This is a genomic window from Bacteroides sp. AR20 (genome assembly GCF_964250605.1).
Classification (GTDB): Bacteria; Bacteroidota; Bacteroidia; order Bacteroidales; family Bacteroidaceae; genus Bacteroides; species Bacteroides uniformis.
Genome location: NZ_CAXUGK010000029.1, coordinates 1 through 57671 on the forward strand (window position 1 = coordinate 1; position 57671 = coordinate 57671).

Here is a 57671-nt window from a genome sequence, read left to right on the forward strand (position 1 = left end):
ATGCTTAAAGATACAAAAAAGGCAACTAACTCGCAATGAATTAGTTGCCTTAAATTTTATTATTTTAGGAATATCCCACTTTAGTTTCTGCAGTTTGGAACTAAAGTTTCTTCAGCTTACAAATTATTAGATAATTCAGTTTCTTTCGAAGACGTGTCTTTTTCTATAAGGCATAAAATTGTTCCTACTGTTTGATAATTCTCGTATTGACCTTCAATCCGTTTTTATCTTTGGAGAAAGACGATATATAGTTACACTCCTTTAATAATGATAAAAGGCTTCGGTTCAGTTCTGTGTCGGGTATAATTGGGTGTTTTCCGTTCTCCTTCATCTTGCTGTAGGGTAATGGCAACAATGCCAATAGCTCATCAATCACATCATGGTTATCCTGGTTTTGTCTGATAGTATGATAAATGACTGTTATTGCTTTCTCTAATACGGATGCCTTGACAAGAACCTTTTTCAGCAGGTCATAATCTATTTCTGTTTCATAATCTGTTAATATTTCACAGATAATATTGGCGAGTTTCTGACTGACATCTATGGAAGTTGCTTTCAGTTGTTGGAGCACAACTGATTTTTCTTTGCCGGATAACTTGTAGCTACCAAGCAAACAGAGAGCCAGGTCTTTGTTATAAGCTATTTTATCTTTGTCCTTTAAAAACTCATTTTTATGATGCAACAGAAAATTGCCATAGAGTATATCACTATGACGGCTGAGGTATCGGATATTATCCTCCGTATACTCAATGCTATTCTGATCTATTAAATAGCTGATTCGCTCATCTTCCAAATTTAAAAGTTCCTCATTCAGATCCATTTTACACAGGAAGGCTGAGAATATCTGCTTGTAGGAATTAATACTAATCCGGTTACTACCCATAATATTATTAAATAGCGAATGCTTATGTGGCTCACTTCCTGCAAATCTTCTTGTTCCCAGTATTTCCGCATGTTTATCTAAATATGCCCATAAGACATCGTCTATATTACAGTCGTTTTGTACATAGTAATTGGTTATATTATCCCAGTTAGGTACTAGTAAATCCAGTCCAAATGCTAAACCTTTCATGTCATCTTTCACCTTAGATACATCATTGATAGGATTAATATGGGTCTTGAGATATTTCTGTTTAACCTCCATTTTAACCTCCTTGTTATTTAAAATCTCCAGCATGGATTCTTCATCTTCATCGCATATATTCTGGAAGACATTTTGAATGCATTCTTCCATATTTTCTTGTATCCTTTCAATGACGTCTTTCCGTCCGACTCTTTTGATGCGCGTTAGGGTGATATTGTTTTCATTTGCACCTGCTCTATCGCTGATATGATTCAGTAATAAGCTTATGTTGTGTCTCGTCAAAGTATAGCTGTCACCTTTAATAATAAGTTCCAACAAGGGTTTGGAAGTATTTGTCAATTCCTCATAACAGCATACACTGGCAATAAAGTTGATTTTCTTATCGTCAAAGCAATCGTATCTGTTTGCTAAGTAATCATAATTATCTTTCAACCATGTTTTTTGAAACTCACCTATATGGCTGTTCTCACAAAACTTTAACCATGCTTCGATCAGAATGTCTCTGTACTCACAGTTCAATACCGAAGTCCAGCTATCATTGACGTTCCAATTGATATAGTGATTAAACACATTATAATTTTGTTTTCCCTCTTTGTAATATTGGGCCAGAAAATCCATTTTAGCTACGGGTTGTTCCAATCGTGCCATGAATAGAAGGAACCGTTCTCGTTCGATGTTCGTATGTTTGCCCAAATAATCCAACAGATTAATATTAAGCACGCTATCACTGAGATAAGCATAGGTTGGTAATTGTGCAACAAAACTTTGTATCTTGTCTATCTTGGCATTATATTCGGGACTTTTGTCCAGCTTCATGGCTATAAGCAGAAGACGGTCATTCTGAGAAATCGTGTTCGGATAGAAATAAGAAATGTAGTCATAATAGTCTTCATCAATATAACCACGCCGGATAAAGAGATCCATCATTGGAGCCAATTTGATTTTCTGGAAAGCTTCACATTCATTCATCTTAAACTGCATAAACAGTTGCTTCAAAGAAAAACTGTTGATACGATATTCTTCCTTTTTCAGTTCCTCCTCTTCCCTGGCTAAATCTTTGTCTTTTGTTGTAATAGCGGCTAACCGTTGGGCATAAGATGTTTTTGGATCAATCTTTTTCTCTATTTCGCTAAAGCGGATGTTTGTATGGGATGTATAAATACTATATGAATTAAAATATTTGTATTCTATTCTCTCTTTTTGGATGAGCTCATTAAATAAATCCTCATCCTTCCATATAGCACTCGTTTCATAATAGTTATCATTAATCTTTATAGAAATTAGATTGCCGTTGATATGGGTAACATATCCGTTTACATAAATCATTCGCAATTCACCTGCCTTCAGGTGTCGGTTCCTTTCCTTTGTTTCGCGACGTTTGGCCATCTCCTCCTTCCGTTTGTTCAATATCTGGAGCGCAAACTTGGTGAGTTCCTGTTTGGTTTCATGACATACGCATTGATAAACCTTTCCACGTCTGTTGTGTAGTGCTGAGAAATCATCAGGATAATAGTTCTTATACACAATCATGGCCAGTAGTTTTGAGTGGCTTAATTCCGTACCGTTGACAAAAAGCCGCTTGTGGTATTGGTGATACTCGTTTGCAATATTCTTCAACAAGCGCATATCATCTATGAAAAAGGCTATATCTTCCAAATCATCAGCTTTGATCTCCTCCTTATGCCCTCTCTTTTCCAATTCTTCTTTCAGTTTGTCTTTCGAGTTGGAAGGGTTGATAACCGGAATGACAGTGGTTATATAATCAAAGAACTTTGTCCGGGAGGAATCCTTGAACATATCATCTTTCACTGCATAGATGAATTTTATCTTTCGTCCTACGACAGCCGAATTGTTTAGTAAGAAGTTGAGTTCCCTCAATTTCAGAAAGATATCGGGGGTATCAAAGCGATCTAGGTCCTCAATGACCACTACGTCATAATCAGTTGCCTGGAAGAAATACAGAATCTCGTCTAGATGGCGGTTGAAAATGGAGTTTTCGTCTTTAATCTCAATCTCGCCGTCTTTAAAGTTGAGCTTATTCAGTTTGGTACTGCCATATATCCGGATAACATATTGTGCTATTGTATATAAGACAAATAACAGATATAGCAGAGCCACAATATCCCCTATTAGGTTAAAAACAAATCCTTGACTGAAAACACGATAAAACGAGTCAATTCTCATCCAACTAGGTTCGAAAAGGATTGCAAATGCAAGAATCGTTCCGATAAAACCACATGCTAATTTCGATATATGTTTTGGGGTAATGTGTGTGATCCGTTTGAAGCGTGAATTGGGTAGAGTATCAATCGTTTCTCGGTAAATTAATTGCTGGAGAATGCTGTATTCTATTCTTCGGTTCAGTATTTCTTTATAGTTTTCATTATCCCGGTCATCGAAGTTATCTTTACCTGTAGATTTTTCACTGGTTTGGTTATCCAGAAGTTCTTGTTGGTCTTCCGTTTCTTCATCCTTTGTTTTTTGATGTTTGTCGTCATCCAATGTTGCTAAGGATATGGGCAGATAGTTCCATTTTTCATCTTTCAAATACATCAGAGTGTGTAATACAGAACTTTTTCCTGACCCATAAGGACCGGTCAGGGCAATATTCAAAACATCCTCAGCCTTGAGTGCTTCCCGTAAATCACGGACAGACTCATAAGCGGACTCATTCTCCTTCAGCAAGGTCGGAGTTAAGGATTCTTGAAATTGTGATACCTGCTCAATTTGCGCCGAAGGCACTTGAGTGGATTCTTGTGTATTCTCCATAATGTTTTCTCAATAAAAATTATATAATTCTATATAATTCAATACTTCGCCCATTTTGTTTTTATAAGTAAAGGCTGTCCATTTATTCTGTGTTAAAATCAGTTCTTTAATATAGATATTAATTCTTTATGCAAATATAAAGTTTAAAATAGTGACAAACAAATGAATCTGCTGAATATATCATCTGGATAACCACTTATTTAATAAAAGAATATTCTAATTTTCAATCATTTTAGTAACTTCATATAGTGATAATCATTATTGGTTCGTATTTTATTCGTTTGTTCAACTATTTGCGGACATGAAGATTTTGGATGTCTTAAGATTGATTTTGAGCAAACATAATCCTCATTTTTATCGTTATAGCCTATGAATTAAGTAGGTATAATATGAAAAGATTATTATTTGTTTTGACTTTTATGTCTCTCACTTTTCCTGTTATATGGGGACAAACTAAGATACAGAAGTATGCAGGGACGGCCATGCCCTATCCTAATAGGACAGACTCGTCCATTACTTTTCGGGATGGTATGACCCCATTTTATATAAATCATCTGGGAAGACATGGAGCCCGCTTCCCAACTTCAAGAAAAGCCCTAGACAAAGTGGAGAAGGTATTGGTATCAGCCCAACAAGAGAATGGACTGACCTCAGAAGGCATGGCTTTACTCTCTATGATACGACGTTTATCCAGATTATTTGACGGTCAATGGGGAAAATTGTCAAAGTTGGGCGAGACGGAACAAGAAGGAATTGCCGGACGTATGATAAGGAACTATCCTCAACTATTCAGCAATTCTGCCAAGATTGAAGCAATAGCAACCTATGTTCCCCGCAGCATAAATAGTATGGACGCTTTTCTTTCTTGCATGATAAGGCATAATCCAGCTTTACAGGTACAGCGAAGTGAAGGAAAACAATATAATCATATCCTTCGTTTTTTTGATCTGAATAAATCTTATGTCAATTATAAAGAGAAAGGTGACTGGCTTCCTATATACAAAGCTTTTGTACACAAGAAAATATCTCCAGTTCCTATAATGAAGAAGTTTCTTCTTAATCCGGAACAATATCTGGATAAAGAGGCAGAGGAATTTGTCATGGCTTTATTTTCTGTTGCGGCTATTCTTCCTGATACAAGCATCCCATTAAATTTGGAAGACCTTTTTACACTTGATGAATGGCATCGTTATTGGCAAACCCAGAATTTGCGACAATATATGAGTAAGAGCTCTGCACCTGTCGGTAAGATGTTACCGGTTGCAATCGCTTGGCCTTTGCTTTCTGAATTCATTCGTTCTGCTCAAGAGGTGATAAGTGGGAAATCCGATTATCAGGCTAACTTTCGTTTTGCTCATGCAGAAACAGTTATACCTTTTGTGTCGTTGATGGGCATAGAAAAAACTGATGTACAGGTTTGCCGGCCCGATTCCGTTTCAGTCTATTGGAAGGATTATGAAATATCTCCAATGGCCGCTAATGTACAGTGGCTTTTCTATCGTGACAGAGACCAAAGAATTTGGGTTAAGATTCTGTTAAATGAAGAAGCAGCAGCGCTTCCTATATCAACCTCTTGTTTCCCATATTACTCTTGGGAAAAAACTCGTATATTCTTTAATCAGCGAATCGAAATGGCTAAAAAAACACTTTCAGTTTTCAATGAATAGAATAAGCCATTTTTTAGTTTTGATTATATTTGAAAAAAACATTTTTTCTATTTACCAATGAATGACAGATACATAGATAGTGGTGGTTACAGTTAAATAAGGTTGCCTAGGTGAGGTATAAATTGATGTAAGAATGAGGTTAAAGCTAAAAATAAGTATTATACTTACCCTAATATGTACCATGAGCCAATTTTATAACGCCTATCTTTAAATACAATAATCGAATCACATAAAATTCTCTTAAGGTTTCAACGGTAAGCGGTGAGGCAGACGGATGTGTTATCTTATGTTTGTGTAGTAAGTCAATCTGTTCCCATCACTTCTTCCCAAACTGAAAATGTAGTAAATGACCATTTTAATATAACTTGTGGATGAAATAGTGTATTCTTCTAAAACACAAGGACAATAATAATTTCATGATTGTAGAATATCTTCCAACTTGTAAAAGTAATAACAGTACATTGTTGAGTTGTCATAGGGGTGAGTGTTTCACTTTTGTATATCACTCTGATGACAATTTGGAATACCTGAGCTATCACTCCGAACAGCACCACCAACTCCATTTCTGACATCCATACATTACCCTTCGGGATATTCACTCTGCCGTTTTCTCTGATTGTTATAATTGTTCGTTCCATGAGTAATATAGCCACTGAGATTTCAGTAGATGACTGGTTAAGTCTGTTGCCAAACGTTATCAAATCCAGGTCTATTTTTCAGATGGTTATCATAACATACTTCTATGCAGTGATAATTTCGTATGCCGCAATACTCGGCTTATACTCTCAACGAGAATACGCCTACTGGGAGTAAGGGTCGCAAATCCATGACGTGCGCAATAAGACATTACTGCCCATGCGTGACCGGGCAATGTCCTTAAGTTTCGACAGAAAATTATGGATGCGGTGTTACAGGTACAGACAGATCTTGTCACGAAAGAGCACCTGGAGCTTACCATGACGAGAGCAACCTCATCCGTCAGCTTCGCCCTGCGCAATGACGCTGAAAACAAAGAGAGGATTTTCCGTACCTTGAAACAGGCAAACAGAAAATGAAAGGTTACCACCGAACTGCTCGGAATCGAACGTACAACACTGTATAGCAAACTGGAAGAAGTATGGATTGAAGTATAAATTCCAGCAATAATAGTCGGTAATTCACTAAGAATTGATATTACGCTTAAACCGGATTTATTTGGTGATGGCAAAAAGACCTCCACGTAAAAAACACAGGACGGGGTGATGTGCTTCTGATTTTTATTCGTAATTTTGTACTAAAGAGAGTGATATTGACAGCAATGCACAACAAAGCCCAGAAACGATTGCCAATCTGTTACTCTATTTAACCCTTCTTTCAAACTTCCTAAGACAAAGAAGATTAAAAAAAATCTTCCAGAAATACAACGAAAAGGTTTAGTATTGAAGAAGGTAAAAACAACAAACAAATCGTTATTATTTTACAATTTATGGTTACAATATATTTGGATAAACAAGTTTTCAGTCATCTATTTAATGCAAAAGAAGAAAAGTATTCTCTTTTGCGTGAAAAGATATTATCTCACAAAGATGAGTTTATTTTCTTCTACTCAAATGCTCATTTATTTGATTTGCAAGATGATAAAACGGATATTAAATATACTGAAATGGAATATATGCAATCGATAGTAAGTGGATATCATTTAATATACGAAAACCATAAACAGGAAGTTATAAAGCAATCCCCACGCAATGCTTTCGAAACTATAGGCAAAATAGAGGATTTCTCTTGGCTTGAAAATTTTGATTTTTCACAAATAACAGAAGAACAGCGGAATGTTATCAATAACATTGTTGATATTAGCATTAAGGATTTAAAAGGTGAATTAGATTTTGATTGGCTAAAAAAAAGAGCCCCAATTTCAGTCGATGAACTCCAAATGGACATATCAACTTTTACATCATTAATGAAATTCGTCTCCCACTATTTTTATGAGAATAAGGAGTCATACAAAATTATGAGAGACAATACTATTGCTAGATATAATCCGACATCAATTAAAGCGGAAGGTGAAAATATTTTTAACGAGCAGTTAGCCTCATCTCCATTAGGATTATCCTTTCTAGATATTATTCAAGCCTCTTTAACTCAAACAGGATTATCATACACTGATTTTGCAACGGTATATTATATGTCATATATACTTCTTGATCTATTTGGAGTTAATAAAGAAACCCGGAAGAAGGTTAAGTTTAGAAATATGCAAGTCGACTGTTACCACAGTTTCTTCGGCTCATACTGCGATTGCATGGTTAGTGATGACGAAGGTATGCGCCTCAAGAGCAAAACATTATACAAACTTTTCAATTTCAACACTAAAGTATATTCAATAGATGAGTTTATAGAAAAATTTGATGAAGCAATAAATAACAATAAAAAATCTGCGCGTGAATATTTTGATGAAGTTCTTAGCGATTATATTACAAGGCAAGTAACTAGAGTCGAAACAAAATCTGGGCAATTTTTAACTTACCTGAGTACTTCTTATAAATACTTCGGATATTTTAACTGCATGATAGAAAGAAAATCAAAAGATGAGACGGTTATTATACTCCATAAGAACAACGACTTGAAGCAACCTATTCTGGCGAAAGAATTAGAGATTATAACTAATAGGATTGTTAGAGTGTTTAATGATATGGGAGCTACCTTTACTTTATTCGATGAAGCAGTAGAAATCCCTCTATTAAAAGCTGACAATTGGAATAGATTTCTAACGTTAAATGATGCTGATGTGTGTTTAACTAAATTCAAAGATACACCTATGTTGTGTTTATGGATTAAGTTAAAGCAGCCAATATTACAAAATAAAAATTGAAGAAATTAAAGATTCCTGCAACAAGCCACTGACGAGGATATAGTGGTTTCCGATTTGTGTCTGCTCGCTAGTATGTATCAACTTGTTGCGTTGAATACGCAAGGAGAGCAAAAGTTTATTTTTCATCAGATTAGGATATATGACATCCAAAAATAGCGAGCCATCAGCTACGGATCCTATCAAAATAGTTTTTTATGCATTATTCTACAGTAAAAGCCAGTATTTACTTTTTTCACTGCTAGAAAGAACAAGAACTATAGAATAAGAAAACACAAACATCATATACTAAAAATATCATACATCCTCTCGAAAAAACAACAATCTTTGATTATAATTTTTTCCAGTGCTCGCATCTTACAGACCTATAGAACTCACTAAAAGAGTTTTCCAACAAAACACATATTAACAGCGATGTAGTCATATAGCTCAAAGAGCGAAGGCTATTGTATTTCCTCCATTCTAAAGAGAGGTTGTGCCAGAGTTTTGACACAACCTCCTACTAGATAATTCTAAATAGAGATATGAAAATCCATCTTTATCTGTGACATCTCACGTATCACTGTACGATCCAGCACACGTGCATAATGACGGGTCATCTGGACATTGGTATGCCCTAACATCTTAGCAACGCTCTCTATCGAGACACCATTGGCCAGAGCAAATGTGGCAAAAGTATGACGCCCAACATGGGTGGTCAATGTTTTTTTAATACCACAAATATCAGCCAGTTCCTTGAGGTATGCATTCATTTTTTGATTACAAAGCACCGGAAAAAGCACACCATGTTTCTTACAATATTCATTGGTGGAATACTTTTCCAAAATCTTCAATGGTATTTCCATTAATGGAATATTACACATGATTTTGGTCTTCTGTCTCCCCTTTCGTATCCACCTGACACCGTTCGAGTCCTCCACGATATGTTCCTTTCTCAAACCATGAATATCCGAGAAAGCCAAACCGGTGAAACAACAGAACACAAAAATATCCCGTACCTGACTTAACCGTGGAATATCAATTTCCTTCGATATCAGCTTCTGGATTTCTGAATCTTCCAAAAAGTCCGGTTCCACCTTATCCAATGAGAATCTAATTTCTAAAAACGGATCGTTCTTCATCCATCCCTTAGCCAAAGCAATACGGATAATCTTCTTAAAATTCTTCAAATATTTGGTGGCTGTGTTATGACAACACTTTTTCTCTGTCTTAAGCCAAAACTCGTAATCCTCAATAAACTGGCGGGAAACTTCATCCAAAAGAACATCTTTCTTATGATATGTCTCCCAGACAAAATCCCGGGTATGCTTCAAGGATGTCTCATAACGCTGCACGGTTGCAGGCGCCATGTCCGTACCGGACAATTGGACACATTTATCATTATGCTCACGGAAAACCTCAAACAGAGTACGTTGTACGGGGGCATCCTTACCCTGGAAACGATCCAGAACACTGTTGGCAGAAACGGATACCTCCTCTATTTCCAGTTCACGTTGAATCTTCATTATCCTCAAACGGATAGAGTCAAGATACAGATTCAGTTCCTTGTACTCACGCTTCTTTTCCAGGGCCTTTCCTTTTGCCGCACTCCAGAACTCCGGAAGAATTGTTTTCTTCACTGAAGCATCAACCCGGACTCCATTCACTGTAATTCTCATCATTATCGGAGCCTCACCGTTCCGATTCAATTTCGTCCTACGAATGTAGAACAATAGACAAAATGTTGTTCTTTCCATCTTACTTGTTTTTTAATCACAAAACTAAATTTCCAAGAGCAACAAGTCAAGATGCAAAGCACTGATAAACAATGAATTATTTACTTAATAGGTGTACCTGGCATTGAAGGCAATCAGGTACACCGAATAGTACACCGAAAGAATGCTTTGATATGCTTATTTTTGCTATGTACCAAAAACAAAAAATCCCCGTAAAGTATTAATTTACAGGGATTTTCTTTGTTTTGCAATTCTTTCCAGCGGAGAGACAGGGATTCGAACCCCGGGTGCCTCGCAGCACAACGGTTTTCAAGACCGCCGCAATCGACCACTCTGCCACCTCTCCTAAAACTTCCTTTTCGGGAAGTGCTTTCCTCTTTAAAGCGGTGCAAAGGTACAAATCATTTTTAATTCTGCAAACTTCCTTTCTCTTTTTTCATGAATTAATAGTACTTTTGCACCATGATATATCCGCAGAACTTTGAACAGAAAATAGGTTTCGACCAAATACGCCAATTGCTGAAAGAAAAATGCCTCAGTACACTTGGCGAAGAACGGGTGATGGACATGGCATTCTCCGACCACTTTGGAGAGGTGGAGGAGCGTTTGGACCAAGTCACTGAATTTGTACGCATACTCCAAGAAGAAGACAACTTCCCGGCACAATACTTTTTTGATGTACGTCCGTCACTGAAACGCATACGCGTGGAAGGCATGTATCTAGATGAACAAGAGCTCTTTGACCTGCGCCGTTCACTAGAAACCATACGTGATATTGTACGCTTCCTACAGAAAAGCGACGATGATGAGGAAGAGGGCACTTCCCCCTACCCTTGTCTGAAAAGACTGGCAGGAGACATCACCGTTTTCCCACAGCTCATAGCAAAAATAAACGGCATCCTCTCTCCTTACGGAAAAATCAAGGACAATGCCTCTACAGAGTTGGCACGCATCCGCCGGGAACTGGCAAGTACTATGGGAAGCATCTCCCGCTCACTGAACAGTATTCTACGAAATGCCCAGTCCGAGGGCGTTGTGGACAAAGACGTAACACCCACCATGCGTGACGGCCGTCTGGTCATTCCCGTTGCACCGGCACTGAAACGGAAAATACGCGGTATTGTACACGACGAGTCGGCCAGTGGTAAAACCGTATTCATCGAGCCTGCCGAAGTAGTGGAAGCCAACAATCGCATACGAGAACTTGAAGGTGACGAACGCAGAGAAATTATCCGCATCCTGACGGGCTTCTCCAACCAGTTGCGTCCCTCCATCCCCGACGTACTGCTATCATACGAGTTCCTTGCCGAAATAGACTTCATACGTGCCAAAGCATTGTTTGCCGAGCAAATATCCGGACTGAAACCGGCTCTCGAAAACAAGCAACTGCTGGACTGGACAATGGCGGTACACCCACTCTTGCAACTTTCTCTCGCCAAACATGGCAAAAAAGTCGTACCGCTTGACATCGAACTGAATGAGAAGCAACGTATCCTCATCATCTCCGGTCCGAACGCAGGCGGCAAGTCCGTCTGCTTAAAGACAGTAGGCTTATTACAATACATGCTGCAATCCGGACTACTCATCCCGATGCACGAACGCAGTCATGCCGGAATATTCAGCAGTATATTCATCGACATCGGTGACGAGCAGTCCATTGAAGATGATTTGAGCACCTACTCCTCCCACCTTACGAACATGAAAATCATGATGAAAAGCTGCAACGAACGGAGCCTCATCCTGATTGATGAATTCGGGGGCGGAACAGAACCCCAGATAGGAGGTGCCATTGCCGAAGCCGTATTGAAGCGTTTCAACCAGAAACAGACGTTCGGTGTCATCACCACACACTACCAGAACCTGAAGCATTTTGCCGAAGACCACGAAGGTGTAGTGAATGGCGCCATGCTCTACGACCGCCATCTGATGCAGGCACTGTTCCAACTACAGATAGGCAATCCGGGCAGTTCGTTCGCTGTGGAGATTGCCCGCAAGATAGGTCTGCCGGAAGATGTCATCGCCGATGCCTCGGAAATTGTGGGCAGCGAATACATCAACGCCGATAAGTACCTGCAGGACATTGTGCGCGACAAACGCTATTGGGAAGGCAAACGCCAGACAATACGCCAGCGTGAAAAGCACATGGAAGAGACCATCGAGCGTTATCAGACCGAAATCGAAGATTTGCAGAAATCCCGGAAGGATATTCTGCGCAAAGCGAAAGAAGAGGTGGATCAACTGATGCAGGAAGCCAATGCACGCATCGAGAACACCATACGCTCCATCAAAGAAGCCCAGGCAGAAAAAGAAAAGACACGCCAGGCCCGCCAGGAGTTGACGGACTTCCGCGAATCAATGGAAGCGCTTGCCAACAAGGAACTGGAAGAAAAAATTGCCCGCAAGATGGAAAAGCTGAAAGAAAAGCAGAACCGGAAAAAGGAAAAGAAAGCAGGCGATGGAAAAGAGAACGGACCGTCTGCCCAGGCTTTGGCAGAACAGCAGGCGCGGAAAGAAGCGGAACGCCTCGCGGCAATCGTCCCCGGCTGCAACGTCAGAATAAAGGGACAGACCTCTGTGGGCGAGGTAATGGAAGTGAACGGCAAGAATGCGATTATCGCGTTCGGCAGCATCAAGACTACCGTCAAGCTGGACAGGCTGGAACGCACCAACGCGCAGCCCAAACAAGCTGACGTGTCCGCCAAAAGCACTTTCATCAGCGTCCAGACCCAAGACAGCATGTATGAGAAGAAACTACATTTCAAGCAAGACATTGATGTCCGTGGCATGCGTGGCGACGAAGCGCTGCAAGCCGTCACCTATTTCATTGATGATGCTATCCTCGTCGGCATGTCGCGTGTGCGTATCCTTCACGGAACAGGAACGGGTATCCTGCGCACGCTTATCCGCCAATATCTGGAAACCGTTCCCGGAGTGCGCCACTTTGCCGACGAACATATACAGTTCGGCGGAGCAGGCATCACCGTTGTGGACTTGAGTTAATGGATAATTGACAGTTGATAATTAAATCATAAATCTGAAATCATAAATCTGAAATATATGAAATCAATCAAAGAACTCTACCGTATCGGTACCGGTCCATCCAGTAGCCACACTATGGGGCCGCGCAAGGCAGCTCAGATATTCCTGGAAAGGCATCCCGAAGCAGCCGCCTTCCAAGTAACCCTATACGGAAGCCTCGCCGCTACCGGCAAGGGGCACATGACCAATGTTGCCATCACCGAGACACTGCAACCCGCAGCACCGGTAGAAATAATCTGGGAGCCCAAAATATTCCTGCCCTTCCATCCCAACGGTATGAAATTCGTCTCTTTGGACAGCGAAGGCAAGGAGACCGACCAATGGACCGTATTCAGCGTCGGCGGCGGTGCCCTGGCAGAAGAGAATGATGGAGCATCATCCGTAAACACCCCGGATGTATACGAAATGAACAGTATGACCGAAATACTACAATGGTGTGAACGTACCGGAAAAAGTTACTGGGAGTACGTCAAGGAATGCGAGGAAAGCGACATTTGGGATTACCTGCAGGAGGTATGGAAAACCATGCAGGCTGCCGTAAAACGGGGATTGGATAGTGAAGGAGTCTTGCCCGGCCCTCTGAATCTGCGCCGAAAGGCTTCTACCTATTATATACGTGCCAGTGGCTACAAGGCTTCCCTCCAGTCGCGCGGACTGGTATTTGCCTATGCCTTGGCAGTAAGTGAAGAAAATGCGTCAGGTGGGGTCATTGTCACTGCACCTACCTGCGGTTCGTGTGGCATTGTACCGGCAGTGCTCTATCATCTGCAAAAAAGCCGGGAGTTCAGCGACACACGCATACTTCGTGCCCTTGCCACAGCCGGACTGATAGGAAACATCGTGAAGACCAACGCTTCCATTTCGGGAGCGGAAGCCGGATGCCAGGCAGAGGTAGGTGTAGCATGTTCCATGGCATCAGCCGCAGCCAACCAATTGTTTGGAGGCAGTCCGGCACAAATAGAATATGCCGCCGAAATGGGATTGGAGCATCATTTGGGTATGACCTGCGACCCAGTTTGCGGACTGGTACAAATCCCGTGCATCGAACGTAATGCCTACGCCGCCGCACGCGCCTTGGATGCCAACCTTTACTCCTCCTTCACCGACGGCATGCACCGCGTGTCATTCGACAAAGTGGTGGAAGTCATGAAAGAAACCGGAAACGACCTGCCCTCCCTCTACAAAGAAACCAGCGAAGGAGGACTGGCGAAGGATTATAAGCCGATGTAGTTAAGGATAAGGGATTAAGGATTAAGGGATTAAGTTTTCAATATGATTGCACAACACTAATGTCCTTAATCCCTTATCCTTAACTCTTCTCTAATCAAGTTTTACCGGCCAATGCGTATCATCCCTATTACCGCTCACATCTTTTGTCTGTAGCAAGCCGCCTTCTTCCGAATAGAACAATTGATACTCTGCATTTCCCTTTTCAACTTCAATGACAAACTGCATAGGCACTACCGGATACTCCAAAAGAACAATCTCCTCTATCTTCCAACCGGCATACTCACTGGCGCTGAAAGAGGTCTGTACTGTTCCCGGAAGATTATTCCAAAGCAATTCGGTTTCCGTCAGTTGCCATTCCGCCTGATTATTGAACCATACATCCTTTTCCTGCCCATCCACTTTACAATCTGCAACGAAATAGCCCCCTTTCTGTTCCCATTCCACATGGATTGCGGAAGGGTATTTGGACTTCAATGCTTGTGACATTGCTTCGGGCACTTTGACATCATCCTTGTCGTCATCATCACTGCATGCACCAAGTGCCAAGGCGGCGATGAACATCATCGCCAACATTTGAATCTTCATTCTCATCATTTCTCTATAAAGTTTAGGTTAATAGTTACTGGAGAATCAATCGTCCATGCTGACGAACTTTCCCTTTTTGTTGAACTTCAAAGAGTAGTCATTACCCAATTCAATTTCCACACCGGTACGTCCGCGTTCGATTTTAGTAATAATCTCTCTCGGGAAGTTAGCCTTCACATACTCCTTTACGGGAACCGGAATCAATGCTTCGGGAACAGCGGACTTCTTACAATCCACTTCCAACCAATTTCCTTTCTTGTCGAAGTCTATTTCCGTACGATCTGTCAACAGCACTTCATATTTTTTAGTCTGCAATATTTCACTTTCAATCTTGATGTGTGAAATGTGTGGTTTCGAGAAATACTGGTTGATAAAGTTGCGTGCCGTCAGCGGAAGCTGCTTGGCATCCTGAGTGATAACATCACCGGCAAAGGCAAACTGAACAGCTACAAGAGCCAACACAAGAATAGACAATACTTTCTTCATAATCGTTATTTTTTAATGTTACTAATAAATTTCATATCATTCACACTGCAAATAACGGTAGAGAATTAGGAAAGATTTGGGAATAACCGCAGTTAACGATAAATTTTACTTTCTTTAACCAGACGGAAGGTATGCATACCGTCCTGCCATTCATACGTGAGCTTCAATGAAGACGACAACGCAATGGAACGCGCTATGGCAAGCCCCAGTCCGGTGGAGTCTTTCTTGCCATCCATGCCATGATAGAAACGCCGGAACAACTTCTCTCCATCCAAAGGAACATCACCCGTATTCTTTATGACCAGCGAAGTTGGAGTGGTAAGTACCTGCAACTCTCCCTCTTCCCTATTGTGCAGCAACGAATTCTTCACCAGATTGGAAACCAGTATTTGCGCCAGCGAATGGTTGCAACGGATAATAAAAGGCTGCTCCTCCCGTTTTCGTATCAGTCTCACCTGCTTATGTTCATAGATATCCATCAGGTCGGGCAAGAGTTCATCCAATATCTCATCCACCGAAACATCTTCCATCTCGGTATACTGCCCGTTCTCTATACGGGAAAGCAACAGCAGGGACTTGTTCAGTTTTACGGCACGCCCCAGCGTGGCATATATCTCGTCCAGCTGCTCCATTTGCTGTTCCGTCATCCCTTCACTCTCAGCCAGCAGTTCCACTTTTCCCCTCACGATGGCAAGCGGTGTCTGCAACTCATGCGAGGCATTCTCGATGAACTGCTTCTGCTCCTCGTATGCCTTGTAGCTGCGGTTGCCCATATCCAATGCAGCATCGCTCAACTGGCGAAACTCCCGTATCTTCGTCGGGTTGTCCAATGGAGGCACCTCCTTGCCGGGCTGAATGCAGTGCAGCCAGTCAAGCAACCTATGTAACGGACGGAACACTCCCTTCAGCACCAACTGGATGCCGATGGAAGTACAGATGAGAAACAGCAGGAACAGCGCTCCCAGATACCAAAGCATAGCCTCCACCATGTCATCCCGCTCCAAAATGGAAATCATCAGTTTCAACTCATAATATTGCCCGTCGGGCATACGGAAAGCGGTACACATGACACGTACCGGTTCGTCTTCATCCTCCAGTTCGATATAAACCGTAGCATCATAGAACACTTGTCTGTAATGCCGCCCTTCCTCTTCGGATATAGGAGTGAACTTATAGAAAGACATCAACGAGCCTTCCGTTTCGAGTATCGAGGGGTCGTGAAGCGCACTCTCCATCAATATCTCACCGTAATTCTCCAACGTATCGTCCGTCTCATCCACCACCTCGTCAATGATTGCGTAATAGAACAGCACACCCCACACTGCCATCAACAGAAACAGCAGCAATGCAAGTTTGCGGTAGGTGTAGCTCAGCAGCTTCATCGTTCGGAGAGTTTGTAGCCGAATCCATAGACAGCCTTTAATTCTATGGTAGCCTCAGCTTGTTTCAATTTCTTACGCAGATTCTTCACTTGCGAGTAGATAAAATCCAACGAATCCGCCTGGTCTATATTGTCTCCCCACACCGACTCGGCAAGGCTCATTTTATTGATGACCCGGCCGGGGTTGACTACAAAATAATAAAGCAGGTCGAACTCCTTGCGGTTCAGCTGCAAGGGTTTTCCGTTTATCTCTACCTGCCGTTTGTCGGGGTAGAGCAAAAGGTTTCCAAGGGTGACGGTCACATCTCCCTTCGCCTGCCGCCGACGTATCAATGACTTGACACGTGCATTGAGTTCCGCCAGATGGAAAGGCTTTGTAAGGTAATCGTCGGCTCCCAGTTCCAGCCCGTCCACCTTGTCGTCCAGCGAGTCTTTGGCCGAGATAATAAGCACACTGTCACTGCGGTGCAGCCGTTTCAGCTCACGCAGCAAGTCCAGACCGCTCCCGCCAGGCAACATGATATCCAGCAAAATGCAGTCGTAATCGTAGTCATTGATTTTATCCAATGCCGAAAAATAGTCGGCAGCGGTCTCTACAACAAACTTTTCTTTCAAGAGCGAAGTGCGGATGGTTTCCCGCAAATCTTGCTCATCTTCTACAATCAGGATTTTCATACCGGCAAAGATGGTCTATAAAACTGGAAACAATCTGGAAAACTATCCACTAATCAATGCTGTCTGTCTGATAGTCCTCCATCAGTTCTTCTTTTGCCATGGAGATTTTCCCGTCAGCCGTAATGGTCAGTCTGATGGGAACATAAAGGTCGGATTGCGGATAGCAGACGCTGGCCGCGTATATGATTCCTTGCGGAGTGGTCTTGTCATAGACCAGCCCCTCAAGAATAGAGTACTTCATGAACTTAGCATCCACCAACGAAGCAAAATTATCTTTGGTGAACACTTTATCCACCACCTGCTTCCCGCCGCACGTGATGCGCAAGGTGATACGGTTATCCACAAATTTCTCCCCCTGCTCGTTTTTCACTATCGGCAGAGATTCATCCGGCCGGCGCACTACAGAAGACTGATACTCTTTTCCCTTATACGTAAAGGATGTTTTTACATCGGACACCTGCATGCGCTGTGGGCCGGCAATTTCTGTACTATCCTGCATCAATACCTGCGTACCGTCTTTCTTATTCTTGTCTTGCGACGAACAAGCAGTGAAGAAGATGACCGATGCACACACTAAAATATAGACTATATTCTTCATCGTTCTGTTTTTTAGTAGTTGACCGGACAAAAATAGTACAAATTGAATGCAATAGAAAATTTATTTTCTTTTAGATTCCATTTTTGCTTTTCTATCCTGCACTTTCTTGCTGTATGCAGCATATTGTTCTTCCGTCATAATCTTCTGGAGTTGTGAATCATAAGCAATACGGGCAGTCTTCATCTCTTCACGCTTCTTTTCCATCTCCGCTTTTTTCTGCGCGCGTTGCTCATCCGTCAATTGATGGCGCTTGCCATCTCTCTTATGATGCTTGTGTGCTTTGGCACGATGCATCGGCATATCTCCCATTTTCTCAACCAATGCCAGATTTGCCTCCAGCAGTTGTTGTTTCTGCGTATCGTTCAAGGAGTACTCTTTCACCATCCGTTCCGTCATGCGCTCGGCACGGACTTTCGGTTCGGGCATTTTATCACTGTGGCGGGCATGTTGTGCCATTGCCATGCCACCCATCAGGAAGGCGGCCATCCATATCAGAACTATTCTTTTCATCATTTTTCTCTTTTTTTAATTAATACCTTATGTTAGTTATACCTATTGTGTTGCAACGTATCTATGACAAAAACAAAAGCGGGAAGTTTAACCGCAACTTCCCGCTTTAACATAATAAATGAGGTTGAAAAGAATATTAAGGTTCGTCCAGATACTGTACGATAAGGCTCACCTGCTTCGGCATGAATGTCCGTGTCCTTACATTGTACCCGGTATGCGCCAAGGCTTCATACAGTTCATGATTCCGTTTTATCCACCGCGTCAGGGTGCGGATGGCGCAACGTGCAGTAGCATTGGGGCAATAGAGGCATGCCAAATCTTTCTTTTTATAAGTCGTGATACGAAAGCCATTTTCTGTTTCCATAGCAGTTTGTCTGATTTTTAAATGATTGATGTAAAGATACGATATTCAAAAGGCGAAGTCAAGTATTTCAAGGAGAATATGAACCTTTTTCTGAGAAAGTTCATATTCTCCTTATTTACAGAATGTTTATCCTAACGGATTTTCTCCCTGGTCGCCATCGGAACCGCCGCCATCCGGATTTGGTTTGGAACTACCCCCACCAGAAACGGTGCCGTTGCCCGACCAATCCATCTTCTCTACGCTGGCGCGGGTCAGCATGTCCCTAAAGTAGAAGCCCGGGGTGAAGATAATCTTGCGGCGATAAATCGTGCTTGCCTTCACATCTTCCAGTTTGTCCTGGCTCTTGGCATTGATGCCGGGACGGAAACAGCCGAACTCACCCAGCTGTACTGAAAATCCCTTGTTGATATCCATATTCAAGGTGTCGATCAATCCGTCCAGCACCAACTTCACCACACCGCGAGGCGCCATGCCTATCTTGGAAACCTCGTCGCATAAATCCTTAAAACCTACCACACCCAAAGTTTTCATCTGCGCCACGTACTTTTCCGTTTTTGTCTCGTCAAAACCGAATACTCTCTTTTTTACTTCATAATTCAAAGCCATAGTTTTTTAATTTTAAGTTGATTAATAAAAGTCGGTCTTGTTCGCTCGTCAGTCTGCAAAACCAGTTTCTTTGTGACCACGATGCAAAGATACAACGGGCAGAAAACGGGGTGGTGCTTTAACGGAGGTTTAAGGAGGTTTTCGTAGGATAAAAAAGGATATTGGAGAAAAAGAAAGGAACTGATAGACAATGACTAAGAAATTTTATTCCTTAATCATACATTGTTTTTATCCTTTACGGCATCTTTAATTGACAGCGTAAAAAAGTTCAGGTTCTTTTCTCTCTGAATTTGCGCTTGCAAACTCCAAACTCTTTTTTCCGAAAAATGGATAGTGGTAGTTTCGTGAGCCGACAGGACATAGGGCAATGCACCTTCCACATGAAATACATTGACTTTCATCTGTCTTTATGGGGTTCTCCGACGCAATGGCACGTGTCGGGCACTCTTCCTGAATAGGACGGCACGCCTACGACCAACAATTCATTGCGTCCCAATCTCAAACCGGGGGATTAAAACATTACTCGTAATGTCATGTTGGATATTATCGGCGTGCAGCTGCTTGACGATACCCTGCACGATGGCTTTGGTAGTAAATGTAGCACTGAAAAAAACAGAATGGACTTTATGTATCTCCATAAATCTTAATTTATCCGATTAAATTTCTAATAACCGTAAATTTATTGGTATCCGTTCAAGGTCAGGCAGAAGAAGTCACTGTCATCATACGGATAATCGTATTCGATGGGGAGTTCTTCTTTCTCTATTTTCTTGAATCCGGCTTTCTCATAAAACAGATGTGCTCTGTCCGTATTCTTGGGGGTGTCGAGAATGATTTGCCTCCAGCTTTTTCAATATGCGGAATAACAGCCCTTTATCCATATTGAGCTCACGGGATATGTCCTTTGCATTTCGATTCGGATGCAAATACACATCTTGAATTTTACCTCTTTCTGGCATACACCACACTCGGCCCCATCCCATGCCTCATCAGCACCCCTTCTTCTATAAACCTGTTCAAATCGACAACCGCCTGCTTATAACTACGTCCTGCCAGCCGTGCATACTGGGAGCGATTGATGCAGGGATACTGCTGCAAATACTCATCCAGCAACTGCCAGCGCTGCTCCACGCCCAACGCCTCATCGGCAGACGAAGCAGGCGCCGATGCCGATTGCGGACAACGCTCCAACTGCATCTTACCTTTCAAATCCTTATAGAACTCCCTGCCCAGACGGAAATTCAACCCGCGCAAAGCGATGGAGGCAGCACGAAGCTCTTTCTTGTCCGTCGCCTGGCGGGTACAACTCAAAGAGGGGGTGAAGTAACCCAGTTCGCCCAGCTCCACCGTCCAGCCATTGGCAAGGCAGTCGCGCAACTCGTCCATAAAGCCTGCCATCGCTCCTTCCAGCAGGCTGCGGCTGAGGCCGGTGAAAAGATGTACACGCTCGATAAATTCCTTGCGGTCGATGGTGCCCTTGGGGACAAAGCGGGCATAAAGGGATTGTTGCTCGCCGGTCTGGCGGACGTCGGGTTTCTCGAAAAGGTCGTAATACGCACTCATATATATTCTGTTTTTAAATGGTCCTGCAATTCCGTCATTTCTTCTTCCACGGCATTAAGGAGAAGAAATGCTATTCTTTAATCATTCCACCATGGAGAAAATATCATTCCACCACGGAAGAAAAATCGTTCCACCATGGTAGAACGATTTTTTCCACACGATGGAACGATTTAATAGTAGCATACAAATATACTAATCGAAAGGAGGAAAAACAAGAAAATTCCCATAAAAAACATATCTTTACGCTGGAAATGAAACATATAAAAAATACACACCAAACTCACTTTAGAGTCATGAAGAAAATATATCCCAAAGAATGGTTAGAACTGCATCCTTACAAGCAGACAAACAGCGTTGACCAGTACTACGTCGGCATTGCAAACGAAATCCACAAAAGGCTTTATTCTTCAACGATAGCCGACGCCTTCGAAGAAGAGGAAAACATACGCTATACAAGCCTCTGCCTCGCCGCATGGTTTGAGGACGTCATCTCCCAGACCGGCATCTGGCAGGCATTCACTGCCGAGTGCCGGAAGCGATACGGAACCTATCTGCCCTTCTACCCCATCAAAGGCGATTATTTTCCGGATGAAATCAATCTGGAGGACATACGTTTTCTGCTTTGGCACCATATACAATATCTATGCCGGGGAATAAGCGCCATCAACCCCGAGAATCCCGGAATAGAGCAAACTGCACAAGAGATATACGGACTGCTTGCAGAGGAATACGAAACCGCTCCCGAAAATGAAAGGATGCAGGAATTTCTATACCACTCTGCCATGGGAGAAGAAGACTTCTTCCGCTACCGGGAGATACTGGATTGGTTTCACTACCAATGCTACTTCAACATCGAAAATGTCGCCCAATACCGGGACGAAGCTGAACGGTTGCTGGATGATGAAAAGATTACTCCCGAAATGGCAGAGACCCTCATATATGCCACACGCACCTCACTGACGTTCAAAGGGCGCCGCAACCTGCTGTCGCTGACCTCACCGGAATGGCTGGCTCTCATCGGAAAAGCCCATCCCGAACATCAGCTTTGGGGCAAGGTGAAGGCACGGGAAAACAGTTGCTATCTGCTGGAGAAAGAAGACGACGAGTATCTGTACGTCAAAGATTTGTGTAGTGAGGACGAAGGCGAATTCAAGATAACCAAGAAGTCCTTGAACCTCTCGGCTATCCGTAGCAGAGAAGTAGGGAAAAGCACCCTTATCTGCGAACTGATTTATTTTGGCAACGCATGGTGGCAGTGCGGCATGCTTCTCGAAAACAAGTACGACCAGAAAATAGCGGAATATGTGGACGACTTGACGAAACAGAAAGAAAAGACGAATGAAAAGGCTACATTCCATGATTTCATAAAAGCATCCGGCGGGAAATCTTTTGTATTCTGCCAATCGCAAGAAGAAATCTCTGATTTTCTGCTGAACAAGATGGGATACGGCTTGAAAGAAGACCTGGACATACCACGCATACATACAGAAACCGGAGCCATGCTGATGGCCAACTCGCACACCGGCCTACATATCCAATTCAAGCTGTGCGAATGCATCAAATCTCCGGACAACCCCTATTATAATAAAGAGGAAGCAGAGAAAAACGCCATTATGTTCATCGTCAACCCCGACGTTATCCCTTACCAACTGAGTTGCATCCTGCAAGACGAAGGCATGCTTCCGGATGCTTATCTGAACAGTTTGCAAGGAAAAGAATACGGACAAGAGTTCATACGCAAGAATGCACACTTCCTGACTGATTATTTCCATTATCGGTGTCGGGAGAAAGACTTTGATTAGTTGAAAATGGGGGGTAAATACCACTTTTGACACATTTCCAACTACCAATTATCATAGTGCTTTCCAGAACTTCTGGAAATCCTTATACCGTCCGTAGCACACTAACTGGTCGCCGGCTTGTATCTGGTCATTTTCCGGCAGTTCGTTCAGTACATTGTGTTCCACATACGAGATGCCCAGGCAATTCTTCAAAGTCTCGGCACGTTTCAAGGCGAGTATCTTCAGGCCAAACTCCTTATCGAGATTCAATTCGTTGGCATAATAGCCAATGAACTTGTCCGGAACGGTGAACTTGACTACATAATAATCCGGTGCCACGCGGAATGTCTCCATATCGGCACCGAATTCCAGCAACTGTACCAGTCCGCGTGCGGCATCCTCCTCGGGAGTAAGAATGCGTTCCAGCTCAAAGGCCTCGAGCACGGAACGGTGGACAGCGTCAATGGCGCGGGCATAGATATGCTGCACCTTCTTCTGCTTCAGCAAAGCCACTACACGGATGGATGCACCGAAATTCTCGCCGATGGCAACAATCACCACATCCACACTGTTCAGCGGCAACACGGACAAGGCCTGCTCGTCCGTAGCGTCGATGACAAAGGCTGTGGCAATCTTTTCCTTCAGACTATCCACCCGGCCGACGCTCACGTCCGCACCTATCACTTCGTGCCCCAGTGCAGAAAGCTCTTCTGCCAGCACGTGACCATAATTCCCTAAACCGATAATAATATACTTCATCTTATTTAATTGATTATAATCTGACCACTCGGATACTGATACTTCGTATGCTTCTTCTGCTTGATGATGCCAAGCATCAGCGTAATCAGTCCCACACGCCCCACAAACATCAGCAGTGCCACCAGTAGCTTGCTGTCGTCTCCCAACCGCGGGGTAAGGTTCAAACTGGACCCCACCGTGCTCAATGCCGACACACACTCGAAGGTAATGGCCAAAAGCGACGTACCCGGCTCCAGAATGCTGATGATGAAAATAAACAGCAACAAGACGCCGAACGACATCACCACCGTGGCATTGGAACGACGGATAGAATCGTGTGACAGCTCACGGCCAAACACCTCTACCCGTTCCGTGCCGCGCAACACAGCCACCAGATTCAGCACCACTACCGCAAAGGCATTTACCTTGATACCGCCTGCCGTAGACTGTGAACCGCCTCCCACCCACATCAGAAACAGATATATAAGCAATGTCTGTACCCCCAAGCCTGCCAAGTCCACACTGGTAAAGCCTGCCGTACGGGGACACGTGGCATTGAAAAACGCCTGCGTCCACTTGTCTGCCACCGACATGCCGGCGAAGGAGGCATTCCACTCAAAGACAGCAATGCCCACCGTGCCCAGTACCAGCAGCAGGAAGGTGACTATCAGTACAATCTTTGTATTCAGGTTGTACAGATGGTAAAAACGCTTGCCGTCCCAATGCCACGTACGCAGAAAGTGCCACAGACGACGCAGATGGTAAAGAATAATATCCTTGAAATTCACCAGTATGGGGAAACCGATACCCCCCAAAATAATCAGCAGAGATATATAGATGAAGAACGGATTGTGCCCCGTCATCACCAACGGATTACCCAGATTTCCGGGCAACGTGGAGAATCCCGCATTGCAGAAAGCGGAAATGGCATGAAAAGCGGAAAAGGCCAGCTCTTCTTGAAGGTCCATCCCCATCGTCCCGTGGATGTCTCCCCAGATAGCAAGCATCCCTATTCCTTCAATCACCAGCGTAAAGGCCAGAATATAGACCAGGGTGGAGAGCAAGGAATTCAAGGAATTGGAACTCACCATGTCGCGCACCACCAACTGATTGTACAACGAGGTATTACCCATGAAGAACATGGCAAAGAAACTCGTCAGTGTCATCACTCCCAGACCGCCTATCTGAATCAGCAGAATGATTACCACAAAACCGGTCGGGGTAAAAGTGGACGCCACATCGACAGACGTCAGCCCCGTGACGCACACCGCACTGGTGGATATGAACAGCGAGTCGACCCACGATATGCCGTTCACCGTGCAACGCGGCAACATCAACAGCCCCGTGCCTATCATTATGATTATCAAGAAACTTGCAGCCAGAATAAGCGAAGGGTTCGTACGCCGCCCCAGCAACCGTACCAGCCCGTTGGAAAGGCTGAAAAAGGAAAACACCAGCAGCAGAATAAGGTGATAGGCCTTGCCATGCAGAAATTCCCAGAACTGCAAGATGGCGCCCTCCTCCTCCGGACGATGGAAAATGACCGGGATAAGAGTCAGATAGAGCAGAATGGTCAGTATCCAGGTGAGCTTACTGAACGTGCGACGGGTATCCTTATATTCCAGCAAAATGCGCAGAGTGACGTCTGCCAGGAAAACAACCCACACCCCATGGTACAAGCGTTGGAGCTGATGCGCCTCGACCTCTGAAATCGTAAAGCCATGCTCATAGACCACGCCGACAATCAGCAGGATGGAGGCCAAATAAGTGATGGAAGTCATTACTCCCACTGTCATCCGTACGTAAGGGTGAATCCATTTATTTTGATACAAAAGGAATTTATGATAAATCTTCATAAATGCATCGATTAATGAAACGCGGCAAACTTAGACAAATATACCTTGATATACAAAAAACAAAAGGAAAAAGAAATTGGTTCAAAAATAATAGCTACATTTGGGCATTGAATTATTAATAATTTTAACCACTATGAGCAACAAAAAGAAAAGATTCATTCTCCCGGAAGAGGAAATCCCACAGTACTGGTATAACATACAAGCCGATATGGTGAACAAGCCCATGCCACCGCTTCACCCCGGCACCAAGCAACCGCTGAAAGCAGAAGACTTGTATCCTATCTTTGCCGAGGAACTCTGCCGCCAGGAACTGAATCAGACCGACACGTGGATTGAAATCCCCGAAGAGGTCCGCGAAATGTACAAATACTACCGCAGCACTCCGCTGGTGCGCGCTTATGGATTGGAGAAAGCGCTCGGCACACCGGCACATATCTACTTCAAGAACGAGAGCGTCAGCCCGATGGGCTCGCACAAGCTGAACTCCGCCATCCCGCAGGCATACTATTGCAAGCAGGAGGGAGTGACTAACGTGACCACCGAAACCGGTGCCGGACAATGGGGAGCTTCCCTGGCATATGCCGCCCGCCTCTTCGGACTGGAAGCCGCTGTCTATCAGGTAAAAATCAGTTACGAGCAAAAGCCCTACCGCCGCAGCATCATGCAGACATTCGGTGCGCAGGTTACCCCGTCTCCCTCCATGTCTACCCGCGCCGGAAAAGATATACTGACCGCCCATCCCAACTATCAGGGCTCGCTGGGAACAGCCATTTCCGAAGCTATAGAGCTGGCACAGACCACTCCCAACTGCAAATATACCCTCGGCTCCGTATTGAGCCACGTGGCCCTGCACCAGACCGTCATCGGACTGGAAGCCGAAAAGCAGATGGAAATGGCGGGTGAATATCCCGACACCGTCATCGCCTGCTTCGGAGGAGGTTCCAACTTTGGCGGTATCGCCTTCCCCTTCATGCGCCACAACATCCTCGAAGGAAAGAAAACACGCTTTGTCGCCGCCGAACCTGCCTCATGTCCGAAGCTGACACGCGGCAAATTCCAATACGACTTCGGCGACGAGGCCGGATACACTCCGTTGCTGCCCATGTTTACACTGGGACACAACTTTGCCCCTGCCAATATCCATGCCGGCGGCCTACGCTATCACGGTGCAGGTGTCATCGTATCACAACTGCTGAAGGACGGTTATATGGAAGCGGTGGACATCAAGCAGCTCGAATCATTCGACGCCGGTTGTCTGTTTGCGCAAGCAGAGGGCATCATCCCCGCCCCCGAGTCCTGCCATGCCATTGCCGCCACCATCCGCGAAGCAAACAAATGCAAGGAAACGGGTGAAGAGAAGGTGATTCTGTTCAACCTTTCCGGTCACGGACTTATCGACATGGCATCCTACGACAAGTATTTGTCCGGCGATTTAGTGAATTACGAGCTGACGGATGCCGACATCCAGAAGAATCTGGACGAGATAGGCAATCTGGCTTAATAGATATTCGCCATACTGACAAGCGGTTCATAGAGTTTCTCTATGTCCTGCGAGTCCATCTCAATCTGTACCTGGTCCCCCGGAATCAAACGAGTTCCCGTGGGGACCAGATTTTTTCCATCCCGATGTACATTGATGATGGCGCAACGTTCCGGCAGGGACAGTTCGTCCACCAGTTTCCCGTCCAGATAAGAATCCGTCATAATCTCCACTGAAAGCGTATAGCGTTTCTCTTCTTTAAAATCGGGAGCATGAATCATATCTTCATAGAGGGAGACGTTGGAAGGCTTCATTTGCAGAAGTTCCGTAAAATAGTAGGTCAACCCACCAACAACCACCGAAGGGTAAAAGACCTCGAAATGCCCCGTAATCTCCGTAATCAGCACAATGGCCGTGAGCGGTGTACGGACCACGGCCACCAGAAAAGCCGACATGGAAACAAGCATGACATAACTGACATTCTCTTGCCCGATGACACCGTACCTCACTCCTACCAGACCGACAATCTGTCCCAACAACCCTCCCGTAACCAGCGTCGGAATGAAACTGCCGCCCGGCAATCCGGAAGAGACAGAGAAAACTGAAAAGACAAAATGCAGCAACATGACGGCCGTCACCCACATAATCTGCGTACTGCCGTTCTGTGCCTGGGCCAGCAGAAACTGCTCCCCGCCTCCAGTCAGATTGACCTGCATCAGCGAAATGATGTAGGCCACCAGCACCAGATAGAACATCTTGACATACGCCGGAGAATTGACTTTGGCATACACATGCCTGAAAGCATTCATGGTGGAGGAGTAGAACTTCCCGCATACGGAGACAATCACCGCCAATATCAAGAAATACTTCATCTGGACAAAGAAGGCGAAAACCGGTTCCGTTACTTCTATCAGATGGTAAGGATTCACAGGAAAGACCATGCTTGCCACGGCTCCTGCCACAACACCCGCCAGCAAGGTAGTGATGGCCGTCTTAGGGGCATCGAAGCGTTCAATGGATTCTATTACAATGAGCGAGGAAGCCAGTGGCGCTGCAAAAGCCGCAGCGAGCCCCGCTCCCGCCCCGGCTGCCAGCAACTGTTTCTGTTCGCCTTTCAGGATATGAGTCCAGCGGGATACCAGGCTACCCACATAAGAGCCTATCTGCACGGAAGGCCCTTCGCGCCCCAAAGACAGCCCCGCCGAGAAGGACAGAATGCCCCCTACAAACTTGGATACCATCTCGATGAAAGGATGCCGGTAAGTGATGCGCCCGTTAATCACGCCGCGTGTCTGCGGAATACCTCCCCCACCGATAAGCGGCATTTTCCCCACGAGCCACATGACGAAGACGAGAATGCCCCAAGAAAACAGAAAGAGTGGAATGTGCCAGTACCAGGCCGGATGCGAAGCGAAGAAACCACTGCGGAGGTGGAACAGATAATAGAGAAGATAGTGATAGGGTACAGCGACCAGTCCCGTCAGCAAACCGACGAACATGCTGACGAAATACAACCGGGCATCCACCAGCTTCAACTTCCAGATGTGCCAGCCGCGTACTGTTTTCCAGTTCTTGACCCTCGTCCAAAGACGTTCTGCCTTATCCCATAGTTCCATAACAAAACAACTCCCGTTAACTTGCGCTTTACAACAACAAGCAACGGGAGTTGTTTTATACAGAAACATTATTTACCAAAATCTGTTCTTTGCAGGATTATACTCAAATCCCACGAGCTTCAATTTTCGTACAATGTCCTCTTTCTCTACGTTCATATCCTCGCAGAGCGCGTCCAGCGAAGGATAGAAATCACGCAGTTTCATGTTGATGAAGCTGTACAGCATCACCGGGTCCTCAGGTAATCTCATAGTTACAATCTTTAAATTTAAACTAATACCGGGGGCAAAATTACAATAAAAAAACAAAATAGAGATAATTTTAGTGTAGAATATACAACCTACCCGCCGCAAACGATTGAGGGCCATGTTTACGGAGCTTTCGTCTGCTCTATCTTCAAGGAGACCTTCTCGATAATCTTGCCAAGCTCCTCTTCCAGCGGAATCACATTAAAGTCGCCCCAGAAATCGGCATCATACTTGAAGTCGGTTTCAGAGAAGACGGTATGCACCGGCAACCGTTCCGCACGCGGGAAGCGCGTCACGTTCTCCCCGTCAATCCGGCAGGTCACCATCTCGAACCAGGTATACAGAGTGGGATTACTGAAGAGCATGCGTTTTCTCTTCATCTTGAAGTAAAGGTCGCCACGGATGTGGTGGACATAATAGGTACCGTTCCAGGGTTTGTATGAGACGGTATAGACAAGTTTCTCCGTTGTCAGCCTGATTTTCGGAGCCTGGCGTATCACGAAAAGCCGTGTGGCGGCCTTCACATACCGGGGATGAATTTCGAAGCGGGCACGCAGCAAGGCGCTGTTCTCCGAGTCTATATAGAGTTCTCCGCAGAACAAAGGCTCCTTTACCCCACGTTTCTGCTCAAAATAGACGACGTTGGCAGTACGGTCGTCCACCGATACGATGTCGCCCGAAGTATAGGTATAAAGTTCCTCGCCGGATTCCAGCAAGAGGAAGTCTGGAAGATTCTTCATGATGTCCAACTGCAGACATGCCTCCACCCCGGAGCTGATTTTGGCAAGCACACTGTCCGTCTGCTCCCGGTTATCTATCTTGCTCATCTTGAGCAGTTTCACCTGGTCTTTCTGTCCGGGTTCCATCGTCGGTGATTTGTAGACCTTGAAAACGGCCTCCGTCAGGCTCTGGAACTTGTTCTTCAGTTGTACACCTTCCCGGTAGAAGGTGGTCAGATAGACCGGAGAAGTGGAGCAGTTCCTATCCCGGTGCTCTATCATCTCGCGAAGCAGCTTTTTAGGCTCCACCAAGCGGATAAGCACTTCTTGCAAGGAAATGACTTTCGGCTCAAGGCTCAGGACATTGCTGCGTCCTTCCAAAGCAGAGGCTTCCACCGTTTGCCCCACATAACCCAGATGGGAGAAGGAGAGCATGCAGCGCCTCAACGAGTCGGGCAGGTTGAGCCGGAATTCACCGTTCTGGTTGGTAATGTTACCCAGTGAGGTTCCTTGTGCGATGACCGACGCACTGACGACGGGCTCTCCCGTCTCCTTGTCCAGCAGGATTCCGGCAATGGTGGAATATGCCGGTCGGGGCGGCAGGGGTACCGTTTCTTCCATACTCTTCCTTTCTGCCGCCCGTGTTATCAATATATGGTTGCCTAATACCTTCAATTCGAGGTTCCGGCTGCCGGTTATCCTATGAATGGCCTGCCTCACGGAACACTCCTGCTTCCTGACCCTCACCACTGAGTCGTTATGGATGACCTTACTATCATAGATAAACAGATAGCCGGACTGCTCCGAGACTTTCCCCAACAGCGCATAAACCGTTCCCTTCATTCCAGGCAGCCGGACGATGCGGTCCAGCACATCGCCTCCGTCCGCTCTTGCACTGCCTGCCAGGAAGAAAATGAAGAGTGGCAAATGGAGAATGAAGCATTTCATTGAATTCATTGTTCCGACAATATCAGTCTATTGCCCTGACGTGTACACTTCAAGTCGAACGTCCAGCATATCAGCTCGGCCACAGACTCCGGGGAGTTATTCGAAAATTCGACCGTCAGCCGCCGTTTGCCCAGGCTTGGCGACGCGGCTTCTATCTGCCAGCCGGCAGACTCCTTATTGATGGCACGCAGCACATCCTCCAGGCACTCGTCCTTGAAACGGATGTTGCTGGTGTAGCGGTCAAAGAGCTCCGGATTCTCCGTCTCGCTGACGAACAGACTGCCCCCCTGCAAGATAACCGTTTCTCCCGCCTCTACAAAGACCGTCTGTTCCTCTTGTTTCAGCAGCACCTTCACCTTCCCGCGCTTCACGGACAAGCTGAAGGGGACCCCTTCATTGCTCCTGACATTGAAAGCCGTGCCCAGTACCTCCACACGCACTCTCGCCGTCTCAATCGTAAAAGCCTGCTCGGGTTTCTTTGCCACATCAAAGAAGGCTTCGCCCTGCAGGTTCACTTCCCGCTTGTCTTCCGCAAAATGTTCGGGATACTTCAGCGTGCTTTCCTGCGCCAGATATACCACCGAACCGTCTTCAAGGGTCTTGACCAGTGTGGGCTTCTCCCGGTTCTCCTCCGTCAGCAAGCTACGACTGTCCCCACCTTGTTCCGGTACGGCCCACCATGCGGCAAAACATACGATTCCGGCAATCACGGCTGCCGAAACGCTCCCCCACTTGAGGTAAAGCCTGCGGTGCGTTGCCGAAGCGTGTTCCGCATCTGCCGGCAGCAGGCAGTCCGTTTCGAAGCGGGCATAAAGCCGTACCCATGCCTCGTCGGTCCTTGTCTTCTTTTTATCTACTTCCATCATTGTGTCCGGATATAATTATCAATTTCATTTCGTAAGGTTCGGAGTACCTTGGTCATTTCCGCTTCCACCGTCTTGACGGACAACGAAAGCGACAAGGCAATCTCTGCATATTTCTTCCCCTCCATGCGGTGCATCCTGAAAATCTGCTGCCGGCGCCGGGGCTGCTTGTCGAGCGTATGCCGGATGAGGGTCTGGAGTTCCTCGTACTCCAAATGCGCGTGGGGGTCGGACGAATAGCCCGGCCCGGACTCCGTACGGACAGATGCCCGATAGCGCTCCTTGACCTCCTGATGCTCACAAAACTGCACGGCTTCATTCCTCACAGAACGGTAGAGATAGCTTTTCACGGACTGGAATACTTGTAACCGCTCCCGATTCTTCCACAGCACGTAGAACAGCTCCTCCACAATTTCCTCGGCGGACGCCGTATCACCCGTGATGCCCGCAGCATACCAGCAAAGGGGGGAATAATACCGGCGGAAGATTCCTTCGAACGCCTTTATATCGCCCTCCTTTATTCTGGCCAGTATCATCAGTTCATTCAGCATACTATGTTGAGGTACAGCTTATCTTCTACAAAGATAAAGAAAACTATCAGATAATCAATTGGATTGCTTCCGCAATTTGCAGACTGCATTCTCCAGGGATTCCGTAGGTTCTATGATATTGTAGTTCCTCCAGAAGTCTTCGTTCCAGTACTCATCCACCAGGTCGTAGAATACCTGCTTCCGTTTGAAGGTGTTCTTGTTGGAGATGCCGGAGAGAGGGCTTTCCGTCCTGTCGGTCACCACCATTTCAGAGAAAGCGGTGTAGCTGGAGGAGAACAGCCTTTTTTTCCAGTCGCATTTAAAGCGGATGACATTCCGTATATAGTTCAGGTAAGTCTTGGCCCCCTGCTGCTTGTAGGTCACCAGATAGGTGACTTCCTGCGGGCGGAACCGTAAGCCGACGGGCTTCTTATGCAGAATGGCCTCCACTGCCTTCACCCGATTTGCCATGTCCAGGCCAAACTCGGCACGTGTAAAGGAAAGCCGTTCGTAGTCTATATACAGTTTCCCGATGAACAAGGCATACATCAGGCTGACCCGCGGACGGAAGCTGACCACATACTGCATGCGGTTATCCAAATTGACGGGGTCCTCCATACGGAATTCATAATAGTCCAGATTGTCCGTGCTCAACAGCGCATCGCCATTCTTCACAATGTCCAGATAAAGGGACAAATTGGGACCTCCCACCACTTTCACAGCCAGCGTGTCACTCTGCTTTTGGCTCAGCAGGCGGCGGCCTTTCAGCAGCTGCACCTTGTCGCGGTCTACATCGCGGGAGTTATAATCCGTCTTATAGACATCCATCACTGCCTCGGACACGCTGATATAGCGGCGGCGCTTCTGCACGGTTTCCCGATAGAAGGCGGTCAGCATGTTGTCATTGCCAGAATAATTTACTGGAATTTTCTTGATGGCCTCTTCCACTATGACGCGGGGATTATTGCCATAGACCACAATCTCGCTCAAAAGATTGGGGGCCGGTATCATCCAGATGGTCAGCTCGCCCGTTTTTTCAAGTTCTTCCAGAGAGAGGTGTGTAGTGAGATAGCCGATATGGGAGACTTCCAGTCCACGGAAAGCTTCCGCTTCCGCTACTTTCAAGGAGAATGTGCCGTCGGCATTGGTCACCGTTCCGATATTGTTGCCGACAACAGAGACGTTCACGTTTTCGAGTTTCTTCCTGCTGTCCTTGTTCTTGACCGTACCGGTGATGACGAGCTCGTTCACTGCCGCGTCCTGCGCCATCAACGGGGTGATACCCGAAGATAAGAATGCAAACAAACACCCAAGTGTAAATCCTACAAAGTTTTTCATAAGGCATGTTTTTAAGGGGTTTCTATTAATAAGAGCGGTGAGGAAGATAAAACCCTATAGAATGGAGAGAAAAATACAAAAAAAGTAGCACGTTGATAATCAGAGAGAAATTTTGCCAAGACATTGCCATAGGTTTGGCAAAACTTTGCCATGCCTATGGCAAAAGTTTGCCAACGCGGTGGCAAAGTCTTGCCAATAGTAAGGCAAAAACTTGTCAAGCTGTCGGCAATAGCTTAGTTGAATTGTTGGGGCTTCCGCTGGCTCAGAATAACGTAGATGATGACCGGCGCACCGATAATGGGCGTGACGGCATTCAAGGGAATAATACCCGCTTCGCCGGGCAAGACGCAAATCAGATTGCAAAGCAGTGCCACTGCACCGCCACTCAGGATGGTAACCGGCAATAGGGAATTGTGATTGGTTGTCCCCAATATCATGCGGGCCACATGCGGCACGGCCAGGCCAATAAAGGCGACCGGACCACAGAAAGCGGTGGTGACAGCCGTCAAGAGCCCGGTGATAATCAAAAGCCAGTTGCGCACACGGCGGATATTGACACCTAGATTTTCGGCATAGCGCTCTCCCAGCAACAAGGCGTTCAGGGGCTTTATCAACAATAATGAGCCGAACAGTCCCACAATGGTGACCAGCGCAAAGGCCGGCATCTGCTGTAGGGAAACTCCACCGAAGTTGCCCAGCCCCCATATCATATAGGACTGCACCCCCTCTGCCGTAGCAAAGAAGTTCAGCAGGGCAATGGCCGAAGAAGCGATGTAGCCTATCATGATACCCGTTATCAGCAGCATGATATTGCTCTTTATCAGCGTGGAAAAGAAAAGGATAAGTACCATAATCAGCATGGCTCCGATAAATGCGCCAAGCAGCACGGAGAAGAAGCCGGACAGACTGAACGCCCCTGCCGTGATGCTACCGCCAAACAGCAGCATGACGAAGGCCACTCCCAGACTTGCCCCGGCGTTGATGCCCAGAATGGATGGTCCTGCCAGCGGATTCTTGAAAGCCGTCTGCAACATCAGTCCGCAGACAGCCAATGCGCCACCGCAAAGCAGCGCCGTCAGCGCTTGGGGCAAACGGGATTCCCAAAGGATGAAGCTCCAGCTTGCCTTCTCCCCCTCTCCACCGAGCAGGATACGGAAAACATCGGCAGGCGGAATCGAAACCGACCCTACCAGCAGATTGCCCGCAAAAAGCAATAAGATTACTACTCCCAACCCGATACCATATTTCCAGCCTTTACTCATAGTTACATTATTTAGCACACAGAGACACGGAGGCACAGAGTTTTCTATTACTTTCACAAAAGTTCCGTATCTCTGTGTTCATCACTCCTTCAGTCTGCAAAAATAGCGCAAGCCTCCCAAATCTCCTATTTCGGGATGCAGAATCTGTATCAGGTCGGATAACAAATAATCGGGACGGAACGGAGTCTCCTCGTAGAAAGGAACTTTCGCCGTATTACAACCATAGACATTCCGGGTCTTGAAAGCCTTGAAACCGGTGTAGCCGATATAATCCGCCTCCAAATCAGCATAGCTCATGTCGCGGTCACGGTTGTACTTCACCAGCCAGACGTCGGCATCGCCCGCCTTGTCGAAAACGGTCTCGAAAGCCAGAGGAACAGAGCCGCTGTGGGTATCGTCGGCAAAAGCGTAACGCCCGCAAGCATCCTGAAAAAGCCTTCCTATGGTGCTACGCCCTCCCGGCACGTACCATGCCGAGCCGCTTTTCAACTCACTGACAACGGAGAACGAGGTGGATGAAAGTTGCGCACGCATCTTGAGGCGTTGGTAACAACTGTCCACTTCAGCAAAAAGGTTGTCGGCTTGTGGCGCAACCCCGAAGAGCAGTCCGTAGAAACGCATCCACTCGGCACGTCCCAAAGCGGAGGTTTCCATGTAGTCGGCACATTCGATGATGGGAATATCCAGTTTCTCGATACGGCCATAACCGCCACTGTTCTCGAACGGAGACAGAAGGATGGCATCGGGATGCAGGTCGATGATGCGCTCCATATCGGGATTCATACCGTCGCCACAATCGGCGATGGTGCCCCGGCGGCAGGCTTCGTGAACGGTGGGCAGTTTGATGTACTTCAAGTCGCAGACACCGCCGATGCTACCAAACACACCCAGATTATCCATCAGTCCGCAGTGGACGGAAGAGTAGATGACTGATTTGGAGAGCGGGGTACGTACCACAGTACCTGCCGGAAGATGTGCCGGGAGTTCGCGGTCTTTCGGGACCAGTATATAGGTATGTAGCGTGTGCAACGTATCCCAAGGATTGCGCAAGGTGGCAAGGGTATAGCCGGGATAGGACACTAAGGTAAGATTCTCTGCATAACGTAAGGGAATGGTGTCACCGTTGGCCAAAGCAGAGGCAGTCTTGCCCCTTCCTCCGCAGGAGGAAAGAAACAGGACTGCGAACAGACAGATAAGTAAACTATTTCTTTTCATTGATATTAATTGAAGAAGATAGCAGAATTAGGATTCATACCTCCTGCATCGAACTGCTCTATAAAGGTACCGTCTTTCTTGAAACGATAAATGGTGCCGTTCGTGGTATATTCAGAAGTACCAATATAGAAATCACCGTTATTATCATTTACTTCCAACATATAAATCGTAGAAGTTTTCAACTTTTCCGGTATATCCTTCAAGAAAGAAGCTTCATCCATCTTTCCAGTCTTTATATTATAAGTAAAAAAAGAAGCGGTAGGATTGGTGTAATTTGAATAAGTCAAATAGAGAATATCATCAGTAGCACACATACGGGTGGCACTGCCTAATTCCGTCACCTTATTGTTGGCAGCAGGGTCTATCATCTGTAATGAATAGCCAATATCAACATAATTACCCCATGAAATCAAAAAAACCTTATCATCCTCTTCAACCAAAGCATTGGGGTTCAAACCTACCGTCAACGTCTCTTTCAACTTGAAAGTACGCAAATCTATCACCTTTACGTCATTGTGATAAGTGCTCCAATCAGCAGTACAGCTATTCGCCACATAAAGCATATCCTCGCAGATTGCCACACCTTCCAGATTGTCGCCAAGTCCGGTCAATTTATCCACTACCTCCAACGTTTTCGCATTGATTTTAGCTACAGCTCCTCCGTAGAAGGAAGCATAGATATATCCATCCTCAGCATCGATATAACGAATGCCTGCACTGAGGTCGTTGTCGTCTACAAACGAAACACGTTTCAACTCCACACCCGCAGCATTCAGCTTAGTCAGATAATTGGAACCACTTACAGCTATATATATTTCATCTTCATACTCAATCATACTCTGACCAAGGTCACCCAACTTGGCGTTGTTTTGAGTCTGGTAAATATCACTGATGAAATCCGCATCCTTATTGGGTGCATAAAAGGCAAGTCTTGCGTTATTAGCTCCCCAACCACCCTCATTCAGAATATAAACACGCGTCTGCGGCAGTGTCACCTTCGACCCGCCGTCATCCAGAGAATCGTCATCGTCGTCACTACAAGATGCCAAAGAGGCACCCAAAGCAAGCATGCAGAGCATACCGAATAATAAACTTCTTACTTTCATAATCACAGTTGTTATTGTTTATAATTAGTTTTTGTTGTTCATAAATAGATTATTCAAAACTTGAAAGTACCCGTCAACCGCCACGAACGACCCGGCATAGGATAATATTTTATCACGTCATACTGTTCATCTGTCAGATTTATAATCTCGGCCTGCAACAGAAGCCGGCAACCGCCCAAAGCAAACTCATGAGAGAGGCTCATCGTATGCTCCAGATAGCCTTCAATCTCATTCTCCGGAATGTTCTGCGACAAATAGTAACGCTTTCCCACTCCTACCGCCGAGTAGCCCACATTCACCCACGGCGTTTCCACAATGACAGACGCGTTTCCGCTATGAAGAGGAGTATAAGGCAATTGGTCCTTATAGTTCTTCGCGTCGGAATCGGTCAGGTCAATGGCCTTTTGCCATGTATATCCGCCCGACATAATCAGTCTTATTTTCTCCGTCAATGGAACGGTTGCCGCCAAAGTAGCATCCACACCTGCGGCATGCACCTTGCCGTAGTTCGCCATCTTCCACGCATAGGTGGTGGGAAAAGCCACAATCTTATCCGTCACATCATTATAGTAACCGTCGAGCGTAACGGAGATATAGTCGAACACAGACAATCCGGATTTGCTCCATGTGATACCGACATTATATTCGTCTGCCTTCTCGGGTCGCAGATTACGGTTGCCCAGCCGGTAGTAATAGAGGTCGTTGAAAGTGGGCAGACGGAACGTACTCTTATACATCAACCGGAAATACAGCGACTCGTCCTGCCAAGGCTGCATACTGACTGATAAAGAGGGGGCAAAGCGATGGAAGTCATCGGGGACCGTACCTTTCTCGGCATGCTCCGAAGTGGCAGTATGCACCAGCGAAGCCGTGGCCGTGAGCCATCCTTGCCGGTAGCGTGCATTGAAGGCACTGATGGAAGTATATCTTGTAGGGAAAGGACATTCCGGCAAACTGTTGCGCAACTTGTTTATCACCCCATCCTGCGCCAACGAAAGGGTCAAAGCTTCCAAAGGACGGTAGAGAACGGTCGCGGAAATATAATATTCGTCTTGCCGGTGATTTTCCCGATAATATCCGTCGGCATATTCCTTGCCCTCATCCTTATATTGGTTCCAGCCATGATTATACTTTGCCTGTGCCTGCAAACTCCACCGGGGCGAAAAATGCTTCCTATAACGTGCCTGCACAAAAGTATTCTCATCCCAAAGCGTTTCATCGGAAAGGGGATTATAGAGCGTAACCGCCCCTGGAAGTCCCCGGCGGGAATAGAAGTAGTAACCCTTCACATCCAGTTCGCTGTCATCCTTGAAAGTATGATAAAAGGTAGCTTCGCCCTGCCAGGAATAGATGCCGGAGTTGTTACGTTTCTCTTCCGTCACGTATTTCCCATTGACCAGCGTGAAAGGGTAATTACCGTCCGCCCTCATATAACCGGCATCTACCGCCACGCGTGTACGGCAGCCCAGTTTCTGCCACCAGCGCAGCGAGGGGCTGACCATGCCGAACGACCCTCCGCGCACCCGTGCCTGAAAAGCGGCATTGCGCCCGTCATCAAAATGAGGTTTTTCCGTCTCTATGCCCAGCACACCGGCCGACGCATACAAGCGGGCGGACTGTAACAAGTCCTCCGACTGCCCGATGGCGAGCGAAAGCATGGAAACATTGTCCAGCGAAAAACGCCCGATATCTATCTGCCCTGCCTGACAATTGCTCACCGCCACCCCGTCATAACTGACAGCTGTATGGGCTGCTCCCATATTGCGTATGGAAACCGTTTTCAGTCCTCCAATGCCTCCATAGTCCTTTACATTGGCTCCGGCAAAACGGCGTACAGCATCTGCCATATTCTGTATTCCCAGCTGGCTGATATCCTGCCGTGACATTGTCTGTATGGGTACGGCAGAAGTCACTTTATTGGGCGACCTGCGTGCTGTCACTGTCACTTTCTCTATCTGATGCACTTTCCCCGTAATCGTATCTCCCCCCACCTCCTGGGCAGAGAGCCGGAGTATACTTGCACCCAATGAAACAGCACAGACCAGTAATACCTTAGTCCTTCCTGACATAGAATAAATGAAGATTATCTTAAACCATTTGCGCACTGCCCACTTTCCTCGAATGGACAATTTTTCGACTTTGTTTTGCAGGTCTTCTGACTCGTTCCCGGTACATCGCCTTCCCGTTCTTTCCGAAGAACAGTGGCACAAGTATGATACACCGAGCATGGAACTCACAGCAGCGGGACTGTTCGGGACTTTCACCCGATTCCCTTTTCATCCGCTTCTCCGGATAGAGAACGCGGAACAAAACGTGGACAAAGATAGGATAAATAAAAGAAGTTTCAGTAAACAATAAAACGAATATTACCGTTTTAACAGTCATTTTTTTAACTTTGTAACATAATAACCCCAAAATCGAGTTGCCATGAAATATAAGTTATTGGTTCTTGATGTAGATGGAACGCTACTCAATGATGAAAGAGAAATTAGTAAAAGGACATTAGCTGCTCTGCTAAAGGTCCAGCAAATGGGAGTGCGCATAGTTTTGGCATCCGGTAGGCCGACTTATGGACTGATGCCACTGGCCAAAACCCTCGAACTCGGCAATTATGGAGGGTTTGTTCTCTCCTATAATGGTTGCCAGATAATAAAAGCACAGAACGGAGAAATATTGTTTGAACGACGCATCAATCCGGAAATGCTGCCTTATCTGGAAAAGAAAGCCCGCAAGAACGGCTTTGCCATCTTCACCTACCACGATGATACCCTCATTACGGATAGTCCGGACAATGAATATATAAAGAATGAAGCCCTGCTAAACAATTTGAAGATAATCAGGGAAGATGAATTCTCTACTGCCATAGACTTCGCGCCTTGCAAGTGCATGCTGGTGAGTGATAAGGAAAAAGCTCTGATAGGGCTGGAACAACATTGGGAAAAACGCCTGGCAGGTACTCTGGATGCTTTCCGTTCCGAGCCTTACTTTTTAGAGGTGGTGCCCTGCGGAGTCAATAAAGCGAATACGTTAGGCGCCCTATTAGAGCATTTGGGAGTAACACGGGAAGAAGTCATTGCCGTTGGAGATGGCGTATGCGATGTGACCATGCTCCAATTGGCCGGCATGGGGGTAGCTATGGGACATTCACAAGATTCTGTAAAGGTCTGTGCAGACTATGTGACTGCATCGAATGAAGAAGATGGAGTGGCCCTGGCCGTAGAAAAACTAATATTGGCAGAAGTGCGTGCAGCAGAGGTGCCTCTTGATTTACTGAACGAACGGGCACGACACGCATTGATGGGAAACTTGGGCATTCAATACACATACGCTTCGGATGAGCGCGTAGAAGCAACCATGCCGGTCGACTACCGTACCCGCCAACCCTTCGGCATTCTGCATGGCGGTGCCACCCTTGCCTTGGCAGAAACCGTTGCCGGGCTCGGCTCCATGATTATCTGCGAATCTGATGAGATTGTCGTGGGAATGCAAGTCAGCGGAAATCATATTTCTTCTGCACACGAAGGAGATACCGTAAGGGCAGTGGCAACCATCGTTCATAAAGGGCGTTCATCCCATGTGTGGAATGTGGACGTATTTACTTCCACCAATAAACTGGTCTCCTCTATACGGGTAGTGAATAGTGTTATAAAGAAAAGATAAAATAACTGTTATAAACTACGTAATGTAAATGCATGAAAATCAAAAAGGAACGAGGGGGTTAACCAATTCCTCGGTTTTATCCTTACCTTTGTAAATTATATTAGAGTGTTATACCCGAACAACAAAAAGAAAACGATGCAGATACGCAACAATACATTGATAACGGAATGTTCAGCTTATGATTTCAAGGAAATGTTGGGACGTAAGAAAGTGAAGTCATGGCTTAAATCCGTGTCGGCTTTTGCCAATACGGAAGCATCTTCTTTCTTCACTACATTCTATAATCTGAATTGGGGAAAGAACGAAAGAATACCCGTAGAAGAAGTGGCCGAAAGGGTAAATAGTCCCCTCAAAAAGTATCCTGCAAACGAAGAAAGTTCGGTCGAAAAGTTCGGTGTAAATGCGAAAATGTTCGGTGTAAACGACAAAAGTTCGGAGAGAGCACAGATGCCCCTAAAAACATAGGAAAGACAGCACAGAAGATTATCGATTTCGTCATTTCCGTTCCTCCTATGTCAGCCGAAACTATGGCTTACAAGATTGGTATAAGTTCTCGTGCCGTAGAAAAACAAATTGCAAAATTGCGGTCTATGGATATCTTATCTCGTGAAGGTGAGAACTTTGGTGGCTATTGGCGCATTGTCATTAATCCTCAAACTGAAAAATAAGTATATAAGACTGACTTGAAATTCAAAAACACAAGAGGCGTGCAACTTAATGGATTACACGCCTCTTTTTTCTATAAAATCACCTATTGCAACTTACTTCACTTCCTCAAAAGTAAAAACACTGTAAATCAGCAAGTTACATAGAATCCGTGCCAAAATCGTGCCAAAAAACACAATAAGTATCTATTAGCATATCAAAAATAGCACAAGTTACTACAGTTATTATAATAAATCAATGATTATAGGAAAATCACCTATAACTACCTATACTTCATCACTATAGATAACAATTGTCTGTGCAAAGATAAAGCTTTTCAAGATATAAACAACAATAAGTATATCAGAAAATCAATAAATATATAGCCATCTTAATAAATCATCAATTGAATGTATTTTGATTAGTTAGAAGTTTATTAAATTAAACTTTTATAGATATTCCAATACATTCTCACTATGATTTGCATAATTAGTTCATTATATCAAACTATGGAGTTTTACAAAGTATTAAAAAGCAGAAGAAGCATCCTCAGAATTTCGCAAGAGAATTTAGCTGAAATATCAGAGATAAGTTTATCCACGATCAAGAACATTGAACGAGGAAAAGGAAACCCTTCCTTAAAAACAATAGAAAAAATTTGCGAAGTACTTGGGCGAGAAATTTGCCTTAATGTAAAGAAAACAACAAGCTAAAAAAGTAACACCTATGAGAGAATTAAAAATATTCTGTAATCATATTTACGCCGGATTACTTACTGAACATTCAAAACAAGAATATACGTTTTGTTATGATGATGGTTATTTTATCAATCCTTCCCTTCCTGCCATCTCATTGACTTTACCTAAGTCTCACCAATCGTACACAAGCCAATACTTGTTCCCCTTCTTTACAAATTTACTACCTGAAGGAGCAAATAAGAAAATCTTTTGTCGATTATGTAAGATAAACGAAGAAGATTACTTCAGCATATTATCGGCGCTTGAAAGAAAAGATATGCTCAGGAGTTAATACACCAAACTTTTCTTCAATTTTATCACCATTTTCTTTGAGAATGCACATAAACACATTATCTTTATGCACATTAAGACCACATACGTTCCTCATATAATTAGTACTATTTTTTAGCACTTGAAAGATACTAAATGTTCGGGAATCTCGAAATATGAACGAACGGAGTGGTCTTTATTTTTATTGAACACGCTTATAAATCAAGTTTTTTATATAAGTTTGCATTAGAAAACAACGTATGAAAAGAATGCAATTATGCTAGCTATCACATTCATCAGTCCAAAGATTAATGCGGGGAAATTACGGCTTCCTGCAAACAGCTTATCAGAAATAATACCCCAAAAAACGGTATCGACTATTCCACAAATGGAACTTATGGAAATAATAAAACTGGCATCCAACGTGGAATAACCTTTCTCCGCTTCTAAATAGAACACTCCCCAGCTATTCACTGCATATCGGCTGATATACATGAAAGCACTGCTAAGTGTCAATATCTAAATGGCAGGATTACGAAGTACCGCTTTCTGGACACGACTAAATTCTTCCTACTGTTTCTTGGCATTACCATTGGGAGCGGGTGCCTCGTTGCCCAACAAGCCCCCTTGGCTTTGAGGAGTATACCTCATAAAGGTAATCATCATCAGGAACCCAAGCAAGCCGATACCCCCTGCACCAATCATTCCATACCTCCATCCCATCCAACCTACAATCAAGGCGATTGTCATGAAAGTAAAAGCCTCACCGATGTTATGGCTGACCGACCAGAAGCCATAATAGGTTCCGCATTCTTTACTGTTGTACCAGCGACTCAAGGAAACAACTCCCGATGCAGCCCCCATTGACTGAAACCATCCATTCAATCCCCAAAGAAGGACGAAGGCATAAAAAGAGTTTGTAAACCCCAATAGCAAATGAATTAAGGCAGAACAGAGCAGGTCGGTTGACATGAAGCGCCTTACATTACTACGGTCGGCCAGAAAACCATTTGTCAACTTTCCTACGGCGTAGACAAAGAAGAGGCAGGAACCGATGATACCTAGTTCTGTTTCCGAAAACACACCGTCTTCTACAATAGGTTTACGTACAATATTCATACTCAGGCGACATACGTAATAAATACCATATAAAACGTTTGGAGTCATTGCATGTTCTTACAGCTTTCTTTTCATATCTACTATTTAAGTTAATAATTTGATAATCAGATGTAAATTCATAAAAACAGAACAGCGTTTTCTCTGTTTAAAAAATTATAAATATTTTATTTTTGAACCATTAATAGCCGCAAGCATCTCAATTTTACAGAATGCACTCCTGCTATTGTACAAAGTTTGTTTTGCAATAAATGTATCCATCTTGTTTTAGTCCCTCAAATTCCATGAATTCATAATATTTTACCTGTATACAATATACCAAAAAAGCCAGTTACCTACTGGCTACATTCCAAACCTACTACTCCCCCCATATAAAAACCGCTGGCTCACGTATCCAACGGTTCACAACAGTCTATCTCCTGCTATTGCTATTTGTTTTCTCACTATCCCTTCTAGCTAAAGGAAGCAACAGCCGTTCCACAAGTGCTTTCTTATCCTCCGTAGGCATCTTGTTTCTGCCCTTAGCTATGATTTCAGCGGCCAAATCACTTTTACGACCGGCAATATATTTTTGCCGTTTTCCGTTAATCATTGCTTCTATGCGGAAGTCATGCCGAGTATTCTCTATGATGTAACCTCCGATACCTGTAAGTTGTCTTCTGTTTCATACGGCTCTACAAGTGTAGGCAAATAATGCCTCATAGCCTCTCCTATCTCCAGAGGCACCAAGCCCGAAAGATATTGCTCTATACGGTTCTTCCAGTAGTCGTCTATCTGCAGGTCAGAGGCATGATCATAGAAATGGCCGATGGCAATACCCACTTCATCTATTATCTTTTTTGCATTCTTTATACCGTTCAGCTTCGCAAACTGTAGCAGGTCATCTTCTACTATTTCATCATTCTTTCCGGCAATACTCATACAGTGTATGTTTTCGTATGCTGCACCGTCCAAATTAGTGGTAAATGTTACATCGTATGCCGGAGTAATATGCCATTTCCCGTCTTTCTCCATCAGGAAAGAAAAATTCTTGATGTGGTCATCCACATTACCACCCATTACATTGAATACCATCCGGCGGTAGAGTTCCGATTGCTCACTGGCCGGAATATTCAGCCTCCGGCACACTTCGAACAAATCTTCATAACTAGTTGCATCGGGATTCATCGCAGCAAGCGTCTGAGTGTGTACTTTCTCCCCGTTTATCCTGTCATAGCGTTCCGTCAGAAAGTGATATTTCCCCTCTATCTCAATAAGCCGCGAGGGCATCATGGTCACTCCGGCTTCCTTTGCCATCTCATAGTACGCCATTTCCATTTGTGTAAAAGGAAAATCTTCTCCTTCCGAAAATTTCAGGATGTAATAAGTATAGGCTTCGGGCAAGGGCACCTGGCCCGAGCGTATATCATGTGTGGTTTCATGAATGGCGATAATGGCTTTCGGATGCTGTCCCCCGGCAGAAGTTCCTACCTCATAGATACTTTGCAGATGCAGCGTCTCGTCTTCTTGCACCGACACCTCTTCCCGTTCTTCAAAAATACGGCGTGACAGTTGGTACAAGCTGTCTATCTGAAGAGCAGAAGAAGATTCCAGTCCGGGAGTAGCCGGAACGAACTCAAAAGCCCCCATCCCTCGTTTCCCGATGAAAGAGAGCTTATCTACCGGAGTGAGCATACGTTTCGGGATACGGTTCTGCGCGGCCCACCGGTCAAAAACCATATTTCCCCACCGGTCAGGCAAAGAATCTGCCAAAAACGGCGGCAATCCCTGATAGAGTTTATCCTTATTGCCGGATATAGGCATACCTTTTGCTGCCCCCCCTTTACAGAAGCGGTCAACGGAGCTATTTCCAAGCCTTTCTTTACGAAATCCGGATGATAATTGAAGATGGCCCTTCTGTTCCTTTCGTCCCAATAAAGCTTCCCTACCTCTTCATCCCATAGCATAACATTCACAATATTATTTTCCATGTCTCACCCTTTTCGTTTTTTTACTCTTCATTTCTTCCAGCACGTATGCCGAAACAGGTATTTCCGGCAACAGCTCATCCATTTGTTCCAGACAGTCCGCTACCCGTAGGAGCGCAAGAAAATTACCCATGTTGATGTTACAGGCATTTCCATTCTCAAACTGCCGTAAAGTAACAAGGCTTACACCGGCCTGCTCGGCGGCCTCTTTTTGGGTGAGCTTGCCAGCCAGCCTGTATTCCTTGAATCTTCTGCCCAACTCCGCAATAATCTCCGGATTGGACATCGCCCGGGTTATAGAATTTGTCATCATAGCACAAAGGTAAATATATTAACGCTTAAATCCAAATATAGTATCTAATAATTAATATATTTACCATTATACTCAAAAACTACTTCTGCAAAAAGAACCTCTCAGGCGAAGTATACCGAACCCATATCCGGCATATAGCATTTTTACAGATACTCCGAATGAATATTATTGATACATTGCCCCCCAATAAACGTGAAACGTTGCCTCGGCGGAGCTTTCCGAGCTGAGACTCGACGAATTGACGGACCGGCACGGATTGGTCGTGGAAGACCTCGCTTCCGGAAAGAAGAAAAACCACGGTGCGCTGGTACTGTTAAAGGAGGCATATTTGGATGATTTTCTATGGTTTATCCCTGAGAATGCGATGACCTATGAATAGAATTCCGGTAAAATGCCCGTTGGCCGCTGTCGTGATTCTCGGTGGTGTCGTATGGTTACAACACCGTCATGCCGTGAGGCTGAGGACGGAACAGGACCGTTACCAATCGAATAGTACGCGCTGCTTTCGGAGGTGAAGCACATGCGGGTGGATTCGGTCACGATGGCGCTCAACTCCAAGACATTGCGGCTGACACTCGACGAGTACAAGCGGTTCAGGGTGGAAGATGCCACAATCATCAAGCGTCTCGGGGTGAAAATTAAAAACCTTGAAGTAGTGGTACGGATGAGGTGGAGGTTGCAGTCCCATTGACGCTTCTATCCGCGATACGGTCGTTGTGCGGGATACGGTGCCGGTGCTGAGGCAGAAAGTGGAGATGATAACACCGTACGTTCAGCTTGCTGGAATTATCAAACCGATTGCGGGGCGAGATTCGGATGCCGGTGACGCTGCGCCAAGCGGTATGGGTGGAATACAAGAGCTGGTGGTCTTGGAGGCGGGCAAAGGCAGTAATCCATATTGACAAAAACATCTTTGGCTTAGAAGATGAATTATCTCCAGCATTAGAAAAAAGTGATGTACATGCCTAATCCGGATATCCATGCAAAATGGACTTTATACATTTCGGAGAATTCATTGGTCTAAAAGTAGACATCTTACCATAAAATAGTCTTCTACATAGCACATTATTAAAAATAAAATATTTACAAATATCCAGAATTAAGAAACTACTACTTATATAATTTATGTCCGAAAAATGAGTGATTTTTCGGACATAATAAATGTTAATATGACATATAATAAACCTGTTTATAAGAGCACATATATTTTATAGAACCAATTATCATAAATGCCCAACCTACTTATAGGAAATAAATGAAAAATGATTTTATTTTACAATTGTTCAGATTTAGCAAAAAGGGATTTGCCTTCCATATAAAAAAGATCCTTATACCAATTAAGGACAGTTATACCAATGTCGCTGATAAGGCAATAATCTCTACAAAAATAAAGAATATATTCATAATAATAATGCAAAGGGATATTTTCACAATATTAGTAGTAATTGCATAATTGGTACCAAAACGAATATATCGATCTTTCCTTTCCTCATTAAATTCATATTGGAGATTTTAGCGATTATAGTGATTTAAGTCAATTTCAAATAACCACGTTATACAAATATGGAGGTCGTTCATATATTATACTTCATTATTCTTTTCTTTTTAGCATTTCGTATAAATCAATTCATAGTGTTCGGCATTATCATCATTCTCCATCATATCTTTCAAAAAGCCGAACTTATTGGCCAGTATTGCCAGTCGTCAAGTGATTCTTCATAATCTTTGATACTTAAAGTGTAACCGTCAATTTCTTCGTTGATTTTATCGCATAGCCCTACATTTGCCTTGCCCATACGCTCCTCCAATTTGACAAGCTTTTCCCTGTACTTGGCTATAAACTTTTTGCAAGTATTGATTTTATCATCATAGAAATACAACACCTCGGCGAGCAGCTCTTCGATCAATGGTTTAAGATCTGAACTCCATGACAGGACATTCAGTTAGCTACAGGGAATAGTATAAAATAGAACATTTCACAACCTAAGAATTTCTGGACCTCACGATTATACTCCTCTACTACCTAAATCTGTTTCTGAATCCCTTCTTTCTTTTTGCCTTCCTTATCTCCATGCCCAGGGCATTCACGATACCTCTGCGACCCTACTTCCTTATTTCTTAAATATATGCTAGTACATTCACTCATAATTTTTATCTTTTAGCTGATTCATAAAATTGTTTAGCGTATTGATGCGTTGATAGGCCACCAGTCTTCGCCATTGTTTCGGCATAGATTGCTTCCATCGGAATGAAACCACCGTATTTCGAAGCGAGTTTTCCATCGATGCCCACATCAAATCGAAGGTCAGGCGATGAAGCATTGTACTCATCGAGCTTTCCATGGCAATGACCATGAAGCATGATGGAGCCGTAAGGTTTGTGATTCCATGTCACCATCGGATAGTGACACATCGTCAACATTACGTTTTCTGGAATTTCCGGACAAAGCGTGGGCTTTACCGTCAGATCAATTATATCCTCAAAACGCATGAAGTACTGACGATAAGCCTTGATGGAACCATCGTGATTGCCCACAACCATGTATTTGCGGCCGGGTAGTTTTTCCAACAACAGGCGGGCACCTTCACTTTTGAGGAATGTAAGGTCGCCGAGGATATATATCATATCCTTTTTACCCACTGTGTTCCGCCAAAGTTCGAGCAACCATTCATCATGTTTGGTCGAATCATTCTCCCCAGCAAACAGGCGGTTGGGCTGGTGTTTTAGTATGTTCGTATGACCGAAGTGCAAGTCGGCCGTAAAGTATATCTTATTCATCGTTTTCTATGATTATTTTAATTTTTATGAGTTGCTCTCGGGCAGTCTTCATCGCATCAGTTCTATATATTTATCACTGAAATTAAGATAACACTCATGGCGTAACACTTGGTATATATCCCACAAGATGTCGCTTTCTTCGGAATAGCAAATACCATAAAACATAACGTTCTATATTCCAACAAAAGATGTGGGAATGCATTGCTAAACGTTCCAATTCCTCATGTGCATTATGATCAATATGGCGGATATGGCACTAGTCAAAGCAATCTTCCGTTCGACAAACTATCAAACGTGTTACGAATGCAGAAATGGATTCCAATGCCAAGACTTCTTGATCGGTGAGAACCGTTTCGCCCGACTCTGATAATTTAATGCTAGCCTGTACTTCCTGTATTAATCTGTCTTATTGCCATCAGGGTCTCACGAATTTGTTGAGATGTCAATTCCAGATCAACGGTACCTGCGTAATATCGTTTAAATGCATTCAGCATCACGGCTTGAATCGGTTCAATCTTGCCTTCAGGCCATGATAATGCCAACTGAATAGCATGCTCTAGAACCTTCCGATGGAGAAGTGCATAAGTAATAATCTGTATCATCTTAATTTTAATTGTTTAAAGGGTAAAACGAAAAAAGGAGACATCGCATAGGCGACATCTCCCGATATATTGTGCACAAATATTTAGCTAATTCTATAGGCTATTCACTATATTACACAACACGGCACGTCGCCATTCGACACCATCCTTTATAAATGGTGCAGAATGTTTCTGCAGAAATTAATGTGTAATTATGAATTCGCATATTACCTTTATTTTAATTATTTTTTAAATTTAGACGTAAAGTTATAGCAAAAAATCAACATAGCAAAAAATTGAGTGATTTTTCTTGCCTATGACCCACGGCTTTTTTCATTTAAGAAATATTGTTTATCGCTTGTTGTAGTATAAATCTTTACATTAGCTCGTAGCGATGCAGCAGCATCGCCTTAAGTATTTCTTCTTATCATTCATTTTTATAGGCGGAATTCAATAAGAATGATATTGTCTTCTACCTTTGTTTTTTCGATAGTAAAAATATGATTTATTTCCTTGATATACATTTTTTTACGTATAATACTACAAAAGAAGAAACACCTTAACTGTCTTCGTGGCAACATTCTGAATCATTTGAGAAAATTGTTATCTTCAGTCCCTGAATACCTCAGAACAAGCAGGAGAAACTTTAAACACAAACTTGAAGACATACTCATGCTTGTCATATTGGGGAGGCTCAGTAAGTGTATTACCAGAGCTGAAATATTTCAATTTGGCAAACATCATTTGAAAGGCCTGTAAGCAAAAGGGTTATTTCCGTATGGGTTACCCTCAGAAGCTATGCTTTGTCGTGTGTTTCAAAACATAGACAATGAAAAGATGGCTGCTCACCGGTCTGCTTTTGCAGACGTTCTCCGCAAGGAAATATCCGCTTCGGCAACTGACATCATTTGTATTGATGGCAAGGCCATGCGAGGTGCCTTGTACGACAACGGACGTAACCCTGATATCGTCTCTGCATATTCACTCCGTTCTGGCTTTATTTTGACCACTGATGTTTGCAAGGAGAAAAGTAATGAAATAATCCGTGCCCCGGTTATTGGACAAACTAGACGTGTCAGGATGTATAGTCACGGCAGATGTCATATCATTCCAAAAGGTAATAATAGAATAGACAAGAATTAGAGATAAAGGAGGCGACTTCGTGATCGAACTCAAGGTGAATCAAAGATCTTTGCGCTATGGGCTTGAATACTCTATAAAGACAGCCACCCCGACTGATGTCTATAAGGAAGGTCCATACTTGGAACACGGCAGGATTGAGTCAAGGATATGCCGTACCATACCGTAGAGAAGAACTTATTGTCGACAAGAAAAAATGGAATGGCAATTTGACAGTTATAGAAATACTCGCATCTACGGAGAAAAAGTCTGATGGTAGGATTACATCTGAACAGCGAGTGTATATTTCAAGCCTGGCTGGCAGTGCAGAGCGGCTTAGTCAGATAACCAAGCAGCATTAGGCTATTGAAAGCATGCACTGGGATCTTGACCGCAACCTCCGGCAGGACAGCATAAAGCATAAGGTTGAACGAGCGGCTAGGAACCTCGACACGATTCAAAGGATAGTCTTGGCACTGATTGCTGTTTGGAAGAACAGAAGAAAAAAATATCAGATAAGCGAAAAGGTACGGCTGAGATAACAAGGGAACCATCGGTAAGCTTCACTAATGTGTTACATTTTTTAGCTCAGAAATGAAAATAATTTAGACTTGACATATTCGTAAATTTTTGATTATCAACAATAGAATTAGTACCCATGCCGCACTGACATGAGTAGAGGAATTGTAACCCCAAATCAAAGCTTAAATGAAAAAGCCATGTTATGCATCCAAAGCATAATGTTCATTAAGCATAACTATTCTAATTTTGCCCAAATACATATTTCCACCAAATATTGCGGAATTAAGGATTACCTTTACTTTACCCCCCGTATCATATATAAGTCTATTAAAATAAAATCAAACAAAGGGAAGAAAAGAAATGGCTTCACCCAGAAGCTATCTTGAAAATTTCTTCTTCTATTTCTTTTAGCCAACAAAATATATTCGTGAAAGCCTTTTATATTTATCATGGGTTTTCACACCTTTGTAAATAGATAGAAAACAGGTGAACTTCTGTATCCGCAAATAGATAGTGATTATCTGTGATAATCTATTTTAATAGGTACAACCTCTGTTTTTACAAATATAGTATTTTTCTATGAATTGCACTTGTGACAAAGGTAAATTCTTTGAAAGTATTCAGATTTCCGTTTGATTTCTTTCTGAAACTGCACTATTTTTCGTACTTTTATCCCGTAACCTTATAAAATGTAACTTACATGACTGAAAACACCAATTATATTTTCGAAGAACTGTTTAAGGCTGCACAACCTAATCGCGGCCTGTTTGTAATGCCATTGCCTACTGGTGCTGGCAAAACGTATAATTCCTGCCAGATGATGGCTGAGGAGTTGAAGAAGGAAGATGCTAGACGTATCATCTATGTGACTGATGCCAAGAAACAGTTGGATGCTACCATCGAGGATATTGAAAAGAACCTAAAGAGGAATGGGCTCAAACTAAAGGAGCATGACATCTTACGTGTGTACTCACAAGAGGAACAGTGGGAACGTGCCTTCACCGACCCTGATATCCGTATGAAGATGGAGGGGAGCAAACTGTTTCAAGGTGAAAGGACATTTGCAAACCTGAAACGTTTATACTCGTACACCGATGTTACGGACGAGATGGTTGAGGAGATTGGCAAGAACCGCCTGCATCTGATGGAGAAAGTACGCAGAAAGGTGTTTACTCCTATCCGACAGAAATACAAGAAGGAGACTGATGAGATGATAGCCTCTCATATACTCACAGAATGTCCGATTCTGGAGGAACTATATCCAGAACTATTATTCTACAAGAGCAAGATTATCGTGTTGACTGCCTCAAAGCTGCATACCACGGCATCGCCAAAGTTGGTACGTAAAGGTACACAGCCTTACTGGAAGCATATAAAGAACTCATTGGTAATTATTGATGAGTCTGATCGTGTGAAAGAGGCTGCAATGAAGCGTCTGTTTGATTGTGAGTGTGGTCGCAGAAGACGTTTTAACTTCTGGGGATTGTGCTACTTTATCTGTCAGCACTACCAAGAAGTGATGGATATGCAGAAAATGCCTGAATGGGCAGACCACAAGATGAACATTCAGGACATGTTGGAGGCAATAAGGACGAAAAAGAAAGAGTTGATTGATGACATTAATCCTCAGAAAATATTGAGCGGGCTTGAGTTGGAGGAAAATGTAAATCATGGCAACTTTATCTTTTACGACGAAGACCAGACTTTCTCTGCTGAGAATGTTGTTCTCTCTGTTCACAATAATAAGGAGGAATACACATCCTACCTACTCACGAAGAAGAAAACTAAAGACCAAAATGACAAAACTTTATCATTCGTAGCAAACCGCATAATGCTCTTCTTGAAGGACTTTGTACAAATTGTGGATAAGCATGCAGAAGTGTATGCTTCAATAGAAAACGAGTTGCGTAAGAAAAAAGGCACAAATACAGCTGTTGATTTGGAGGGTGATTTGGCATTTTACCACATTATTAAATATATGGGCATAAACGAAGGTAATACGGAGTATCGCTCTGCACTGCAAGAATTACGCAACGGAACCACTTTCCAGACTCCACGTTCTAATAACAGTAAAGAAACCGATGGCAAGTCTATCTATGATAAGGGTATCAGCTTCATCGAGATATATTCTCATGACAATGACCGCTATTCGTGCTGCTTCGACTATCACGAAATGAGGTGCATGCCTGAAAATGTGCTGTTGGAGATGGTTAATCACAACCGGGTGATAATGTGTAGCGCTACCGCAGACTGTCAGACACCTATCCACAACTATGATTTCAATTATATAGCAAAGCAAGGCGTGAAAGTGGAGAAGATGGGCAATGAGACTTTGCATAAGATCGAAGAATATATTGCTCTCAACTATGCAAACCCTAAGGTGGAGTTCTCTCTCTACAATGAAGAAGAGACTCAACCACAAGAAATATTGGAAGATTACCTCGGTAAGTGCAGTTCAGCACTGAAGGATTGTTTAGACTTCGTAATGGATGGTAAAAACAAGTTTGACAAGAACAACTCTGCTCGAATAGTAAATATGTTGAATCATTACATGAAGTTTATGAAGAAGCCTGAAGCCAGAGCATGGCTGTACTTCCAGCCATTCTCATATACAGGTAAGAGTAGTATAGGAATAAAGAAAGTGTTGAATATACTACAGCAGGCAAGAGTGACAAAGCGTGGCGAAACATTTGGGGTCAACGTCATGGAGCAGCATGTTATTAACGATGAAATAACAAGAAGGCGCGCGGATATCTATCCTGAATTGAATGTCTGTTTCTTGAGTGGTGAGTATTTCAAGGATGACTTGGAGGCTGTAGAGAAACTGTTGGCAGAACAGCCAGGACTAAAGATGTTCTGCTTTGTATGCTACCAGTCTGGCGCTGTAGGCGTGAACTATCTGTTTGATACCGATGCCAAATACCGAAAGAAACACTGTTTGGAAGCTCCAAATACAAAAGACCGCAAAGACACTCGCTGCAACTTTGATGGTATCATTATGGATAAGCCTACGAACTTTATCCCTCTGTTGGATGTGGATGATTACCTCAAAGCTTGCATCTCATTAAGTATTCTGGGAACTGACAACCAGTTGGTATTGAAAGAAAAATCTGACTTCCAGCGTGACTTACTCCGCAGAAGGCATCATCGTATACTTGATGACCTAGCCGAAGTGTTAAAACGTAGAGAGATACAGATAAAAGCAGCATTGAAAAGCACACCTGCCTATGATGCCTTCTGCTTAAAATGGGCAGTACAGGCACTAGGACGTATCACTCGATCAACGGTGTTTAACAAGACCATCCATGTGGCTATAGGTAAGGATATGGCATACTCTATGATTATCGCCAGAAAACCAGAAGTTCAGACAGAACTGCTGAAACATGTGCTCAAGTCGATAGATGAAGATCCATGTATACTTGACCGAATTAATGGTAAAGAGTCAGAAGTTGACATTGCATTCAAAAATGGAGAACACCGTAGAGAACGACATATTAGTGAATTGGTAGGTATTAGTTTCAAGGGTACTGACGAATATGCCCGTCAAGCTCGTAATAGGGTGCATAAGATTCGTGAGTATGTGATGAAGCATCCAGAATTTGATAACAGGGAGGATATTGAGACTTCTATGCGCATGTATTATGTGCAAACAGAGGAAGCAAAGAAGATGAACCTGAACTATACAGACTCGTGCGTTCACATGGATGCTATCATGAGGCAGCAATTCATACGAGACTACTTTGAGAAGAACGACTATTGCACTGCATGGAAAGGCAAGGCATGGGTCATCTCACCACGGATTATTCAACAGGTTTACACTGGCTATTTCGGTGAGCAAGTGTTCAAGGTTATATTGGAGAACGCAGGTTGTACCATAAGCTCACCAAGAGAAGAGATTTGGGAGAGGGCCGACTGGGTAGTGAACGACCGACTGTATGTAGATGTAAAATACATGGTGGATGGTGACTTCAACAGGCATGTGAAAGCACAGGCTTGGGAAGGCAAGATAAAGGATTGTGGTGGCAAGTATGCCATAGTCAATGTACCTCGATATGCTGGTAACTACTCACATTCACTTACCCTTGGAAGTGATCCCCAGTTACCAATTATAAATGGTCTGATAGATGTTGAAACAGGGTCCGTCATCGACAAGAACGTGCAGAATATTCTTGATAGATTAACAACTTAAAATAACTATGGAAAAGATAAGAACCAATCACATGATAGTGGAATTTCTCTGGAAAGAATTTCTGGAGGATTACGATTTCTTCAAGATAGAATATGATAATGTTGACTTCGACAACATTACAAGTATTTATTGCAAACTGGAAGGCTTGTACCCGAACAGTGCTATCTGTGCTTTCAACAAAATGGCTAAGAATACACAATCTGGCGAATCATCCAAGCACCGCATATTCCTATTTGCTTCATCCAAGAAGGAGAAACTCACAATGGCACTGCTGCAGGAATGTCTGAAGAAAGTTAATGTCAAAATTAAACAGATTACCTATCGTCCTGCTTACGATGAAGGTATCCATACTAACAATATGCTAAACCTATTGTTGTCAATGATTCCAAATCGTAATAAAACCTTGAGCTATGCCCATGGTAAACTAATTTGTGGCACTTGCAGTAGCATATATAATAAAGGGAGAAGTGCAGGTGAGGAGTTGGGCCTGCATATTAGTTTCGATTACGATAATCTCTTGACTGCGCGCACATTAACTTTTGCCGAGGAAGACAAGGTAAAAAAGAATAACAAGAAAGATTCTCCGGTATATCATTTGGAGTTTGATGAAAAACGAATCTATTTTTCTTCCAAGAAAAAGAAGGGAACGAAGGAATACTATAACCATCCGTCTGTTTTTAGAAAAGACAACAAGAATCACATACCTTTCCTAGGATTCAGTGATATAGAACACTTTGAGGAATCGCAGGCTTATCTTATTCGAAGTGTGCTGCAGGACTTTCTTACAACCTATTCGAAGTACGTGTTTGTTAATCCAATAGAGTACAAAAAGCCTACATTATTGAAAGCACAGGATGCAGAGTTCAAGAAAGAAGATGAACTGTTGCGTGATATGCTCTCTACCTCATGGATTGAGATAGCCTGTCATACCACCGAAACAGGTGTGGAAAAGTTACGAAGTTTGATAGAGCAGAAATCAAGGGAGTATATCAAAAAGCTGTTCGGCAATAGCTTTGAAGGTTGCCATGAGAAGGACAAGAGTAGGAAACAAATCTGCATTCGTATCGTTGGTGACAAAGACCAAGAGGAAAAACTTTCTGATAGCGAACACCAAACCTTAGATTATAGACGTTTGAAAGAGAAAATGGAACTGATAGAAAAGAAAATTCCTACCCAAGATGTGATGATTAAATCAGAGATTGAGGCGGCCACTATCAAGAATATCTTCCGCCAGATACTGATTAAGGACTATTGTATAAAGGAGGCACTGCCTCAGTATATGATAGACCGTTTCAAAGGATGCGTCATCACGTATGCAGAGAAAAAGAAAAAGAATCTGTATTACTTTGTACAACTTACCATTGGCAAAGACGGTTCGATAGCTTACAAGGTTGGAGAACCGCAATTGACTCACGATGGCGTGATTACAGTTTTGGGAGAGAATTTTGAATCGTACGAATATCATATTCCTGCATTTAAGAAGGGATATAACGAAAACTTTATCTATTGCATTGAGAAGGATGGTATCACATACAACATTTATGACACTTGTGAGTTTGTCTTCCCTGAAATGGAGGAAATACACCGGGCACTCGTGGGATTAAAGAATATACAAGTACCAGTTGAGGTATACCATGACCTCATGGATATGGTACAAAGCAATGAGTCGAAGGTACTATGCAAGCAGCGTATTCGTGAATATGCAGATAATGTGTCTCATGACTTGTTCTATTCAGACATTAAGAAACTGGGCAAGGAAGCTCCACCGGAAGAGAAACTTACCCGGAAACTAATGCGATTTGTAACTAGTAAGTATAATATCAAGAAAGGGCAAGACTTCAGAACTGCAGGTCGCAGCGAGGAAACATTGGCTGCATGCGTTAATGTACATTACTGGAAACAGGATGCGAAGTTGTGGAAGTATTGCGCTGGCCCAAATACAAAGGGGAATTTTCATTCTATTAACCACAAAGTGTATGTGCGAGAAATACTCAGCGACATAACCCCTGACGAGGCCTTTGTCAACGAACTGATATACTCGTTGGGGGACGGTTGGAATAAGATAAACGAGTTTTCCGTTCACCCTTCAATTTTTAAATTTCTCAAGGAACGGTTGGAAATATATAAAGCTCAAGAGCAATTAAATGAATTAACAAAAAAGGTAAAGTAGAAATACTTTTGGGGAAGATAATGACGACAAAAAGTTCACCATACAGTTTTATTTAATAGGAAGTGCTCAAAATATTATATAAATAAGAAACAGGATTCAGCTATAATCATCTTAAGGGGCGGGACCACCCGTCCCTTAAGATGGCCGCTCTCCGACCGATGAGCTTGAGAGAGAACACGTATGACACAGTTTAATTTACGCCCTCTTATTTAAAGTCTTCTCTCTATATATTGATGCGGAAGTTTAATTTTTCCACCCAATTTGAGGGATAAAAAAACAAAAAAAGTGGAAAAGACATAGAGGAAAAGCAATTTTAGGGTGCATTCGGGAGGAGGGAAAGAAGCTTTTTTGATGATATATCCATGAACCAGTTGGCTTTTATCGGGGTAATTTGAATAAATGTAGTATCTTTGCTGATGAGTTTTTTTAATAAGAATGTCTCATATAAACAAGATAGTAAGAAGGTATGGCAAGAATTAGAATCAAAAATTTCGGTCCTATCCGACAAGGGCGTTTGGATAACGACGGTTGGCTGGATATCAAGAATGTTTCTGTATTCATCGGCAACCAGGGAAGCGGAAAAAGCTGTGTGGCAAAATTGATCTCTACGTTTATGTGGATTGAGAAAGCTTTGGTCCGCAGTGATTATGCCATAGCGGATTTCTCAGCAGAGAAGTTCAGGGGTACTTATTGCGGTTATCATCGTATCGAGCGTTACTTTTATAATAAGCAGAATGAAGATACGGCAGAGTTAGAGTATGAGGGTGAAGCATATTCAATGAA

The 57671-nt window shown here is 43.9% G+C and carries 45 protein-coding genes, 1 tRNA gene, 6 pseudogenes and 1 riboswitch (1 of these 53 running past the window's edge); of the genes and pseudogenes, 18 read left to right on the plus strand and 34 right to left on the minus strand.

Features of this window, described 5'->3' with window-relative positions:
* Positions 1-184: 184 nt before the first annotated feature.
* Entirely contained in the window at positions 185-3853 is a 3669-nt protein-coding gene (locus tag ACESTD_RS14260) for a hypothetical protein (RefSeq protein ID WP_149921751.1), read from the minus strand.
* A 389-nt stretch (positions 3854-4242) separates the two neighbouring features.
* Here ACESTD_RS14260 and ACESTD_RS14265 point away from each other — a divergent pair, with 389 nt between their 5' ends.
* The 3 genes and pseudogenes from ACESTD_RS14265 (at position 4243) to ACESTD_RS14275 (ending at position 8374) form a co-directional block, all read left to right on the plus strand.
* Entirely contained in the window at positions 4243-5520 is a 1278-nt protein-coding gene (locus ACESTD_RS14265; protein WP_057099050.1) for a histidine-type phosphatase, read from the plus strand.
* Positions 5521-6383: 863 nt separating this feature from the next.
* Positions 6384-6666, plus strand: a pseudogene (locus tag ACESTD_RS14270) (sigma-54-dependent Fis family transcriptional regulator); the annotation flags it as partial.
* A 319-nt stretch (positions 6667-6985) separates the two neighbouring features.
* A complete protein-coding gene (locus tag ACESTD_RS14275; RefSeq protein WP_015532704.1) occupies positions 6986-8374 on the plus strand; it encodes a hypothetical protein in 1389 nt (462 codons plus the stop codon).
* Positions 8375-8883: 509 nt separating this feature from the next.
* Here ACESTD_RS14275 and ACESTD_RS14280 read toward each other — a convergent pair.
* Together ACESTD_RS14280 and ACESTD_RS14285 are read right to left on the minus strand one after the other, a co-directional pair.
* Complete coding sequence (locus ACESTD_RS14280) at positions 8884-10107, minus strand: site-specific integrase (protein ID WP_055235395.1); 1224 nt, start codon at positions 10105-10107, stop codon at positions 8884-8886.
* A 240-nt stretch (positions 10108-10347) separates the two neighbouring features.
* A tRNA-Ser gene (locus tag ACESTD_RS14285) sits at positions 10348-10432 on the minus strand.
* 116 nt (positions 10433-10548) lie between these two features.
* On the opposite strand from ACESTD_RS14285, the gene ACESTD_RS14290 reads away from it, so the two are divergent.
* Together ACESTD_RS14290 and ACESTD_RS14295 are read left to right on the plus strand one after the other, a co-directional pair.
* Positions 10549-13086, plus strand: a complete 2538-nt coding sequence (locus tag ACESTD_RS14290) for an endonuclease MutS2 (RefSeq protein WP_005832630.1) — start codon at positions 10549-10551, stop codon at positions 13084-13086.
* A 57-nt stretch (positions 13087-13143) separates the two neighbouring features.
* Positions 13144-14355 (plus strand): L-serine ammonia-lyase, encoded by a 1212-nt coding sequence (locus ACESTD_RS14295; RefSeq protein ID WP_005831694.1) that lies wholly within the window; start codon positions 13144-13146, stop codon positions 14353-14355.
* Between the two features lie 90 nt (positions 14356-14445).
* Here the strand turns inward: ACESTD_RS14295 and ACESTD_RS14300 are convergent, their stop codons facing one another.
* The 12 genes and pseudogenes from ACESTD_RS14300 to ACESTD_RS14355 all read right to left on the minus strand — a co-directional run bounded on the left by ACESTD_RS14300 (position 14446) and on the right by ACESTD_RS14355 (position 21123).
* Entirely contained in the window at positions 14446-14949 is a 504-nt protein-coding gene (locus ACESTD_RS14300; RefSeq protein ID WP_005831695.1) for a PepSY-like domain-containing protein, read from the minus strand.
* 36 nt (positions 14950-14985) lie between these two features.
* On the minus strand, positions 14986-15426 hold the full coding sequence (locus tag ACESTD_RS14305; protein WP_005832634.1) for a PepSY-like domain-containing protein: 441 nt from the start codon (positions 15424-15426) through the stop codon (positions 14986-14988).
* Positions 15427-15518: 92 nt separating this feature from the next.
* A complete protein-coding gene (locus tag ACESTD_RS14310; RefSeq protein WP_141982023.1) occupies positions 15519-16808 on the minus strand; it encodes a HAMP domain-containing sensor histidine kinase in 1290 nt (429 codons plus the stop codon).
* The gene (locus ACESTD_RS14315; protein WP_016272776.1) at positions 16805-17482 is read right to left on the minus strand and encodes a response regulator transcription factor; all 678 of its coding nucleotides are present in this window, start codon (positions 17480-17482) and stop codon (positions 16805-16807) included. The genes ACESTD_RS14310 and ACESTD_RS14315 overlap by 4 nt, the downstream gene beginning before the upstream one ends.
* 49 nt (positions 17483-17531) lie before the next feature.
* Positions 17532-18080 (minus strand): DUF4738 domain-containing protein, encoded by a 549-nt coding sequence (locus ACESTD_RS14320; protein WP_005831701.1) that lies wholly within the window; start codon positions 18078-18080, stop codon positions 17532-17534.
* 60 nt (positions 18081-18140) lie between these two features.
* Positions 18141-18590, minus strand: a complete 450-nt coding sequence (locus tag ACESTD_RS14325; RefSeq protein WP_016272777.1) for a DUF4890 domain-containing protein — start codon at positions 18588-18590, stop codon at positions 18141-18143.
* A gap of 136 nt (positions 18591-18726) precedes the next feature.
* Positions 18727-18954, minus strand: coding sequence for a DUF4248 domain-containing protein (locus ACESTD_RS14330; protein ID WP_005831704.1), 228 nt, complete (start codon positions 18952-18954; stop codon positions 18727-18729).
* A 126-nt stretch (positions 18955-19080) separates the two neighbouring features.
* Positions 19081-19560, minus strand: coding sequence for an HU family DNA-binding protein (locus ACESTD_RS14335; RefSeq protein ID WP_087331939.1), 480 nt, complete (start codon positions 19558-19560; stop codon positions 19081-19083).
* Between the two features lie 215 nt (positions 19561-19775).
* Entirely contained in the window at positions 19776-19961 is a 186-nt protein-coding gene (locus tag ACESTD_RS14340) for a hypothetical protein (RefSeq protein ID WP_005831708.1), read from the minus strand.
* Positions 19936-20016, minus strand: a pseudogene (locus ACESTD_RS14345) (hypothetical protein); the annotation flags it as partial. The gene ACESTD_RS14340 and the pseudogene ACESTD_RS14345, both read right to left, overlap by 26 nt.
* Positions 20017-20042: 26 nt before the next feature.
* Positions 20043-20198: a hypothetical protein gene (locus tag ACESTD_RS14350; RefSeq protein WP_165853744.1), complete on the minus strand. Its 156-nt coding sequence runs from the start codon at positions 20196-20198 to the stop codon at positions 20043-20045.
* Positions 20199-20502: 304 nt separating this feature from the next.
* The gene (locus tag ACESTD_RS14355) at positions 20503-21123 is read right to left on the minus strand and encodes a DsbA family protein (RefSeq protein ID WP_005832650.1); all 621 of its coding nucleotides are present in this window, start codon (positions 21121-21123) and stop codon (positions 20503-20505) included.
* A gap of 293 nt (positions 21124-21416) precedes the next feature.
* On the opposite strand from ACESTD_RS14355, the gene ACESTD_RS14360 reads away from it, so the two are divergent.
* The gene (locus ACESTD_RS14360; RefSeq protein ID WP_373158961.1) at positions 21417-22925 is read left to right on the plus strand and encodes a DUF3843 family protein; all 1509 of its coding nucleotides are present in this window, start codon (positions 21417-21419) and stop codon (positions 22923-22925) included.
* Positions 22926-22976: 51 nt separating this feature from the next.
* On the opposite strand, the gene ACESTD_RS14365 is transcribed toward ACESTD_RS14360, so the two are convergent.
* Both ACESTD_RS14365 and ACESTD_RS14370 read right to left on the minus strand, forming a co-directional pair.
* Positions 22977-23663, minus strand: a complete 687-nt coding sequence (locus tag ACESTD_RS14365; protein ID WP_117748958.1) for a TrkA family potassium uptake protein — start codon at positions 23661-23663, stop codon at positions 22977-22979.
* 5 nt (positions 23664-23668) lie between these two features.
* On the minus strand, positions 23669-25498 hold the full coding sequence (locus ACESTD_RS14370; RefSeq protein ID WP_373158960.1) for a TrkH family potassium uptake protein: 1830 nt from the start codon (positions 25496-25498) through the stop codon (positions 23669-23671).
* 133 nt (positions 25499-25631) lie between these two features.
* On the opposite strand from ACESTD_RS14370, the gene ACESTD_RS14375 reads away from it, so the two are divergent.
* Positions 25632-26999 (plus strand): TrpB-like pyridoxal phosphate-dependent enzyme, encoded by a 1368-nt coding sequence (locus ACESTD_RS14375; RefSeq protein WP_005831725.1) that lies wholly within the window; start codon positions 25632-25634, stop codon positions 26997-26999.
* On the opposite strand, the gene ACESTD_RS14380 is transcribed toward ACESTD_RS14375, so the two are convergent.
* The 10 genes from ACESTD_RS14380 to ACESTD_RS14425 all read right to left on the minus strand — a co-directional run bounded on the left by ACESTD_RS14380 (position 26996) and on the right by ACESTD_RS14425 (position 38890).
* Positions 26996-28594: a ClC family H(+)/Cl(-) exchange transporter gene (locus ACESTD_RS14380; protein WP_120381553.1), complete on the minus strand. Its 1599-nt coding sequence runs from the start codon at positions 28592-28594 to the stop codon at positions 26996-26998. The two genes, ACESTD_RS14375 and ACESTD_RS14380, sit on opposite strands and share 4 nt — an antisense overlap.
* Before the next feature lie 72 nt (positions 28595-28666).
* Entirely contained in the window at positions 28667-28843 is a 177-nt protein-coding gene (locus ACESTD_RS14385; protein WP_005832662.1) for a DUF4250 domain-containing protein, read from the minus strand.
* 119 nt (positions 28844-28962) lie between these two features.
* Positions 28963-30516, minus strand: a complete 1554-nt coding sequence (locus ACESTD_RS14390) for a carboxypeptidase-like regulatory domain-containing protein (protein ID WP_118273954.1) — start codon at positions 30514-30516, stop codon at positions 28963-28965.
* Entirely contained in the window at positions 30513-31373 is an 861-nt protein-coding gene (locus ACESTD_RS14395) for a FecR family protein (protein ID WP_373158958.1), read from the minus strand. The genes ACESTD_RS14390 and ACESTD_RS14395 overlap by 4 nt, the downstream gene beginning before the upstream one ends.
* Positions 31370-31921 (minus strand): RNA polymerase sigma-70 factor, encoded by a 552-nt coding sequence (locus tag ACESTD_RS14400; RefSeq protein WP_005832667.1) that lies wholly within the window; start codon positions 31919-31921, stop codon positions 31370-31372. The genes ACESTD_RS14395 and ACESTD_RS14400 overlap by 4 nt, the downstream gene beginning before the upstream one ends.
* A gap of 54 nt (positions 31922-31975) precedes the next feature.
* Complete coding sequence (locus ACESTD_RS14405; protein WP_005832669.1) at positions 31976-33238, minus strand: carboxypeptidase-like regulatory domain-containing protein; 1263 nt, start codon at positions 33236-33238, stop codon at positions 31976-31978.
* Positions 33239-33471: 233 nt separating this feature from the next.
* A complete protein-coding gene (locus tag ACESTD_RS14410; protein ID WP_005832671.1) occupies positions 33472-34500 on the minus strand; it encodes an iron ABC transporter permease in 1029 nt (342 codons plus the stop codon).
* 81 nt (positions 34501-34581) lie between these two features.
* Positions 34582-35715, minus strand: a complete 1134-nt coding sequence (locus tag ACESTD_RS14415) for an ABC transporter substrate-binding protein (RefSeq protein ID WP_035448897.1) — start codon at positions 35713-35715, stop codon at positions 34582-34584.
* A 5-nt stretch (positions 35716-35720) separates the two neighbouring features.
* Complete coding sequence (locus tag ACESTD_RS14420; protein WP_005831744.1) at positions 35721-36821, minus strand: YncE family protein; 1101 nt, start codon at positions 36819-36821, stop codon at positions 35721-35723.
* 53 nt (positions 36822-36874) lie between these two features.
* Positions 36875-38890: a TonB-dependent siderophore receptor gene (locus ACESTD_RS14425; RefSeq protein ID WP_195288803.1), complete on the minus strand. Its 2016-nt coding sequence runs from the start codon at positions 38888-38890 to the stop codon at positions 36875-36877.
* Between the two features lie 58 nt (positions 38891-38948).
* Positions 38949-39148, minus strand: a riboswitch (cobalamin riboswitch).
* Positions 39149-39248: 100 nt separating this feature from the next.
* Between ACESTD_RS14425 and ACESTD_RS14430 the strand changes: the two genes are divergently transcribed.
* From ACESTD_RS14430 to ACESTD_RS14445, 4 genes and pseudogenes are all read left to right on the plus strand, one after another.
* The gene (locus ACESTD_RS14430) at positions 39249-40481 is read left to right on the plus strand and encodes a Cof-type HAD-IIB family hydrolase (protein WP_005832678.1); all 1233 of its coding nucleotides are present in this window, start codon (positions 39249-39251) and stop codon (positions 40479-40481) included.
* 129 nt (positions 40482-40610) lie between these two features.
* Positions 40611-41149: pseudogene (locus tag ACESTD_RS14435) on the plus strand (transcriptional regulator); the annotation flags it as partial.
* A 486-nt stretch (positions 41150-41635) separates the two neighbouring features.
* Complete coding sequence (locus tag ACESTD_RS14440) at positions 41636-41839, plus strand: helix-turn-helix transcriptional regulator (RefSeq protein WP_195288804.1); 204 nt, start codon at positions 41636-41638, stop codon at positions 41837-41839.
* A 13-nt stretch (positions 41840-41852) separates the two neighbouring features.
* Positions 41853-42155, plus strand: a complete 303-nt coding sequence (locus ACESTD_RS14445; RefSeq protein ID WP_195288805.1) for a HipA N-terminal domain-containing protein — start codon at positions 41853-41855, stop codon at positions 42153-42155.
* Here ACESTD_RS14445 and ACESTD_RS14450 read toward each other — a convergent pair.
* The 4 genes and pseudogenes from ACESTD_RS14450 to ACESTD_RS14465 form a co-directional block, all read right to left on the minus strand.
* A pseudogene (locus ACESTD_RS14450) lies at positions 42144-42251 on the minus strand (IS110 family transposase); the annotation flags it as partial. The gene ACESTD_RS14445 and the pseudogene ACESTD_RS14450 sit on opposite strands and share 12 nt — an antisense overlap.
* A gap of 164 nt (positions 42252-42415) precedes the next feature.
* Positions 42416-43300, minus strand: a pseudogene (locus tag ACESTD_RS14455) (MFS transporter); the annotation flags it as partial.
* 361 nt (positions 43301-43661) lie between these two features.
* Positions 43662-45219, minus strand: a pseudogene (locus ACESTD_RS14460) (type II toxin-antitoxin system HipA family toxin).
* Complete coding sequence (locus ACESTD_RS14465) at positions 45209-45529, minus strand: helix-turn-helix transcriptional regulator (RefSeq protein WP_195288814.1); 321 nt, start codon at positions 45527-45529, stop codon at positions 45209-45211. Before ACESTD_RS14465 ends, ACESTD_RS14460 begins: the two are co-directional and overlap by 11 nt.
* 238 nt (positions 45530-45767) lie before the next feature.
* On the opposite strand from ACESTD_RS14465, the gene ACESTD_RS14470 reads away from it, so the two are divergent.
* The 3 genes from ACESTD_RS14470 (at position 45768) to ACESTD_RS14480 (ending at position 46431) form a co-directional block, all read left to right on the plus strand.
* Positions 45768-45908 (plus strand): hypothetical protein, encoded by a 141-nt coding sequence (locus tag ACESTD_RS14470; protein ID WP_373170106.1) that lies wholly within the window; start codon positions 45768-45770, stop codon positions 45906-45908.
* Between the two features lie 147 nt (positions 45909-46055).
* On the plus strand, positions 46056-46220 hold the full coding sequence (locus tag ACESTD_RS14475) for a DUF6549 family protein (RefSeq protein WP_373158957.1): 165 nt from the start codon (positions 46056-46058) through the stop codon (positions 46218-46220).
* A 64-nt stretch (positions 46221-46284) separates the two neighbouring features.
* Entirely contained in the window at positions 46285-46431 is a 147-nt protein-coding gene (locus tag ACESTD_RS14480; RefSeq protein WP_272216660.1) for a hypothetical protein, read from the plus strand.
* 765 nt (positions 46432-47196) lie between these two features.
* Here the strand turns inward: ACESTD_RS14480 and ACESTD_RS14485 are convergent.
* From ACESTD_RS14485 to ACESTD_RS14495, 3 genes are all read right to left on the minus strand, one after another.
* Entirely contained in the window at positions 47197-47436 is a 240-nt protein-coding gene (locus ACESTD_RS14485; protein ID WP_195288817.1) for a hypothetical protein, read from the minus strand.
* 244 nt (positions 47437-47680) lie between these two features.
* Complete coding sequence (locus tag ACESTD_RS14490) at positions 47681-48307, minus strand: metallophosphoesterase (RefSeq protein ID WP_195288818.1); 627 nt, start codon at positions 48305-48307, stop codon at positions 47681-47683.
* Positions 48308-48684: 377 nt separating this feature from the next.
* Entirely contained in the window at positions 48685-48909 is a 225-nt protein-coding gene (locus ACESTD_RS14495; RefSeq protein ID WP_195288819.1) for a hypothetical protein, read from the minus strand.
* A gap of 816 nt (positions 48910-49725) precedes the next feature.
* On the opposite strand from ACESTD_RS14495, the gene ACESTD_RS14500 reads away from it, so the two are divergent.
* The 4 genes from ACESTD_RS14500 to ACESTD_RS14515 all read left to right on the plus strand — a co-directional run.
* Positions 49726-50031 (plus strand): hypothetical protein, encoded by a 306-nt coding sequence (locus tag ACESTD_RS14500; protein ID WP_227188728.1) that lies wholly within the window; start codon positions 49726-49728, stop codon positions 50029-50031.
* Positions 50032-51229: 1198 nt separating this feature from the next.
* Positions 51230-54718: a DEAD/DEAH box helicase family protein gene (locus tag ACESTD_RS14505; RefSeq protein ID WP_373158956.1), complete on the plus strand. Its 3489-nt coding sequence runs from the start codon at positions 51230-51232 to the stop codon at positions 54716-54718.
* Between the two features lie 7 nt (positions 54719-54725).
* The gene (locus ACESTD_RS14510; protein ID WP_229079637.1) at positions 54726-56888 is read left to right on the plus strand and encodes a hypothetical protein; all 2163 of its coding nucleotides are present in this window, start codon (positions 54726-54728) and stop codon (positions 56886-56888) included.
* Positions 56889-57354: 466 nt separating this feature from the next.
* Positions 57355-57671: the beginning of an AAA family ATPase gene (locus tag ACESTD_RS14515; protein WP_117967064.1), read on the plus strand. 919 nt of this gene lie beyond the right edge of the window; 317 of the gene's 1236 nt are visible here — the first part of the coding sequence; its start codon is at positions 57355-57357; its stop codon lies off the right edge, out of view.

What these genes read in the sequence shown, in the direction of transcription:
- ACESTD_RS14260 (WP_149921751.1), bottom strand. Translation starts at nt 3,853, where the DNA reads ATGGAGAATACACAAGAATCCACTCAAGTGCCTTCGGCGCAAATTGAG.
- ACESTD_RS14265 (WP_057099050.1), top strand. Translation starts at nt 4,243, where the DNA reads ATGAAAAGATTATTATTTGTTTTGACTTTTATGTCTCTCACTTTTCCT.
- ACESTD_RS14275 (WP_015532704.1), top strand. Translation starts at nt 6,986, where the DNA reads ATGGTTACAATATATTTGGATAAACAAGTTTTCAGTCATCTATTTAAT.
- ACESTD_RS14280 (WP_055235395.1), bottom strand. Translation starts at nt 10,107, where the DNA reads ATGGAAAGAACAACATTTTGTCTATTGTTCTACATTCGTAGGACGAAA.
- ACESTD_RS14290 (WP_005832630.1), top strand. Translation starts at nt 10,549, where the DNA reads ATGATATATCCGCAGAACTTTGAACAGAAAATAGGTTTCGACCAAATA.
- ACESTD_RS14295 (WP_005831694.1), top strand. Translation starts at nt 13,144, where the DNA reads ATGAAATCAATCAAAGAACTCTACCGTATCGGTACCGGTCCATCCAGT.
- ACESTD_RS14300 (WP_005831695.1), bottom strand. Translation starts at nt 14,949, where the DNA reads ATGATGAGAATGAAGATTCAAATGTTGGCGATGATGTTCATCGCCGCC.
- ACESTD_RS14305 (WP_005832634.1), bottom strand. Translation starts at nt 15,426, where the DNA reads ATGAAGAAAGTATTGTCTATTCTTGTGTTGGCTCTTGTAGCTGTTCAG.
- ACESTD_RS14310 (WP_141982023.1), bottom strand. Translation starts at nt 16,808, where the DNA reads ATGAAGCTGCTGAGCTACACCTACCGCAAACTTGCATTGCTGCTGTTT.
- ACESTD_RS14315 (WP_016272776.1), bottom strand. Translation starts at nt 17,482, where the DNA reads ATGAAAATCCTGATTGTAGAAGATGAGCAAGATTTGCGGGAAACCATC.
- ACESTD_RS14320 (WP_005831701.1), bottom strand. Translation starts at nt 18,080, where the DNA reads ATGAAGAATATAGTCTATATTTTAGTGTGTGCATCGGTCATCTTCTTC.
- ACESTD_RS14325 (WP_016272777.1), bottom strand. Translation starts at nt 18,590, where the DNA reads ATGAAAAGAATAGTTCTGATATGGATGGCCGCCTTCCTGATGGGTGGC.
- ACESTD_RS14330 (WP_005831704.1), bottom strand. Translation starts at nt 18,954, where the DNA reads ATGGAAACAGAAAATGGCTTTCGTATCACGACTTATAAAAAGAAAGAT.
- ACESTD_RS14335 (WP_087331939.1), bottom strand. Translation starts at nt 19,560, where the DNA reads ATGGCTTTGAATTATGAAGTAAAAAAGAGAGTATTCGGTTTTGACGAG.
- ACESTD_RS14340 (WP_005831708.1), bottom strand. Translation starts at nt 19,961, where the DNA reads ATGAAAGTCAATGTATTTCATGTGGAAGGTGCATTGCCCTATGTCCTG.
- ACESTD_RS14350 (WP_165853744.1), bottom strand. Translation starts at nt 20,198, where the DNA reads ATGGAGATACATAAAGTCCATTCTGTTTTTTTCAGTGCTACATTTACT.
- ACESTD_RS14355 (WP_005832650.1), bottom strand. Translation starts at nt 21,123, where the DNA reads ATGAGTGCGTATTACGACCTTTTCGAGAAACCCGACGTCCGCCAGACC.
- ACESTD_RS14360 (WP_373158961.1), top strand. Translation starts at nt 21,417, where the DNA reads ATGAAGAAAATATATCCCAAAGAATGGTTAGAACTGCATCCTTACAAG.
- ACESTD_RS14365 (WP_117748958.1), bottom strand. Translation starts at nt 23,663, where the DNA reads ATGAAGTATATTATTATCGGTTTAGGGAATTATGGTCACGTGCTGGCA.
- ACESTD_RS14370 (WP_373158960.1), bottom strand. Translation starts at nt 25,498, where the DNA reads ATGAAGATTTATCATAAATTCCTTTTGTATCAAAATAAATGGATTCAC.
- ACESTD_RS14375 (WP_005831725.1), top strand. Translation starts at nt 25,632, where the DNA reads ATGAGCAACAAAAAGAAAAGATTCATTCTCCCGGAAGAGGAAATCCCA.
- ACESTD_RS14380 (WP_120381553.1), bottom strand. Translation starts at nt 28,594, where the DNA reads ATGGAACTATGGGATAAGGCAGAACGTCTTTGGACGAGGGTCAAGAAC.
- ACESTD_RS14385 (WP_005832662.1), bottom strand. Translation starts at nt 28,843, where the DNA reads ATGAGATTACCTGAGGACCCGGTGATGCTGTACAGCTTCATCAACATG.
- ACESTD_RS14390 (WP_118273954.1), bottom strand. Translation starts at nt 30,516, where the DNA reads ATGAATTCAATGAAATGCTTCATTCTCCATTTGCCACTCTTCATTTTC.
- ACESTD_RS14395 (WP_373158958.1), bottom strand. Translation starts at nt 31,373, where the DNA reads ATGATGGAAGTAGATAAAAAGAAGACAAGGACCGACGAGGCATGGGTA.
- ACESTD_RS14400 (WP_005832667.1), bottom strand. Translation starts at nt 31,921, where the DNA reads ATGCTGAATGAACTGATGATACTGGCCAGAATAAAGGAGGGCGATATA.
- ACESTD_RS14405 (WP_005832669.1), bottom strand. Translation starts at nt 33,238, where the DNA reads ATGAAAAACTTTGTAGGATTTACACTTGGGTGTTTGTTTGCATTCTTA.
- ACESTD_RS14410 (WP_005832671.1), bottom strand. Translation starts at nt 34,500, where the DNA reads ATGAGTAAAGGCTGGAAATATGGTATCGGGTTGGGAGTAGTAATCTTA.
- ACESTD_RS14415 (WP_035448897.1), bottom strand. Translation starts at nt 35,715, where the DNA reads ATGAAAAGAAATAGTTTACTTATCTGTCTGTTCGCAGTCCTGTTTCTT.
- ACESTD_RS14420 (WP_005831744.1), bottom strand. Translation starts at nt 36,821, where the DNA reads ATGAAAGTAAGAAGTTTATTATTCGGTATGCTCTGCATGCTTGCTTTG.
- ACESTD_RS14425 (WP_195288803.1), bottom strand. Translation starts at nt 38,890, where the DNA reads ATGTCAGGAAGGACTAAGGTATTACTGGTCTGTGCTGTTTCATTGGGT.
- ACESTD_RS14430 (WP_005832678.1), top strand. Translation starts at nt 39,249, where the DNA reads ATGAAATATAAGTTATTGGTTCTTGATGTAGATGGAACGCTACTCAAT.
- ACESTD_RS14440 (WP_195288804.1), top strand. Translation starts at nt 41,636, where the DNA reads ATGGAGTTTTACAAAGTATTAAAAAGCAGAAGAAGCATCCTCAGAATT.
- ACESTD_RS14445 (WP_195288805.1), top strand. Translation starts at nt 41,853, where the DNA reads ATGAGAGAATTAAAAATATTCTGTAATCATATTTACGCCGGATTACTT.
- ACESTD_RS14465 (WP_195288814.1), bottom strand. Translation starts at nt 45,529, where the DNA reads ATGATGACAAATTCTATAACCCGGGCGATGTCCAATCCGGAGATTATT.
- ACESTD_RS14480 (WP_272216660.1), top strand. Translation starts at nt 46,285, where the DNA reads ATGATAACACCGTACGTTCAGCTTGCTGGAATTATCAAACCGATTGCG.
- ACESTD_RS14490 (WP_195288818.1), bottom strand. Translation starts at nt 48,307, where the DNA reads ATGAATAAGATATACTTTACGGCCGACTTGCACTTCGGTCATACGAAC.
- ACESTD_RS14495 (WP_195288819.1), bottom strand. Translation starts at nt 48,909, where the DNA reads ATGATACAGATTATTACTTATGCACTTCTCCATCGGAAGGTTCTAGAG.
- ACESTD_RS14500 (WP_227188728.1), top strand. Translation starts at nt 49,726, where the DNA reads ATGGCTGCTCACCGGTCTGCTTTTGCAGACGTTCTCCGCAAGGAAATA.
- ACESTD_RS14505 (WP_373158956.1), top strand. Translation starts at nt 51,230, where the DNA reads ATGACTGAAAACACCAATTATATTTTCGAAGAACTGTTTAAGGCTGCA.
- ACESTD_RS14510 (WP_229079637.1), top strand. Translation starts at nt 54,726, where the DNA reads ATGGAAAAGATAAGAACCAATCACATGATAGTGGAATTTCTCTGGAAA.